Origin of the sequence: Hymenobacter crusticola, assembly GCF_002154225.1 — a bacterium.
Taxonomy (GTDB): domain Bacteria; phylum Bacteroidota; class Bacteroidia; order Cytophagales; family Hymenobacteraceae; genus Hymenobacter; species Hymenobacter crusticola.
This window is the reverse complement of the sequence record NZ_MTSE01000002.1, coordinates 634385-692055: the sequence shown is the minus strand read 5'-3', so window position 1 is coordinate 692055 and position 57671 is coordinate 634385. Positions and strand designations below refer to the sequence as shown.

46 protein-coding genes and 1 pseudogene (2 of these 47 running past the window's edge) are annotated in these 57671 nt (G+C 50.3%); 20 read left to right on the top strand and 27 right to left on the bottom strand.

What is annotated here, in order from left to right:
• Positions 1-351, top strand: partial view of a beta-N-acetylhexosaminidase gene (locus BXP70_RS06150; protein ID WP_086593136.1) — the final stretch only. The gene continues 1713 nt to the left of window position 1, outside the view; only the last 351 of its 2064 coding nucleotides appear in the window; its start codon lies beyond the left edge, outside the window; the stop codon is at positions 349-351.
• 90 nt (positions 352-441) lie between these two features.
• Here the strand turns inward: BXP70_RS06150 and gmd are convergent, their stop codons facing one another.
• The 19 genes from gmd to BXP70_RS06050 all read right to left on the bottom strand — a co-directional run bounded on the left by gmd (position 442) and on the right by BXP70_RS06050 (position 27619).
• Positions 442-1551 (bottom strand): GDP-mannose 4,6-dehydratase, encoded by a 1110-nt coding sequence (gene gmd / locus BXP70_RS06145; protein ID WP_086593135.1) that lies wholly within the window; start codon positions 1549-1551, stop codon positions 442-444.
• A gap of 128 nt (positions 1552-1679) precedes the next feature.
• Complete coding sequence (locus BXP70_RS06140) at positions 1680-2621, bottom strand: GDP-L-fucose synthase family protein (RefSeq protein ID WP_086593134.1); 942 nt, start codon at positions 2619-2621, stop codon at positions 1680-1682.
• 234 nt (positions 2622-2855) lie between these two features.
• Positions 2856-6338 (bottom strand): hypothetical protein, encoded by a 3483-nt coding sequence (locus tag BXP70_RS06135; protein ID WP_086593133.1) that lies wholly within the window; start codon positions 6336-6338, stop codon positions 2856-2858.
• Positions 6339-6599: 261 nt separating this feature from the next.
• Positions 6600-8861 (bottom strand): sensor histidine kinase, encoded by a 2262-nt coding sequence (locus tag BXP70_RS29840; protein WP_179197605.1) that lies wholly within the window; start codon positions 8859-8861, stop codon positions 6600-6602.
• A gap of 1904 nt (positions 8862-10765) precedes the next feature.
• Entirely contained in the window at positions 10766-11311 is a 546-nt protein-coding gene (locus BXP70_RS06120) for a DUF420 domain-containing protein (protein ID WP_245849531.1), read from the bottom strand.
• Positions 11295-11972: an SCO family protein gene (locus BXP70_RS06115; RefSeq protein WP_086593129.1), complete on the bottom strand. Its 678-nt coding sequence runs from the start codon at positions 11970-11972 to the stop codon at positions 11295-11297. The genes BXP70_RS06120 and BXP70_RS06115 overlap by 17 nt, the downstream gene beginning before the upstream one ends.
• A gap of 3 nt (positions 11973-11975) precedes the next feature.
• Positions 11976-12317: a cytochrome C oxidase subunit IV family protein gene (locus BXP70_RS06110; protein WP_086593128.1), complete on the bottom strand. Its 342-nt coding sequence runs from the start codon at positions 12315-12317 to the stop codon at positions 11976-11978.
• Positions 12318-12386: 69 nt separating this feature from the next.
• Positions 12387-13160 carry a cytochrome c oxidase subunit 3 gene (locus BXP70_RS06105; RefSeq protein ID WP_086593127.1) on the bottom strand — a complete coding sequence of 258 codons (774 nt, stop codon included), beginning with the start codon at positions 13158-13160 and terminating at the stop codon, positions 12387-12389.
• A 21-nt stretch (positions 13161-13181) separates the two neighbouring features.
• On the bottom strand, positions 13182-13673 hold the full coding sequence (locus BXP70_RS06100) for a cytochrome c oxidase subunit 3 (RefSeq protein WP_317044457.1): 492 nt from the start codon (positions 13671-13673) through the stop codon (positions 13182-13184).
• A 110-nt stretch (positions 13674-13783) separates the two neighbouring features.
• Positions 13784-14635, bottom strand: a complete 852-nt coding sequence (gene cyoE, locus BXP70_RS06095) for a heme o synthase (RefSeq protein ID WP_086593125.1) — start codon at positions 14633-14635, stop codon at positions 13784-13786.
• A 48-nt stretch (positions 14636-14683) separates the two neighbouring features.
• Entirely contained in the window at positions 14684-15769 is a 1086-nt protein-coding gene (locus tag BXP70_RS06090) for a COX15/CtaA family protein (RefSeq protein WP_086593124.1), read from the bottom strand.
• A gap of 141 nt (positions 15770-15910) precedes the next feature.
• A complete protein-coding gene (locus BXP70_RS06085) occupies positions 15911-17770 on the bottom strand; it encodes a cytochrome c oxidase subunit I (RefSeq protein WP_086593123.1) in 1860 nt (619 codons plus the stop codon).
• Between the two features lie 23 nt (positions 17771-17793).
• The gene (locus BXP70_RS06080; protein WP_086593122.1) at positions 17794-18852 is read right to left on the bottom strand and encodes a cytochrome c oxidase subunit II; all 1059 of its coding nucleotides are present in this window, start codon (positions 18850-18852) and stop codon (positions 17794-17796) included.
• Between the two features lie 96 nt (positions 18853-18948).
• The gene (locus BXP70_RS06075) at positions 18949-20256 is read right to left on the bottom strand and encodes a quinol:cytochrome C oxidoreductase (protein ID WP_245849524.1); all 1308 of its coding nucleotides are present in this window, start codon (positions 20254-20256) and stop codon (positions 18949-18951) included.
• Positions 20257-20262: 6 nt separating this feature from the next.
• Entirely contained in the window at positions 20263-21009 is a 747-nt protein-coding gene (locus BXP70_RS06070; RefSeq protein ID WP_086593121.1) for a c-type cytochrome, read from the bottom strand.
• Positions 21009-21536, bottom strand: coding sequence for a DUF3341 domain-containing protein (locus tag BXP70_RS06065; RefSeq protein ID WP_086593120.1), 528 nt, complete (start codon positions 21534-21536; stop codon positions 21009-21011). Before BXP70_RS06065 ends, BXP70_RS06070 begins: the two co-directional genes overlap by 1 nt.
• Positions 21529-22986 (bottom strand): NrfD/PsrC family molybdoenzyme membrane anchor subunit, encoded by a 1458-nt coding sequence (nrfD, locus tag BXP70_RS06060; protein ID WP_245849523.1) that lies wholly within the window; start codon positions 22984-22986, stop codon positions 21529-21531. The genes BXP70_RS06065 and nrfD overlap by 8 nt, the downstream gene beginning before the upstream one ends.
• 67 nt (positions 22987-23053) lie before the next feature.
• Positions 23054-26104 (bottom strand): TAT-variant-translocated molybdopterin oxidoreductase, encoded by a 3051-nt coding sequence (locus BXP70_RS06055; protein WP_086593119.1) that lies wholly within the window; start codon positions 26102-26104, stop codon positions 23054-23056.
• A gap of 162 nt (positions 26105-26266) precedes the next feature.
• Complete coding sequence (locus BXP70_RS06050) at positions 26267-27619, bottom strand: cytochrome c3 family protein (RefSeq protein WP_245849519.1); 1353 nt, start codon at positions 27617-27619, stop codon at positions 26267-26269.
• A 336-nt stretch (positions 27620-27955) separates the two neighbouring features.
• Here BXP70_RS06050 and BXP70_RS31010 point away from each other — a divergent pair.
• The 7 genes and pseudogenes from BXP70_RS31010 to priA all read left to right on the top strand — a co-directional run.
• A pseudogene (locus tag BXP70_RS31010) lies at positions 27956-28012 on the top strand (hypothetical protein); the annotation flags it as partial.
• 13 nt (positions 28013-28025) lie between these two features.
• Complete coding sequence (rpsF, locus tag BXP70_RS06045; protein ID WP_086593117.1) at positions 28026-28403, top strand: 30S ribosomal protein S6; 378 nt, start codon at positions 28026-28028, stop codon at positions 28401-28403.
• Between the two features lie 4 nt (positions 28404-28407).
• Positions 28408-28659 carry a 30S ribosomal protein S18 gene (gene rpsR, locus BXP70_RS06040; RefSeq protein WP_086593116.1) on the top strand — a complete coding sequence of 84 codons (252 nt, stop codon included), beginning with the start codon at positions 28408-28410 and terminating at the stop codon, positions 28657-28659.
• 104 nt (positions 28660-28763) lie between these two features.
• Entirely contained in the window at positions 28764-29207 is a 444-nt protein-coding gene (rplI, locus tag BXP70_RS06035) for a 50S ribosomal protein L9 (protein ID WP_086593115.1), read from the top strand.
• Positions 29208-29428: 221 nt separating this feature from the next.
• The gene (locus BXP70_RS06030) at positions 29429-31252 is read left to right on the top strand and encodes a GSCFA domain-containing protein (protein ID WP_086593114.1); all 1824 of its coding nucleotides are present in this window, start codon (positions 29429-29431) and stop codon (positions 31250-31252) included.
• A gap of 59 nt (positions 31253-31311) precedes the next feature.
• Positions 31312-33345: a thioredoxin domain-containing protein gene (locus BXP70_RS06025; protein WP_086593113.1), complete on the top strand. Its 2034-nt coding sequence runs from the start codon at positions 31312-31314 to the stop codon at positions 33343-33345.
• Between the two features lie 82 nt (positions 33346-33427).
• Positions 33428-35965 (top strand): replication restart helicase PriA, encoded by a 2538-nt coding sequence (gene priA / locus BXP70_RS06020; protein WP_086593112.1) that lies wholly within the window; start codon positions 33428-33430, stop codon positions 35963-35965.
• A 69-nt stretch (positions 35966-36034) separates the two neighbouring features.
• Here priA and BXP70_RS06015 read toward each other — a convergent pair whose 3' ends face one another.
• The gene (locus BXP70_RS06015; RefSeq protein ID WP_143436386.1) at positions 36035-36661 is read right to left on the bottom strand and encodes a hypothetical protein; all 627 of its coding nucleotides are present in this window, start codon (positions 36659-36661) and stop codon (positions 36035-36037) included.
• Positions 36662-36983: 322 nt separating this feature from the next.
• Between BXP70_RS06015 and BXP70_RS06010 the strand changes: the two genes are divergently transcribed.
• The 4 genes from BXP70_RS06010 (at position 36984) to BXP70_RS05995 (ending at position 39838) form a co-directional block, all read left to right on the top strand.
• A complete protein-coding gene (locus BXP70_RS06010; protein ID WP_086593110.1) occupies positions 36984-37778 on the top strand; it encodes a class I SAM-dependent methyltransferase in 795 nt (264 codons plus the stop codon).
• A gap of 74 nt (positions 37779-37852) precedes the next feature.
• Positions 37853-39085, top strand: a complete 1233-nt coding sequence (locus BXP70_RS06005) for an S-adenosylmethionine:tRNA ribosyltransferase-isomerase (protein ID WP_086593109.1) — start codon at positions 37853-37855, stop codon at positions 39083-39085.
• Between the two features lie 133 nt (positions 39086-39218).
• Entirely contained in the window at positions 39219-39434 is a 216-nt protein-coding gene (locus tag BXP70_RS06000; RefSeq protein WP_086593108.1) for a hypothetical protein, read from the top strand.
• A gap of 92 nt (positions 39435-39526) precedes the next feature.
• Positions 39527-39838, top strand: a complete 312-nt coding sequence (locus BXP70_RS05995) for a hypothetical protein (RefSeq protein ID WP_086593107.1) — start codon at positions 39527-39529, stop codon at positions 39836-39838.
• A gap of 73 nt (positions 39839-39911) precedes the next feature.
• On the opposite strand, the gene BXP70_RS05990 is transcribed toward BXP70_RS05995, so the two are convergent.
• The gene (locus tag BXP70_RS05990; protein WP_245849518.1) at positions 39912-42485 is read right to left on the bottom strand and encodes a M14 family metallopeptidase; all 2574 of its coding nucleotides are present in this window, start codon (positions 42483-42485) and stop codon (positions 39912-39914) included.
• 261 nt (positions 42486-42746) lie between these two features.
• Here BXP70_RS05990 and BXP70_RS05985 point away from each other — a divergent pair, with 261 nt between their 5' ends.
• Complete coding sequence (locus BXP70_RS05985) at positions 42747-43202, top strand: DUF2721 domain-containing protein (RefSeq protein ID WP_086593105.1); 456 nt, start codon at positions 42747-42749, stop codon at positions 43200-43202.
• A gap of 125 nt (positions 43203-43327) precedes the next feature.
• Here BXP70_RS05985 and BXP70_RS05980 read toward each other — a convergent pair whose 3' ends face one another.
• Positions 43328-43630 (bottom strand): hypothetical protein, encoded by a 303-nt coding sequence (locus BXP70_RS05980; RefSeq protein ID WP_086593104.1) that lies wholly within the window; start codon positions 43628-43630, stop codon positions 43328-43330.
• Positions 43631-43805: 175 nt separating this feature from the next.
• Between BXP70_RS05980 and BXP70_RS05975 the strand changes: the two genes are divergently transcribed.
• Positions 43806-44285: a hypothetical protein gene (locus tag BXP70_RS05975; RefSeq protein WP_086593103.1), complete on the top strand. Its 480-nt coding sequence runs from the start codon at positions 43806-43808 to the stop codon at positions 44283-44285.
• A gap of 67 nt (positions 44286-44352) precedes the next feature.
• Here BXP70_RS05975 and BXP70_RS05970 read toward each other — a convergent pair whose 3' ends face one another.
• Together BXP70_RS05970 and BXP70_RS05965 are read right to left on the bottom strand one after the other, a co-directional pair.
• The gene (locus tag BXP70_RS05970) at positions 44353-45681 is read right to left on the bottom strand and encodes a RagB/SusD family nutrient uptake outer membrane protein (RefSeq protein WP_086593102.1); all 1329 of its coding nucleotides are present in this window, start codon (positions 45679-45681) and stop codon (positions 44353-44355) included.
• Between the two features lie 52 nt (positions 45682-45733).
• Positions 45734-48859: a SusC/RagA family TonB-linked outer membrane protein gene (locus tag BXP70_RS05965; RefSeq protein WP_086593101.1), complete on the bottom strand. Its 3126-nt coding sequence runs from the start codon at positions 48857-48859 to the stop codon at positions 45734-45736.
• Between the two features lie 909 nt (positions 48860-49768).
• Here BXP70_RS05965 and BXP70_RS05960 point away from each other — a divergent pair.
• The 3 genes from BXP70_RS05960 to mltG all read left to right on the top strand — a co-directional run bounded on the left by BXP70_RS05960 (position 49769) and on the right by mltG (position 52892).
• Positions 49769-50944 (top strand): ribonuclease D, encoded by a 1176-nt coding sequence (locus BXP70_RS05960; protein ID WP_086593100.1) that lies wholly within the window; start codon positions 49769-49771, stop codon positions 50942-50944.
• Positions 50945-51023: 79 nt separating this feature from the next.
• A complete protein-coding gene (locus tag BXP70_RS05955; RefSeq protein ID WP_086593099.1) occupies positions 51024-51800 on the top strand; it encodes a class I SAM-dependent methyltransferase in 777 nt (258 codons plus the stop codon).
• Positions 51801-51854: 54 nt separating this feature from the next.
• Positions 51855-52892: an endolytic transglycosylase MltG gene (gene mltG, locus BXP70_RS05950; protein ID WP_179197604.1), complete on the top strand. Its 1038-nt coding sequence runs from the start codon at positions 51855-51857 to the stop codon at positions 52890-52892.
• 24 nt (positions 52893-52916) lie between these two features.
• Here the strand turns inward: mltG and BXP70_RS05945 are convergent, their stop codons facing one another.
• Positions 52917-54422 (bottom strand): hypothetical protein, encoded by a 1506-nt coding sequence (locus BXP70_RS05945; RefSeq protein WP_143436385.1) that lies wholly within the window; start codon positions 54420-54422, stop codon positions 52917-52919.
• Positions 54423-54560: 138 nt separating this feature from the next.
• Here BXP70_RS05945 and dtd point away from each other — a divergent pair, with 138 nt between their 5' ends.
• Positions 54561-55013, top strand: coding sequence for a D-aminoacyl-tRNA deacylase (dtd, locus tag BXP70_RS05940; protein WP_086593202.1), 453 nt, complete (start codon positions 54561-54563; stop codon positions 55011-55013).
• An 89-nt stretch (positions 55014-55102) separates the two neighbouring features.
• Complete coding sequence (locus BXP70_RS05935) at positions 55103-55435, top strand: nucleotide pyrophosphohydrolase (RefSeq protein ID WP_086593096.1); 333 nt, start codon at positions 55103-55105, stop codon at positions 55433-55435.
• Positions 55436-55438: 3 nt separating this feature from the next.
• On the opposite strand, the gene BXP70_RS05930 is transcribed toward BXP70_RS05935, so the two are convergent.
• Positions 55439-56161 (bottom strand): 2-phosphosulfolactate phosphatase, encoded by a 723-nt coding sequence (locus tag BXP70_RS05930; protein WP_086593095.1) that lies wholly within the window; start codon positions 56159-56161, stop codon positions 55439-55441.
• A gap of 77 nt (positions 56162-56238) precedes the next feature.
• On the bottom strand, positions 56239-57345 hold the full coding sequence (gene gcvT, locus BXP70_RS05925) for a glycine cleavage system aminomethyltransferase GcvT (RefSeq protein WP_086593094.1): 1107 nt from the start codon (positions 57343-57345) through the stop codon (positions 56239-56241).
• A gap of 199 nt (positions 57346-57544) precedes the next feature.
• Between gcvT and BXP70_RS05920 the strand changes: the two genes are divergently transcribed.
• On the top strand, positions 57545-57671 hold the 5' portion of the coding sequence (locus BXP70_RS05920) for a CZB domain-containing protein (protein ID WP_086593093.1). 239 nt of this gene lie beyond the right edge of the window; only the first 127 of its 366 coding nucleotides appear in the window; the start codon lies at positions 57545-57547; its stop codon lies off the right edge, out of view.

Sequence of the window (57671 nt, the reverse complement as noted above, 5' to 3'; positions counted from 1 at the left end):
TTGCTTCAATCATTCGCAAGCGCCTTGACCGGCAAGCTCCCGCAAGATGCCCAAACGCTTACCACATTCAACACGTTGCGCACTACGCTCTCAAAATGGCAGGCCAACGATGCATTGCTACAACCACTACTTACCAAAGAGCCATCCTTACAAGAATATGCTCCTTTATCGACCCAACTTGCTACACTAGCGACCCTGGGTCTGGAGCGGCTCCGCTTGCTGGAGAAGGGCGAGAAACCCACACCTGCCTGGCAGGCTGCTGCCGTACGTCAAGTCGAAGCTGCCAAAGCGCCCGCTGGGCAAGCGGAGCTAGCTATCGTGGAGAGTATGCGGAAGCTAGTCACGCTTTGAGCCAGCAGCAGTTTGCTCACGACACCAGTTAATATAAACAAAAAGGCCAGGCTTGATGAGCCTGGCCTTTTTGTTTGCCTGTAAGTTCAACTACTCTTTGTAGCTGTATACTTTGTGACCGCCTTTCAGCAAGTACTTGTCGCGCTTGAACAAGCTTACGTCTGCGCTTACCATTTCGCTTACCAGGGCAGCGAGGTCATACTTAGGCTCCCAGCCCAACTTCTCTTTGCACTTGGTAGGATCACCGATGAGCAGTTCTACTTCTGTCGGACGGAAATAAGCAGGGTTTACTTTTACAACTACTTGACCGATTGGCAACTGATACTCTGGATCGTTGCAAGCGGTAATAGTGCCGATTTCGTTTACACCTTCGCCGGTGAACGTTACTTCTACGCCTACTTCGGCAAATGCCAGGCGTACAAACTCACGTACCGTCGTCGTTACGCCAGTAGCAATAACGAAGTCCTCAGGCTCGTCTTGCTGCAGGATACGCCACATGGCTTCTACATAGTCTTTTGCGTGGCCCCAGTCGCGGCGAGCATCTAGGTTACCTAGCTCAATGCACTCTTCCAGTTCGGTTACGATCTGGGCTACACCACGGGTAATCTTACGCGTTACGAACGTTTCACCGCGCATCGGCGACTCGTGGTTGAAGAGGATACCGTTTACAGCGTACATGCCGTAAGCCTCACGGTAGTTCACCGTAATCCAGTAGCCATAGAGCTTCGCAACGGCATAGGGCGAACGAGGATAGAAAGGCGTTCTTTCCGACTGAGGCACTTCTTGTACCAAGCCGTAGAGCTCCGACGTAGAAGCTTGATATACACGCGTTTTCTTGGTCAGGTCAAGGATACGAATAGCTTCCAGGATGCGTAGCGTACCAATGCCGTCAACGTTAGCTACGTACTCAGGCTCGTCGAACGACACCTTCACGTGCGACATGGCACCTAGGTTGTAAATTTCGTCGGGCTGGATCTCCTGGATCAGGCGGATCATGTTAGTGGTATCCGACAAGTCACCGAAGTGCAGCTTGAACTTAGCGCCGGCTGAGTTGCCTTCGTAGAGGTGGTCAACGCGGTCGGTGTTGAATAGCGAGGTGCGACGTTTTACCCCGTGCACTTCATAGCCTTTGCTGAGCAGAAGCTCTGCTAGATAGGACCCATCTTGTCCTGTGATACCTGTGATTAGAGCGACCTTCATGAGGAAAGTTGTTTGACTTGGATGATTATACTGTAGCGTTAGTACTAAGCAAGCAATGCTTGCTTAGTAGGCGATTCGGCTGAATGTAGTGGTTAGTAACCACAAACAATGTAAGAAATAAATAGCTATTACTGAGCTACTTCAGGAGCTGTAGCCAGGAACTCGGCGTAGGCTTTACGCACGCCTTCTTCGAGCTTGGTTGTGTAAGACCAACCTAGGTCGGTTAGCTTGCTTACATCCATAAGCTTGCGTGGCGTACCGTCTGGGTAGTTGGAGTTGAAGCGTAACTCCCCTTCGTAGCCTACGATAGACTTGATGAGTTGCGCTAGCTCCGCGATGGTCACGTCTTCGCCCGTACCAACGTTGACGAAGCCAGAATCATCGAAGTTTTGCAGCAAGAAGTAGCAAGCGTCGGCTAGGTCATCGGCGTACAAGAACTCACGACGCGGTGTGCCCGTGCCCCAGATTTCAACGGCGGGTGTACCGTTGATCTTGGCTTCGTGAAACTTCCGGATCAATGCAGGCAGCACGTGCGAGCCTTTCAGATCGTAGTTGTCGTTGGGACCATACAAGTTGGTTGGCATAGCCGAGATGAAATTCGCCCCGTATTGGCTACGGTAAGCGTCGCACATCTTGATGCCGGCAATTTTAGCAACGGCATATGGCTCGTTGGTTTCTTCCAACAAGCCCGTCAGAAGCGAATCTTCTTTCAGCGGCTGAGGAGCTAACTTCGGGTAGATGCAGGAAGAACCTAGGAACAGTAACTTCTCCACGCCGTGCACAAAACTCTGATGAATCACGTTGCTTTCGATCATCAGATTATCGTAGATAAAATCCGCACGGTAGGTATTGTTCGCTAGAATACCACCCACTTTGGCAGCAGCGAGCACCACGTATGCAGGTTTCTCTTCCGCAAAAAAGGCAGCTACCGCAGCTTGGTTACGCAAGTCAAGCTCTGAGGAGCTACGCAGGATAAAATTCTTGTGACCAGCCTTTTGCATCCGCCGCAAGATGGCCGAGCCAACCATACCGCGATGGCCAGCGATGTATACCGGAGCTTCAAGATTCATAGTAGAAAGTATTTGGTAAGCAGGCTCTACAGACTATCTCCGAGCACACGCACATGAGCAAATGTAAATTGTTTGTTTGACATATACGCTTTAAACTTTACTCAGATCAAGTATTAAGATTACAAGTTTAAGGGATAATCCGGTTAAAAGCAAAAATATATATAATAATATACTATCAACAATTTAGGCCTGATACGAAAGTAGAGAGCTTAGGATACATCTTCGCCGTCTTTTTTAAAATAAAACTGAAACCTGCATCCGTCCGGTATGCACAATAGCTGCGCCGCTAGCTTTGCGGCCATCGTATGCGACGGACACGTTCAGCCCATTGCTGAGTCGCTGTTCCAGATTTAAGTTCCACGTCATATTGTTGCCGGGGCGTAATGCATTTAGGATTTCTAGTCCTACCAAGGAAGCTTGGTCGCCACGAAAACCTACGCGTACGTAGCGGGTGGTTGCCGAAAGAGTCCGCTTACTCACTTGGCTCACCCTCGTTTCAATACCTAGCTCATCAAAAGTACCGCGTGTGTCTTGTTCACTCTCGAACGTGTTCTGCTTGGAGGTATGCAAGTACGTTCCTGTGAAGCGCAAAGTAGGCGTAGGCTGATAGCTAATTTCAGGCTGCAGTTCGTAGATCAAGAGTCGAAAATTACGGGCTGATTGAAAACTGGTGGATGAGTAATCAGCTCTGTTACCACGCACACTGCGGGTAGTAACGATTCGCCCTGTAAAGGATTGCGCCAGGGTGCGCCGCACCAATAGACTTTGACTAGCTAAGTTGCGCACTTCATTGCCGTTCGTCAGCAGGGTCTTCTGCTGGTTTTGCTGTAGCGTGAACTCTGCTCCAAAAATCGGATTTGAACGATTGAAGTACAGGGTATTCCGAATCAGCTTGTTCAAGGAAAGCAATAATGAATCTTCCGTTTGCAGGGCAAAGGGGTTCAGACGCGAAGCTAGATCTTGATCAATGGTGCGCCGGTCGAGCGTCACGCTGGTAATCGTTGAGAAGCGTGCGGCGAAACCGCGCAAGCCCGGTTGGTCGCGCCACTTGCGAGGAGCACTGCTGGTCAACCGATAGCTGAAGCGGTTAGTAAAGGCCACGATGTAGTTATCAGTGGGCAAGTATACTTTGATATAGGTGCGGTACTGTGCATCTGTCGTTTGCGCTTCAAAGAACTCGTCTTTCTCTTGCAGCTTATTGCCATTCGTATCCTGCCAATAGTGCGTTCCTTGCCCAGCTGGCACAGGCAAAAAGGAATAGTCACGCTTCAGCTCGCGCCCGGTCGCTACGCTGTAGCTTAGCTCAGAGCGTAGCAGATTATTAAATAGGTTTGCGTTCCAGTCTAGCTTGCTGAGTACTGTTCGTTGGCGGGCGCTATCGCGGGCCGCTAGGTCGCGGTAAGTGAAGAGCAAGTTCACATCTTGGTTGCGGCCTAGCCGGCTCGCAAATGTTCCTTGCCAGGTTTGAGCACGCCCCCGCAGGTATAATGACGTTTGCTCCGTAGTGGGAGCTTGGTCGCGGCGGTAGGTATAGTCCAGCCGAAACCGCGTTTTGGCGCTGTCCCGGCTTTGAATGAATAAGGCGTGTTCATCAAAATAGTTGGCGGAGGTCAGTGAATCGCCACTTGGCAGTGCCACTCGGTTCTTGTCGAAGCGGTAGGCGTAACCAGGTACAATAGGCCCACCCACGTAGCGCCCAGACGCTTCTCCTCGCGCCCAAGTGGAACGCCGGTTTCCGGCCTGCGAATTGAGCACGAATAAGGTCCCACGAAACTGTGCATTACCTAGCTGATGGGCCGCATCGAGCCAGTGCTGGACACCGCTTACCTCTCCAGCCCGGTAACGCCGACTCAAACGATACGCAAACGTATTGGTAGGGTCTTTTACTAGGCCCGCTGAAAAGTTGAAAATATTGTCCTCGCGCGGCGATCGGTAAGAACCATTGCCTTGCACGGTACTAGTAGTACTCCAGTTACGGTCAAACTCAATATCGCGGTAGCGGTCGATGGGGGCAAATTGCTGACTGGTGTATTCGTAGTCGAGGGTACTGCGGAATTTATACTGCTTCAGAATAGGCAGATTTAGTGCCCGATCTTGCACGGCATACCCGACCCGGAAAGCGCGCCCAGGCGTTGAAGCCGCCGAAAACCGGTTCACGTCTATTTCCGAAGAAGCTAGGTCAACGAATACGCTGGCCGTTGAATCAAGCTGGTAGCTAGTTCCTACGCTTACCATTTGCTTCAGCAGCGGCGTGGGCAACAGTCGCACGGCTTGGTAATTACCTTGTGCTATACCACCCGCAGGCTCTACGTATTCAAACACCCGTCCATTAGCTCCTGCGTTTTGCGTGCTCAGCCGGTAGTTGCCCTGTCCTTGCGCTACTTCCGTGAAGCGGACATTGTACACCGTTCGCGAAGAATCTCTCGCGAAGATGTACACGGGCACACGCTGCCCGGCTACTAGGCGGAATTCACGATAGTACTGCACCTGTTGTCGATTGAAAGTTGCGGCTACCACGCTCGTATCAGCTGCTTGGCTAACCTGGTCACCCGCGTTGCGCAGCAACTGCTTCTCGTCAGGGGTCAGGGTGAGGTTAGGCGAATTGTCGGGATTATCAGCCTCGCGGTAATAGTTGGCATGCACGCTCAACCGACCTAGCTGTTGGTAATGATTTAGGTGAACAAGCGAGCGAGAATAATTGAAATCAGAATACTCGAAGTCAACCTTAAGGCGCGAGTTGCGCGTAATCAGATGCTTTGGCGTAAATGTTATTTCCGACTGGTTATAGTCGATTGTGTAATCAAAATCGAACCCTCGCGTCATTAACTGACCATCGAGGTACACGCGTTCTGAGTTAGCCAGTACCACAATAAATTGTTCACCATTGGGGCCCCGCAGGCGGTACGGGCCCTGCACGTTTTCGATAGGCGCTAAATCAATCGACGCAAACTTTCCTTTGGCTACTCCACCAGCTATCGTTGTGGTGCTGCGCCGACCTGGCCCTTGGGTGAAATTTGTCTCGACAGCTGCGCCCTGCACGTTCTTGTAGAAGCGCAGGAAATAGTCAGGCTTGTTGCGTAGCACGACATCGCCAGCTGTCAGGTTCCAGCGTGGATGCGTTAGGGTAACGTAGATACGATCAAACTCCTGGAGTTGCTGGGTGTTACCCTCGGGCTGAAAGGGCACATTTTGATCGGAAATAGCCGCCGTCAGATTGATCTGATCCGTGAGCTTCCCTTCGAGCTGTAGGTTCAGTGAAGAGTTAACAAATACATTTTGTGCGTTACCAAACGAAACACCCCGTGACAAATTACCAGTTTTGTTGATGCCCGGCGTACTCAGAATCTGTTCTTTCACCGCAAAATCCTCGTAGCTGACGAATCGCCTAGGAAAACCTAGGGTATCAATCAGGCTACGTGGCCGGCGATAGTGCGGCGCCGACAGACGCATAGGCAATACGCGGTAACTTACCAATACCGAATCTGCCCCCGACCTAGGGGCCAAACTGTCGGTAGGTGCTACCGTAGCACTAGGCTTGCGTCCAATGCGGTACGTTTCCGTTCGCGAATCGTAGCGCACAGCACGACCATTGATCGAAACAGATGACGGCACCACAGTCAGGGTATCCGTTAGTGAAAACGTTACGGTATCCTGCCCCGCCGGCAGCTGCACCCACCGACTTCGTCGCGACGACAGACCGGGCAGCTGCTGAGCCACAGCTCCGCTAGCTAGCAGTAATAGTAGCAGTAAACAACTCCCTATCGGAAAAATACGCCGCGTAGAAGCTGTCATCAAATGCTGCAGGGATAGATAATGAAAGGATGATTAGTAAACGCTGCTGGGCGCTGCTTATTTCTTGCACACAGTACGTTTCTGAGTGGTGCTCTATTGCAAAGCTAGGCTCAACAGCTTGTTCTCAGCACACAGCTTGTTTATTACTAACTTGCTATATATCACCAACTTCCTCTCTCGCAATTATTATTCCGGAGCTAATGGTAGCTCAATAAAGAACAGGGTACCGACTCCCTCCTGCGTCTCGAACCAGATGCTACCACCAGCACTCTCAATCCCACGCCGAGCAACGGCCAACCCAATGCCAGAACCCGAAACTTTGGTCGTAAAGTTGGGCACAAACACTTTATCCCGTACGGCTTCTGGGATACCCATACCGTTGTCTTTGATACAGATCTTTACGCGGCTCGCTTCTACTCGCTCCATGCTAGCCTCAATGATAGGCTTACGGCCCGCTGGTACTGCTTGTAGCGCATTAATAAGTAAATTGTTGAACGTGCGAACCAACAGATTTTCGTCAGCAAAAACGACGTAGCTACCTTCCGCTGCATCGGCTGGCAAGCGAAGTTGGATGCCGCCTGCACCTGCCCCCCCTTGGTGTAAGCTCACACAACGCCGCAGAATAGGTGCCACATCGAGCCGCTCAGGGCGCATGGCTGGCAGGTTGGTAAAGGTCGAAAACGAAGTAGCAATGTCGCTGAGCACATCCACTTGCGTAATCAGCGTCTGCGAAATCTTACTAATTAGTTCCTCCGTATTGGGCCGCCGCTCTGCTATGGCTTTCTGTAGAAATTGCAAAGAGAGCTTCATCGGCGTAAGCGGGTTCTTAATCTCATGCGCTACTTGGCGGGCCATTTCGCGCCAGGCAGCCTCCTTTTCTTGCGTTGCTAGCTCCTGCTTGCTGTCTTCTAGCTTCAGCAGCATCTCATTGTATTCACGCACCAGTAGCCCGATTTCGTCGGAGGCGTCGTAAGCTAGCATTTCGTTTTGTCCCGTCAAGGTTGTTTGCTTAAGCTTCTCGGTAAGTAGCTTAAGCGGTTCGGTGAGCAAGCGAGAAGCGAGGAATGTGAGCACCAAGAACAAGATAAACATCACAGTGAAGATGTTTAGAATGGTGCTAATCAGCTCAATAAGCTTGTTATCGAGGTCCTTCTCCGAATCGAAGAAAGGAATGCCGACGTATCCGATTACTGTGCCAGGATGTCCTGCTTGAGCAGTAGCTCGCAAGGGTAAATACAAGGCATTAAATGACAAAGAACCGGCGCGTTCTGTCAATAACACCCGCGGCTGACCTTGTTCTGCTAAAGCAGCCACAGCTTGCGGGTTCATCAATTGGCTTAATACGCCAGACTCAAAAATTAGCGGCTGGCTACTGACTTGCAGCTGTCCGTGGGCGTCGTAAAGATTAAGGTCGGTTTCCGTTAGGTTCGATACGTTGTCGGCTAGCTCAATCAGCGCCGTACGACTAGCTGAGTCGGCAAGTAAGGCCCGGTTCTTTAACAAATTCTCCTGTACCGTTCTACCCCGCCGTTCGTAGGTGCGCCGCAAATCTCGTTTATAGGAATTAGTGACTTGGCTAGCTGTCGCAATACTTACAATTAGTAGCGGTACTACTATGCCTAGGTTCAAAAACAGTTGAATTTTCGTGCTAAAGTTGGCCCGAAACACATCTATATAACGCCCTTCCACGACCATGTAAAAGGCAGTGCAGAGCAAAAAGAAGAAAGCATGTAGTAGAAACAGGAAGGAAAAGTTTGCTAGCCAATCGCCGAAGGAGTATGTCGCTGTCGTTACCACAACCGTCCGATCCTGCGGGCCGCCGATTGCTAAGTGATGAAAGCCCCGGATGGAAAGCCCCGGATCGTACAACCGAGGATTCCGTAGCTGTTGCAAGGAAAGCCGATTGGCGTAATCGAAATCCCCTTCACTATATACTAAATGACCGTTTTCGTAGCCAGCATAGCTTAAATCGGGACCTAGCCCCGGCTGGAAGAACTTTTGATCTACTAGCAATTCTGGAACTACGCTGTATGCCGTCAGCTTCTTCAAGGAAAGCTCTAGCAGGATTGTACCCGTCCCTCCTGCTGGTGTGGGAACTGGCACGAATGCCACATACCGCCTCGTACTAAACGAATTAGCCCCCCGAATCAAGTACAAATTTTCTTGATCAGTACTATCTGCGGCGCGTAGTAAGAGCTTCCGTAGTTGCGGTAGCGTAGTGGTGTTTGCCTCTCCTCGAATCGGCCGACCAGCTGCATCAAAAAGCGTTACTATAATTTCGTATTTGTCGAAATAGCCACGCAAGTAATACTTCACTATTCGCTGTCGTACTAGCTCTGGATTTGTGAAGATGCTAGCCATCATAGAACTGATTAGCGGGTCGGCGGCAATCTCACGTGTACGAACACCTAGCATGTATTCGCCTTGCAAGTCATTATCGACAAGCATATTACCCGCTATCTTCTTCTTACTTGATACCAATTGACGATCGAAACGCTCGTATAGGGCCAAAGCTCCTACAATAGAACTAACGCTGAGCATCAAGAAAGCAAAGAGGTAGATCTGATACGACACAATTGTCCCTACTCGCCTTAAGCCAGTAAAGCGCACTACCCAGAAGAAAATTAGTGTAAGTCCGAGCAGAATGAAATGGACTTTTGACAGCACTAAGCCAAGAGGCAAGAAGCACAATCCGCAAATTGCTAGCAGCATTAGACCTAGCACACGAGTGACTGGTCGGACTGCCGCTAAAAACACTTGCGACAACAAATAGAAGCCAATCAGATAGCCGGTGGTGTGTAATACGATAGCTAAACAGAGGAGCAACTTGAACCCAGATACTTGGATGTTCTGGGTAACATCTAATACTAATTGCGAATTATTGAAGCTGTTAGCGTAAAAATCAAATAACAACTCTAATAGGCCAAAAAATAGGACAACGGCACAAGAGGCGATAGTAAGACGGGATGCCGTTTTATGGATACGCTGTACCCGGTTTGCTAGGCCATAGTGGCGAAAAAGAAAGAACGTGTAATAAGCGACCAGTAAGAGTAGGAGCGCATTGATCAATAAATCTCCCAGAGAAGGAGATAACCAGGAAGCAGCGTATACCTTTGGGTCGAAGATGCGGACTTCTATGAAGGAGAATGGTAACCCAAAATAAAGTAAGGCTGCTCTAAAGGCAGCTAATGGAAACACCACTGTAACAGCACCGAGCAAAGTTTTCCCCTGCATAAACTGTTGTTGCGATAGCCGTACCCATCCGTTCAAGTACAAACCAAAGCCAAGTAAGAGCAGCGCTAAGGGTAAATACTTGCCTGTAACGGGATTAGGCTGCAAGCTTTCCAAGGAAAACAAGTACGCACCCGTAGAAGAGTACAAGCGCGGCAAATTCCTCTTGGCCGAATTAGCAACTAATTGAACATTGAGCCCTCGGAATAACGCGCGTTCGGCACCTTCACGTAAGTAGCGGTTGCTAATACCATAGTGCCGCTCCAAAGGCACATAGGTTAGAATGGTGTAGGCACCAGCCAGTCGACGCAACGCCAAAAAGTGACCAAACTTAGTGTCGATGAGTCTTTCCCGGAAGTTCTGAGTCGCAATCTCAGGCTCTGGCATGGTCGTATGGTCTGACCAATATAAGAGCCGCTCGCCCCGGAAAATGAAGCAGTGGTACGTTGTGCGCCCCACAAACCAGCTAAAATCTAACTGCCCTTTCTGCAACCGATCGGCTACTTCGCCGGCATCGCGATCTGCAGTAAGTTCGGCCTCCGTGACCAAGGTTTGAAGACGAGTGGCATCGGTGCGAAGCAGCACGCCACTTCCCTGTCCATAATGATTGCTTAGATACGCTCCCAAAAAACAAAGCGCCGCAGCCAACAACAACACCAAGGGAGAGGAGCGCGAGTATATCAAACGAGCTAAAATAAGTTGATGATAAAGGCCAAATGGCACGTTAACAAACGAGTAACAACAAAAATGCCGCCATTCGGCGGCATTTCCTAGCTCCATTTCGGAATCTGCTATCTATTAGGTAATCTAATAGAAGACTAACAACAACAGCTATTTACGCTGCTGCGAGTGCCTGTACCAAAAGAACCCAACAGCTCCAACCAACAAATAGGGAATGGTCATCAGGTATAAAATCCCAGTGTTAAGACCGGAAAAATCCTGGGCATCTTTTTCAGTGCGTGCTGATTCAACTTGGCTGCTACACAAGGAGCACTGCGCATGTGTTGTAAGTGGCATTAGGCTCAATAATGATCCTAATAGCATTACCAGTAACCCGGCAAAAAATGATCTTTTCATTTGAATTTACAATTTTGGCAGTGTCTTCCTAGAATGTGCTTCACCTAGGTGTAGTACGGAGAAATCATGAAGTAAACGATGACTCCTGTAACTGAAACGTACAGCCAGACCGGAAAGGTCCAGCGTGCAATCTTACGATGCTTAGTAAATTGTTGAGTAAGAGCAAAATAAAGCGTAAACAACACTAGGCCTACTGTGACGACCGCTAGTGAAATATGAGTAAGCAGTAACAGAAAATATATGTAGCGCACAGTTCCTTCCCCTCCGAAGTGCGTGGAAGCTACTTGCGAATGGTAAACAACATAGGAGACCAAGAACAATGACCCTAGCAAGAAGGCAATACTCATCATAAGGCGATGCTGCGTTATCTGCTTACGCCTTATAAAGTAGTAGCCAATCACAAGGCAAACTGCTGTTAGTGAATTAAGAATGGCATTTAATGCTGGTAGGAACTTCACCTGCGCACCTGGCACCCGAAAGGTCTCAGGAAAGTAGTAAAGCACAGCTACTAAGAGAGGAACAATAGCAGCTAGTGCTCCTAGAATGATTTTATACTTTGTGTAGCTGCCTGGCTCAATGGCGGGCTGCATTGTCGTGGTCATAGGTATACAATAAGACGCCTATTTCAGTGATAAGACGATCTACTTCCTTCTGTTTGGTACCGTCGTAAATACCACGTACTCGCTTATCACGGTCTACCAGAAACAACTGCTGGCTATGTTCTAAACCAGGCGAGACGCCGGTTGGTTCGGGCAAATGATAATCTTGAGTAATCAAGCGGTATACTTGTGGCTTGCTTCCCGTAAGGAAAAACCATTTTCCAGCAGTTGCTCCGTAACGCTCTGCGTAGCTAGCCAAAGCTGCTACCGAATCATGTTCAGCATCGACACTGTAAGAAACGAGCTTCACCCTCGGTTCATGTCGAAACTGCTCCTGTACTCTAGTTAGCTGACTGCTCACTTGGGGGCAAGCACCAACACATTTTGTGTAAAAGAAACTCGCTACATACACACCTCCAGCTAGGTCTTTTTGACTTATAACTCTACCCGATTGAGAATGTAGATTAAAATCGCCTAACTGGTGGTAAACAGTATCGCGCTGCCACTTCCCTCCTACCAACGTTGAATCAACATGGTCAGGAAGGTAAGTTGGCAGCGCGTAACGATTGGTACCAAACGTTGCTAGAAATAGAAAACCTAGCACTGGTACTAACAAGAGGAGGCCCAGTAACAGGGTTTGCTTGGGCCTCATTACTTATTTAAAAGCGTTGAAGACAGATTCTCCGATAGAAGATCCTTCAGACACGAGGGCAACAAGCAGCCATACTAGCAATGCCATTGGAACTAAAATAGTCCAGATCAGCGCCTTTGTCTCGTGCTTTAAGTGCATAAATTCAGCTACGATGAAGAAAGCCTTCAAAATAGTCATTACAATAAAGATACTATTGCGAAACGTTCCAGCTGGCATTGTGAAAGCTAGAAGAAACTCAACAGCTGTGATAGCGACTAGAATGAAAAAGGTTTTCCAGATCCAACCTGTGTTAGGCTTTGGAATTTCGCCAACTTGAACCGGACTATTTGCTGCGTGGTGAGCCATGAAATTCTAAATTTATAATGTTGAATCTTGAGTGATAGCTCACGAGAGCTACTCTGTCAGCAAAACTCCTTACACCAGGTAGAAAAAGGTAAATACGAACACCCACACGAGGTCTACAAAGTGCCAGTACAAGCCAATCTTCTCAACCATTTCATAGTGCCCACGTTTCTCAAAAGTACCATTGGTGGTAGCGATGAAAGACCACGTTAGCAAGCATAGCCCGCTAAACACGTGCGTACCATGGAAACCGGTAATAAAGAAAAACAGGTCGCCGAACAAAGGCGGGCCATATTGATTCATAGCTAGGTTAGCGCCATGAAAAATAGAGCCATCAGCCATTTTGGTCCCTGCTTCAGTACCCTCAATAAAGTGAGACCACTCTAATGCTTGGCAGCTTACGAAAGTAGCACCAAACAGAATAGTCCAAAGCAACCATTTCTGTACATCAGCTTTATCCATCCGCTGGCCCGCTTCAACTGCCAATACCATCGTGACGGAGCTGAAGATAAGAATCATCGTCATTAACGCCACGAAAGCTAGAGGCAAGTCTACGCCGTGAAAGCCTGGAAAAGCGTTAAATACTTTTTCTGGAATAGGCCAATATGCAGTGGAGAAAACAAACTCTTTTGCATTGCCGACATAGGCTAGATGCCGATGACGAATTAGGCCATAAGCCGTGAGAAAGGCTGCGAACGTGAAGGCATCCGACAGCAGAAAAAACCACATCATCAGCTTGCCATAGCTCGCTTTGAATGGTTCGTTGCCCCCATCCCAAGTACCGGTACGCGGCTTTTCAAGAGTGGCGGACGGAGATAGAGTCTGCGTCGAGGAAGTGGTAGACATAGCGTGCGGGTAAATACGAAATCAGTGGTTCAAAAGTAGGAACAAATACAAGTACAACCAAAGCCCACCTAAGAAGTGCCAATAGATTGTGCAATTAGATATCGTCAGCATCTGCCGCGAATGTACTTTGTACTGTAAGCTACGTCCAAGGGTTATCAAGAGAAACACAAGCCCTGTAACCAAGTGAAAAGCGTGAACTCCCATTAATACATACGTGAATGATCCTGACGGATTTGAATCAGTACCACCAAAGTAAACTTTGTGTGCCACCAAATCCCCCCATACGTTCCACTGTCCTAGAAGAAAATATATACCTAGAGCGAACGTACTCAACATGCCAATCTGTACTTGGCGTACATTGTCTTTGCGTGCCGCAAACCATGCCCATTGCATCGTAATGGAGCTTAACGCTATCACCAATGTGTTAATCAATAAGCCGCTAGGCAAATCGAACTCAAGCCAGTTGCCCTCCTCGCGACGTACAATATAGCCGCTAGTGAAAGCTGCAAACATCATAATGATGCTCACAATTATCAGGATTAGTAGCATACGCAATGGATGCACACCAGTACCCGGTTCCTTATCGATAAGCGTTTCAGAAGAATGCATAAAGCAACGTGTTATTACAATTTATCAAACACCAACGCAATTTGAACAATTGGCAGGTACAGGAATGAGCCAAACATGATGTTCATTGCTGCTTTCTTGGAGCAAGTTCTCATCAAGTAAAAGGTCTGTGTTAAAAACAATACGCCGCACACTACTGCAATAAGCGCCGAAGTTTTTCCAGTCATGCCTAGCTCCAATGGTAGAAGACTCAAAGGAATCAAAAGCAGCGTGTAAGTCATTATCTGGAAAGCTGTCCGCAAATCTTTGCCTCCAGGGGTTGGCAGCATCTTAAATCCAGCCTTCTTATAGTCTTCATCTAAAACCCAAGCAATAGCCCAAAAGTGCGGGAATTGCCACATAAATTGAATTCCAAACAGCACCCAAGCTTCCACTCCTAAAACGCCAGTAGCTGCTACCCAACCTAGCAGAGGAGGCATGCCACCTGGTATAGCTCCTACCGCTACGCACACTGGAGAAATTGTCTTAAGTGGCGTGTAAATGAAGCCATACAAAATCAAAGACAAGAGTGAGAGTGCAGCCGTGAGTGGGTTAAAGAAATGAGCTAGGATAAAAAGCCCTAAACATCCCACTAGTATAGCAAACACCCAGGCTTCCGTCACACTTAGTATGCCTTTTGGCAAAGGGCGCTTAGCCGTGCGCTTCATCAACTTGTCCAACTCTACTTCATGAATCTGGTTGATCGTATTGGCAGAACCTGTTACAGCTAACCCCCCGAGCAATACTAGCATAGCTAGTCCCCAGTTTAATTCCCTTGCTCCTAGTAGATAGCCAATAGCACTGGAAAAGGCTACCGTTAAAGCTAGTCGAAACTTTAGTAGCTGAAAATAAGCCTTGGCTTTTGTCATTAATCAAGTGGCAAAACTCTCAAGTAGAGAGTAAATAGGGGTGCAAATTTACGCAACAACCCTGGGATAAGTGGCTTGTGACGTCAATTTCGTAATCCGATGATGTAAAACAGCGGTCAGAAACTGAACGCCAAACAGTATCGTGGCAATGGTGAGGTGAACAGGTTGTACAGCTGCAGGCAAAGCAAATGAAGCTAAGGTCATACCAGCTACCATCTCTATTCCTACTAAAGCAATTATACTAACAGCCAATTGTTGTAGACGCTTCGAGTGCAACTGTAAGAGTCGGTACGCGACATACAGGTTTGCTATCAACAGAAAGATGGAAAAAGTGCGATGTAAATGAAATACTGAGCCTAGCTGATTGACCCATTCTGCTCGCCTACTATATGCTTCAGCAAATGCTACTACATCTACCTGCTCTCTCACTTGTGTACCGATTACTATTTGCACAAACGTAAGCAGAATAGTCAGCCACAGCCAAAAGGTTAGCTTTGATGACGTAACCACTTTGCTTACCTCTCTAAACTCCTTTTGAGAACGATCTACAGCGTAAATGAGCAACCCTACAATTACCAAAGCTAGGCCCATATGAATGGTTACCATGATGGGCAATAAATTGGTAGATACTACCAAAGACCCCAACCAACCTTGAACACCTGTAAGAATCCAAGACCAGAAAGCAAGCCAGAAAACAACACGATCTTTCTTCCAATAAGGTACAGCAAACAAGACAGTCAAAAAAATAAGAATGCCTATAACAGCTCCTAATAGTCGGTTTACATATTCAATCCACGTTTTGGTAGCATTAAAGTCTGTCTCTATATATTGGGTAGGATGAGCGAAAATACTCCCCGCCACTTGTTTAAATCCTAATCGTTCTAATGTGAGAGCGAGCTTCTTATTTTTCGCAACACGCTGAGCCGTGTAAACCTCTTTATAGTTACTTGGAAGCTGCTGAATATCAGTAGGGGGTATCCACATTCCAAAACATTTAGGCCAATCAGGGCATCCCATACCAGAGCCTGTACTGCGCACAATTCCACCCACTAAAATCAGTAAATAGACTGCGGCAACAGTAAGTAATCCCATTAACCGAAAACGTCGTGCAAAAGCAGGAACTGCGACATTCATATGGTAGACACGTATTTACTTGAAGAACATAAATGCAGAAGATTTTGCTCATTACTTGTGAGTAAAAAGCCATATTCTTTACAAACGAAACGGGCTCCTGTAATACAGGAGCCCGTTTCGTTTGTACTCTATAAAGCAATCCTAATCTTGCTCACGCTCATTAGGCATGTTAGAAGACTTTGTTTCCGAGAAAGGTACGTTCTGCGGAATGAAATCATCAGTTGCTCCTGGCTTACTGTAATCATATGGCCACCGATAAACTGCAGGAATAGCTCCAGGCCAGTTCCCGTGTCCAGGGATAACCGGGGTAGTCCATTCAAGCGTACTCGACCGCCAAGGATTCTCAGTAGCACGACGACCTCGGAAGATGCTATAGAAGAAGTTAAAGATGAACACAAACTGACCAACGAAAGCAAATATAGCTGCTGCTGATATGAACTTATTTAAGTCAGCGAATTGGCTGAATGAATCGAAACCAGTCCAAGCATAATACCGACGTGGAAAGCCAGCAATACCAACATAGTGCATCGGCATGAACACTAGATACACACCGATGAAGGTAAGCCAGAAGTGTATATAACCTAGCTTTTCATCCATCATGCGGCCGAACATCTTTGGGAACCAGTGATATACACCGGCAAACAAACCAAAGAAAGCCGAACTGCCCATCACTAAGTGGAAGTGTGCTACCACAAAGTAAGTGTTGTGCATTTGAATATCCAAAGCGGCGTTACCAAGTACGATACCTGTCAACCCCCCTGCAATGAACAACGACACAAAGCCAATAGAGAATAGCATGGCGGATGTGAAGCGAATATTACCACGCCACAAAGTAGCGAGCCAGTTGAACACTTTTACTCCAGAGGGAACCGCAATGATGAGTGTAAGGAACATGAAAACTGAACCTAAAAAGGGGTTCATGCCTGTCACAAACATATGGTGCGCCCACACAACAAACGCAAGAACTGATATACCTAATAGCGAGCCGATCATTGCACGGTAGCCAAAAATAGGCTTACGAGCGTTCGTTGCTAAGATCTCAGATACCATGCCCATAGCTGGCATGATTACGATGTATACTTCTGGGTGTCCTAGGAACCAGAACAAGTGTTGAAACAAGATAGGTGAACCACCTGTGTTGTTTAAAGCCTGACCTGCAATGTAAATATCTGACAAAAAGAAGCTAGTACCGAAGCTACGGTCAAAGATCAAAAGCAAAGCCGCTGAAAACAGAACTGGGAATGAAAGTAGACCAAGTACCGCGGTCAAGAAGAATGCCCAGATAGTTAGTGGCAGCTTGCTCATACTCATGCCACGGGTGCGTAAGTTGATAACTGTGGTAATGTAATTCACCCCTCCAAGTAGCTGGGAGATAATAAACAAAGCCATGCTCACCAACCACATCGTCATACCTGCGCCTGAACCAGGAATTGCCTGTGGCAATGCGCTGAGTGGAGGGTAGATTGTCCATCCAGCTGCAGCAGGTCCTGTTTCGAGGAACAAGGACGTAAACATGATCAAGCCTGATACAAAGAAGAACCAGTATGATAGCATGTTCATAAAGCCAGATGCCATATCACGGGCACCGACTTGTAATGGAATCAAAAAGTTAGAGAAAGTGCCACTCAAGCCAGCGGTTAGCACAAAGAACACCATAATGGTGCCGTGCATAGTTACTAAAGCCAAGTAAAACTCGGGATTAAGTTTGCCTCCCTCTACCCATTTGCCAAGGATTGGCTGCAACCAATCCATAGTTGCTTCTGGCCAACCAAGTTGGATACGAAACAAACTAGACAAAGCTCCACCAATTATCGCCCAAAATATTCCTGTAATTAGGAATTGCTTGGCAATAATCTTATGATCGGTGCTGAATACGTATTTGGTTAAAAAACTTTGCTCATGATGCTCATCATGGTGCAAATGCTCATCGTGCTCGATCCGGGGCTCAGTGGCACCGATATCACCTTGCACTTGTGAGTGAACAGGAAGATTAGCAGCCATAGCGTGCGATTAGTTAACTAAAATTAGAGAGAAGCTTTAGGAGCAGTCGTCAAAACGGCAGCCGCTTCTTTTGTTACTAGCTTGTCAGATTTCTCTTTGAAGCTAGCCAATATATCAGGGTTTTGCTCAGCAAAGGACTTCTGTTGCGCATACCATGCTACGTAATCATCTGGCTCATCAACAACAATATTTAACTTCATTGCGAAGTGACCACGACCACATATCTGATTGCAAGCTAGCTCATATTTAAAATCGGGGTTTCCGAGTTGAGCACGCATCTCATCAGTCGTTTTCGTAGGGGTAAACCAAAACTTTGTCGGCATACCAGGAACTGCATACATCTGCACTCTAAAATGAGGCATGTAAACAGCGTGCAAGACGTCTCTGGAACGAATACGTAATAACACTGGATGGCCCTTGGGAACGTGGATTTCACCAGCTGTGAAATCGTCTAAACCATTCTTGTCATTAAGATCAAACCCAAATTCATTTGTTGCATCTATCAAGCGATAGTTAACAACACCAAGCTTTTGGTCACGACCAGGATAACGAACAAGCCAGTTAAATTGCTTACCCATGACCTCTAGCACAACAGCATCTTTAGGCGCTGGACCAGTTATTTTAGTCCACTGTTTCCAACCAGCAAAGACTAGGCTTGCCATAACAATAGCAGGTATCAAAGTCCAAATTACCTCAATCTTATTGTTATGAGAAAAGAAGAAGGCACGTCGGTTATCCTTGTGCTGGTACTTGTAAGAAAAGACAAAGAGCATTACTTGGGTAATAGCAAATGCAATACCCAAAATGATCATTGTAGTCCAGAACATCCGCTCCAAAGCATGCCCATGAATGGAGGCAATTGGCGGGTTCATTTTGTCGTAGTTGTCTATGAAAGACCACGTAAAAGCTGCCCCGCCTACCACCATGAAAACAATCATGAGGATAGCATTGGCGCGGTTACTGAAGCCGATATCACGAGTAAAGCTACCCGAAAAGATGGATGTTAATATCTGGAGGCGGAACAGCAAGCCGAACACGACTAACAGCAACACCAAAACCAGAAAAATACTGAGAGCAGTCATGAGAATGTATTGAACTATAGAAGTGAGAAACTGGGACGCTTAGAGTGAGAAGGCATCACCGAATTGTCTTCTCACCCAGCGATACTCAAGTCTAGGTTATGTGGTATGATGTACACTCTCGTCTAAGAACGGGTGATGTACTGGCACTAGTGAAGCTTGAGAAAGCCGTTTAGTTACCAACAATAGAAAACTACCGAGGAACACCATAGCCACACCAATCTCAATTACAAACCCATTGTCGCCCTTTAAAGTTGCTGGCATGATCATCAAATAAAAATCAAACCAATGGCCAATAAGAATTGCAATGCTCACGATCTTCAACATGATCATCTGACGCTTGGCATCACGTGTCATCAGTACTAGGAAGGGGAACGCAAAGTTGATTATCAAGTTGAAGAAGAAGATCCACGTGTAACGGTCATTAAATCCCCCTAAACGTTGATTATAGTAAACAGCTTCTTCAGGCAAGTTAGCATACCAGATTAGCATGAATTGAGCAAACCATACGTAAGTCCAGAAAATGCTAAAGCCGAACATGAATTTTCCTAAGTCATGCAGATGGCTTGCGTTTACGAAACGCATGTAGCCAGCCTGCTTAAGGAATATTACGATAAGCGTGGTAGCTGCGATCCCAGAAACCCACCAACTAGCAAATACATACCAACCAAACATGGTACTAAACCAGTGTGTGTCAATTGACATCACCCAGTCCCAAGCTGACATTGACGATGAAACTGCAAATAGAACCAAGAACACAGCAGCAACATTAATGCTCTTGTGGAAATATGCAGTACCACCATTTAGATCTTCTTCCAAAGAGAGCTTACGTAACCTTTCTGAGAAAAACCACCAGATAGCAACGTATAGAACCATCCTAATCAAGTAAAAGGGCTGATTTAGGAAGCCACTCTTGCCAGCTATAATAGCGTCATAGTTTGGTGACTTGGGATCCATAAGCCCTTCATGAGTCCAATGGAAAATATCATGCTTGCCTACTAGAAAAACTAATAGCATTATGATTCCTCCAGGAAGTAGCCATGCACTTAAGGCCTCGTTTACCCTTTTGATTAGTACTGACCACCCTGCATATGCAACGTATTGCAAAGCCACGAAGAAGGTACCAATCACTGAGATACCTATGAAATAGACATTATTTAGCCAAAGGCTAGTGAAAACCCTCTTGAGCCATACAGGACTTCCTTCTTCGTGGTGAGCCGAAGCCCCCATACCAGTACCATGCTCAGCAGCGTGGTGTTCAGCCCCAAAACCTGTAGCAGCTAAAATTAACCCAATTACCAGCAGAATTACTCCAGCAACAATAATTGTGATAAACGTCCTGCGAGTTTTCGCGGAAAGCTCCAGGTGTTCAGCCGTGGCGCTTTCATGATGCGTCAGAGTTGCCATAGTTCCTTAGTTAGTCTTTCCGTTGCGTGCTTTTGTACCACCTTGCCCAGGTGTTGCTGAGCCAGAGCCAGCTTGTGCTTCTTCTACTGGACCTTGTTCAGCTCGATCAGTTGTTTGTGATTCGTCAACTATCTCAGGGGAATCATCTCCTTTAGCTTGAACTAGATCAGCTAACCCATCCGGACCTTTGCCTTGCTGTAGTACACGTACATACATAGCAATTTTCCAGCGTTCTTCTGGGTTCACAATAGAGCCGTGAGGCATCATACGATTACGGCCCCATTGAATCACATGATAAATGTGACCATCATTCATTGCCTTATAACTACCAGTAGAGTAATTAGGCACACCTTTGAACTTTTGCCCTACAGGCCCTTGCCCGTCACCCTGCTCGCCATGACAATGTGAGCAGATACGAGTGTAAAGAATTTTGCCCTCTTCTAAATTGTCCTTCGTGTAAGCGTAAGGATTACGAAGAACCCGTTCTGCAATACGAACACTGTCTTTTGGAATGTGATCGTAGTAATTCAATTTACCAGATGGAACCGTTCCTACTACAGGTGTGCGCATATTAATACCCATCGGATTGATGATATTAACATTTTCCTGTTTGAGAGGCTCGTAAGGAATGGATTCGTACATCTGCGGAGCATATTCCACACCGGGACTACCGGCTTCGTTGCAAGCAACAGTACAAACTGCTCCAAACAATATAACCGACGCTTGCAGACCTAATTTCAGCGTATGCTTCATTATTTCTGAGTCATTTCTTTTTCGTTCACCTCCGAAGCACCGTTGTCGCGCAACAACTGTCTTAGGTGGTTCATATCGACAGCTCCATTGTTCAAATCAATAGCCATCACAAACTTGTCATCTGTCGAGCGAACATCCAGCACTGGCACCTTCCATCGTGGGTACAGCCCACAAATGGTGAAGAAAGTGATCATCATGCCCCAGGCACAGAAGAGCACTGTTAACTCGAAAGTTACAGGGATAAATGCGGGTAAGGCAATGTGAGGTTTACCTCCAATGATCATTGGCCAATCAAAACCTAGCATATATATCTGCATCCATAATGCGAATGAAGTACCACACAATCCGAAGAAGAAGGCAGCAATCGGCAAACGAGAACGCTCAATTCCTAAAGCATCATCGATGCCATGGACTGGAAAGGGAGTGAATACGTCATGTATCTTAACACCAGCAGCGCGGATGTTATCGATTGCGTGCAGCAGCACGTCTTCGTCATCAAATATGCCGAGGGCGAAGCGCTTAGTCATGCTTATTATAGTTTACGGGAGCTGAAGCGGGAACACCAGGAGTAGCGGAATGCTGAACAGAAGCATGATGATCATGCCCTGCAACATAAGTTGGCCCATTATCTACTCCATACTTCAGTACAGATTTAACCTCTGCCATGTTGATCACAGGAAAGAACTTAGCGAAAAGTAAGAACAACGTGAAGAACAGACCAATGGTGCCTAAATAAATACCAACGTCGATGCGAGTAGGCGAGAACATAGCCCAGCTTGAAGGCAGGTAGTCGCGGTGCAGCGAAGTAACGATGATAACGAAGCGCTCGAACCACATACCAATGTTCACGATAATCGATAGCAAGAACGTAAGTGGAATGCTGTAACGAACTTTACGAATCCACACCAGCTGTGGGGTAATCACGTTACAAGTCATCATCGACCAATAAGCCCACCAATATGGACCTGTTGCACGGTTGATAAATGCATACTGCTCAAACTCTACCTGTGAATACCAAGCTATGAAGAACTCAGTGATGTAGGCTACACCTACAATCGACCCAGTAATCATCATGATCTTATTCATCAGAGCAATGTGCTCCAAGGTAATGTAGTCTTCTAATTTAAACACCACACGGGTGATGAGCATCAAAGTCAATACCATAGCGAAGCCAGAGAAGATGGCACCCGCTACAAAGTAAGGAGGAAAGATAGTTGTGTGCCAGCCTGGTACTACAGAGGTGGCAAAGTCCATAGATACAATGGTATGTACTGACAGTACTAGAGGAGTAGATACGCCTGCAAGAATCAACGATACTGTTTCGTAACGCGACCAGTGTTTAGCTGAGCCTGTCCAACCAAAGCTTAGTAAAGCGTAAGCACGGCGAGCGATAGGACCTTTGGCACGGTCACGAATAGTAGCAAAGTCAGGAATTAGGCCCGTGTACCAGAACACAAGCGATACTGAGAAGTAAGTAGAGATGGCAAACACGTCCCAAAGAAGCGGGGAGTTAAAGTTGACCCACAGAGAGCCAAACGTGTTTTGGAATGGTAATACCCAGAAAGCTAACCAAGGGCGCCCCATGTGTAGTACTGGAAACATAGCGGCACAAATTACCGCAAATATGGTCATAGCTTCTGCAGCACGGTTGATTGAAGTCCGCCATTTTTGACGGAATAGCAACAACACTGCAGAGATTAGTGTACCAGCGTGACCAATACCTACCCACCATACAAAGTTGGTGATGTCCCAGGCCCATCCTACTGTCTTATTTAGACCCCATTCTCCGATACCGTACCACAGAGTACGATATACAGAATAGAGAAAAACGCCGAACAGAAATAATGCTACGCTCAAAGCAGCCATCCACCGGACGTTCGGTTTGGCTTCTACTTGGCGGCACACGTCCTGCGTAACGTCGTGATAGGTTTTTCCTCCTGTTACGAGAGGCTCCCTTACGGCTGATACGTGTTGCATAATCTTAAACTTAAAGGAGTGGAAGGAAGAACAGCTTTTTAGGTGACACTTCTATAGCACACAAAAGTTAAGCGTTCCGACTCTCTTCCGTGTTACGGATTTTCGTGAGATACGTAATGTTTGACTGCGTATTAATTGCGTCAAGCACATAGAATCCACGCTCTCCATGTTCACGGCGTGTAATCTTGTGAACTTGTGATTCTGGATCGAGTAAGTCACCGAAGACAATTGCCTGCGTTGGGCACGATTGAGCACAAGCAGTTACTACTTCTCCATCTTTTGGACGACGCTTTTGCTTTTTGGCCTCCAACTTAGCAAGCTGAATGCGTTGTACGCAGAAGCTGCATTTCTCCATTACGCCACGAGCTCGAACAGTAACATCAGGATTGAGTACCATACGACCTAGGTCGGTGAACATATGGCCATTGACTGTTTCGAATTTCTCGTTAGAGTAATACGAGAACCAGTTGAAACGACGCACTTTGTAGGGGCAGTTATTCGCGCAATAACGTGTACCTACGCAGCGGTTATAGGTCATTTGATTCAAGCCTTCCGAGCTATGAGTAGTCGCTAATACCGGACATACTGTCTCGCAAGGCGCATGGTTACAATGCTGACACAGCATAGGTTGGAAGATAACAGATGGATTATCTGATGGGTCTTCCATGGCGCGGTAAGTAGCTAGCTTACCTTTCGATTCAAATTCGTCTTTGTGGTGATCAGAGCTATAATAGCGGTCAATACGCAACCAATGCATTTCGCGCCGGTTAATTACTTCTTGCTTACCAACTACAGCTACGTTGTTCTCAATTTGACAGCCTAGTACACAAGAACCACAACCAATACAGGAGTTTAAGTCGATGACCATTCCCCAGTGGTGGTTCTTGTATTCATAATCCTGCCACAAGGAAACCTTCCTAGGTTCCTCTAACCCTTCGGGAGTAGCAATCTTGTCGTACTCGGTTACTTCTTTAGGATTCTTAATGTACTCAGCAAGCGTAGCTTCTTGCACTACAGGCTTGCGATCCATAATAGTATGGTGCGTCTGTGTCTGTGCGATCTGCGACTTAGCGCCTGTCTTCTCAATCTTAGTAATCGCAGTAGTATAAGCTAGTGCATTATTTACTACTGCAACCAATGGGTAAACGTTAGTACCCAGCTTATCTCCTACTCGGCCAGCTTTCTCGCGACCGTAGCCAAGAGCAACACTTACGGTACCTTGTGCCTGGCCTGGTTGAATTAGAATTGGTAACTCGATAGACTGTCCATTAGCAGCTGTGATGCGGACTATATCACCTTGCTCCCATTTGTTTTCGTCAGCAACTGCCATAGAACGTGGCACTGCCAAGTAGTTACCCCAAGTAGCTTTTGAAACTGGATCAGGTAGCTCTTGCAACCAAGGGTTGTTAGCATCCGCTCCGTAACCAGGACCTACGCCTACTTTCTCGTAAATCGCTAACTCAATACCAGCGGTTTTTTGAGCTCCAGATATAGTGCTGAGTGCTTGTTCGACGGTTACAGAACCACCAAGTTGAGGCTGGATAGTCGGTGATAAGGAACCAACTGCGACACCGTCATGAACCGCTTTATCCCAGTTGCTCTGGAAATTAGTACCTAATACTCCACGCCAGTTAGTGCGCAGATAATTGTAATAGCTCTGCCGGTTGCCAGCCCAAGTCAGTAGACTATCTTGGGCCTGACGTGTCGCGAACAAAGGAGAAATAGCAGGTTGTGCTAAGCTTAAAAAGCCACGTTTAGGCTCGTAGTCATTCCACGACTCTAGAAAGTTATGGTCTGGGCAAGCATAATAACAGAGTGAACCTGTTTCGTCTAGACGATCATTTAACGAAATGGTTACAGGTACCTTTGCGATGCCTGACCGTACTTTATCTGCTAAAGGATGGTTATAAGCAGGGTTAGCATGATAAAAAATGACAGCACCAACCGTTCCCGCATTCATGTCGTTCACTAGGCGAAGAAGACGAGCGTCATCACCTTGGCGAACGTAAGAAGGATTAGCAGTGTCAACCGTCGTACCAACGTTGCCGAGCGCTTGGTTGATAGCAGCAACTAGAGTCTGAACAGCTACATCATTTGAGCCCGATACTACTAGGCTACGACCACGGTGCGCATTAAGCTCTGCTACTGCTTTATTTAACTGTTCATTTTTGAAAGACGAGCTAGCTCCTCCTACAATACCATTATACAATGCTACTGCTACGGCACCAATTTCCGAAGGCTTTACTGCAACGCGCACGTCAGCATTCGCCCCCGTGAGTGACATAGAGGATTCAAACTGGAAATGCCGTGACATTGTGCGCTTGTCACTCGATACCTTACGGTTAGTGATATATTGGCGCGCATACTCTACAGGGGACAACCAAGTGCCTAAGAAATCAGCACCTAGGCTAACGATTACGTTCGCTTTGCTGAAGTCATAGGCTGGTAAAATGCCACCATTAGCTCGTAATAAAGCAGAGCTAGAGTTGGCATCGTACATCACATGCTCCGTATTTGGATACCGGGCAGCGAATTCTGAGATAACTTTCTTTGTAGTGGGGCTAATAATAGTGGGAGACACAATGGCAATGCGCCCAGTAGCCCTAGCTAGCTTAGCACGGATTTCCTGATCTACACGAGCTGTTTCAGCCTTCTGCCCTTTGATCGTAAAATGTTGCAGTCTGCCACCATCATATAGGCTTAGTACTGAAGCTTGCGCTCGGGCTGATAGCCCCCCTCTAGTAACGGGAGAACCAGGATTACCCTCTAACTTAATTGGACGGCCTTCGCGCGTTTTTACGAGAATGCTATTGTAATCTGCACCGTTGAAGTAAGACGAGGCATAGAAATTAGCTATGCCTGGATCAACCTCCTCTGGTTTGTTCAGATAAGGTATGGCTTTCTTAACTGGCGTTTGGCAACTAGCTAATGTGGCAGCGGCAATGCCGAAGCCCATGAGTTTGAGGAAGTCGCGACGTGGTGCTACCGATGCGTCGGAAGAGCCATAGGTCTCCTTCACCGGCAGAAAATCCGCAAACTCAGTGAGTGCGTTTTTCACAAACTCCGGCGAGTTTTCCAGTTCCTCAATTCCCTTCCAGTACTTAGGCGACTCTTGCATTTGTTTTTGGACTTAGGAGCTTGGCACCTATGTTCTGACTTTGAACTAGGATTATCACCAAGTTAAGGCTTATTGTAGGATCTAAAACTGTATTAAGAAGCTAGGATGACAAAGTGAAGGAGCTAAATCTTAGTTCTTAGCTCCTTCATCATTCCTATTAACCTAGTAGTGGCATTTTGAACACTCAGTACCACCGTTAGAAGACACAGTGAAAGGTGCAGCGCTGTTGGCTTTGTCATGCAGCTTTACAAGGTTGTTGTAATAGCCGTTACCTTTCGTGTTAAGTGGGGTTTCACGGTGACAGTTGATGCACCAGCCCATCGTTAGCGCTGAGTACTGATATACCACTTCCATGTTTTGAATAGGACCGTGGCAAGTCTGGCACTCGATGCCGCCAACCTGAGTATGTTGTGAGTGATTGAAGTAAGCTAGGTCAGGCAAGTTGTGAATACGAACCCATTGGATAGGTTGCTTCTTCTCAATAGCGCGATATATTTTCCGAATCTCAGGCGACTCCGTTTTAATCTGCGAGTGGCAGTTCATACAGATGTTTGCCGAAGGAATGTTTGCGCTTTTGCTCTTATACACACTAGTATGGCAATACGCGCAGTTGATCTGATTTGTACCGGCATGCAGCTTGTGTGAGAAGGCAATTGGCTGTGTTGGCTGATATCCCTGTGTTAGACCTACTCCCATCGCTGCTTGCACAGATTCGTAAAGAATAGCTAGCACGAATACTGTCAATGCTACACCACGTACAGCGTTAGACTTATAAATTTTCGAGTAGTCGAAACGGCTTTCGAGTAATTCAACGTCACGACCATCCAAATCTTTACGACCACGCAATACATCTTTCATGATGTTAGCGATAATGACAAGCGTCACTACCAGCACTATCAGCACAACTACTAAAACGATCAAAAGAACGTTGACGTACTGTCCAGCACCAGAACCGTCACTGGCAGCAGCACCATCTTTACCGTCAGCTTGAGCGGCATTACCAGCACTTACTCCCCCGGCGGTTTGTTGGCTGCTTTTGCCACCTTCAGCATCGATATACGCAACAATGGAGGTGATTTCAGCATCCGAGAGTTGGAAGCTCGGCATTTGCTGTTTCTGATATTGATTGAACAGCTTAACAGCATATTCATCGCCACTCGCTACGACTTTGCTCGAGTTCTTTACCCATGGAATGATCCATGAGATAGGACGGCGCTTCGAGATGTCTTTCAGCGCGGGGCCAACAACCACATCATTGACAGCATGGCATTGAGCACAATTGCCTTTGAACAAGGCGTCGCCAGCAGCAACAGCGGCTGCATCACCACCACCGGTGGCTGGCGAGGCTCCGGCAGTAGCGCCAGGAGCAACTCCTTCTTTGCTAACACCCGGAGCAGAACCCACGGCTGTTGTACCTGAAGCTTGCTCTTGGGCCATAGCATTACCTAGGCCAGCAAACGTTAGAAACAACGCAAGAAAGAGATGAGAAAGAGAACGTAGTCGGATGCTATCCATAGCACAAAAAGACTGAAGAAAAGAAACGCACAGGTGCTCCAAGGCCACAAATGTAGGTCGTGAATCGCAGACCACAAACCTAGTTCAGGTAATTTTCACGTATTGGATCTTGCTTAGAAACATTCTAAAATGCATAGTAAATACCTGTTTATTCAGGTACCTGCATAGATGAAGCAATGCTTATTATATTAGTATTTAACAAAATGCATTGATTTATCCAAACTCATTATCTGCGAATTACCAAGATAATTGCACTAAGTATGTACTAGCATGGCATAGCTGTATGATAAACCTTATCCTAATTGATTGTGAACTATTTAAGCTTCGGTGCTTGTCATGAGAAATGAAAATGGTATCTTTGCCGCCTCATTTAGTTTTTCACTCTTAACATATTTCATCCCGTCTAATGGAAGTAAGAAATTACGAGACGGTCTTCATTTTGACCCCCGTGCTGAACGAGGCTCAGGTGCAAGAGACGATCGAGAAGTTCTCGCAGGTGCTTAAGGAAAATGGCGCCGAAATTATCAACACTGAAAACTGGGGCCTCAAGAAACTGGCCTATCCGATTCAGAAAAAATCAACTGGATACTATCACCTAGTTGAGTTTACTGGCTCAGGCAACATTGTCGACCAGCTTGAGGTGGCATTCCGCCGCGATGAGCGTATCATTCGGTTCTTGACTACGGTGCTTGATAAGCATGCAGTAGCTTATAACCAGCGCCGTCGCAATGGGGAAATGAACCAGCAGAAAGCCCAGAAATCATCTGAAGCCGTAGCCCAGTAAAGAGATGAGCCTAGCCAACGAAAAAATCCACAAGCAGGATACCCGCAAGAAATATTGCCGTTTCAAAAAGAACGGTATTAAGTACGTTGATTACAAGGACCCAAACTTCTTGTTGAAGTTTGTGAACGAGCAAGGCCGCGTATTACCACGTCGTATCACTGGTACTAGCTTGAAGTTTCAGCGCAAAGTAGCTCAAGCAGTAGCAAAAGCTCGTCACTTAGCTTTGATGCCTTACGTAACTGATTCGCTGAAATAGAAAGATTAGTATTGAGCAGTTGGTATTGTGCAGTGAGGCAGCCGGGGTAGCCCTACTGTTTTTACTCAATACTTACTACTCACTACTCAATACTATAGAAAGACATGGAAGTAATTCTGAAAGACGACGTAAAGAACCTAGGCTACAAGAACGATATCGTGACGGTAAAACCTGGGTATGGCCGTAACTACTTACTGCCACAAGGCCTGGCTGTTCTGGCTGATAAGGCCAACAAGAAGATCGTAGCCGAAAACGTACGCCAAGCTGCTCACAAAGCAGAGAAAGTGAAAAACGACGCACAGTCAATTGCCAATCAGATTGGTGATACAGTGCTGGAAATTCCTGCTAAAGTAGGTGAGACGGGCAAGATCTTCGGTCGCGTAACCACGCTGCAAATTGCTGATACTCTCAAAGCAAAAGGAATAGAAGTTGATCGTAAGCGTATTTCTTTTGATCAAGATCCTACTACTGCTGGTGAATACACTGCAACTATCAACCTACACAAAGAAGTTAAGCACCAAATTCGCTTTAACGTCGTAGCAGAGTAAGTTGCTATATTTGCATGAAAAGCCCGACCACGCTTGTGGTTGGGCTTTTTTGTTGAAATTGTAGACTCTTATTTTTCTACGAAGATTACTGATAATACAATATCTCACGTAATCAGTAGATTAGTTGACTAAGAGAATAGCTTGGCCCAATTTCTTGGTCGTACGCACGGAGTTCAGTAGGTTGCTTGTTCCTTGTCTAGTCGCGGCCATATTTAGTTAGAATGTTTCGCACCGAGATTCCTTTTATTGCACACCCGCAATTGCTGCCTGCATCAGCACGCGTCCTTACTGTGGGCTCTTGCTTCTCCGACACAATCGGTAAGCGCCTTCTTGATGCGAAAGTGCAGGCCTTGGTTAACCCCTTTGGTACCTTATTTAATCCTTTATCAGCGTGTAAGCTACTTCGGGCCGCTGCTGGTGAAGAGTTAGATTGGCAACAACATCTGGTAGAAGCAAGAGGCCGGTGGCAAAGCTTCGATTTGCACGCTTCTATCGGTGCTGACTCCCCAGTAGATTTGTTGCAGCACATTCAGAGGCTAGTGCAGCAAACTGGCGACTTTTTGCGCACTGCCGATGTAGTTATTCTTACCCTAGGCTCTGCTTTTGTTTATCGTCTTTTGGAAACACAAGAGTTGGTGAGCAATTGTCACAAGGTTCCTGCTGACCGCTTCGACCAAGAACTCTTGACGCCGGATGAGATCATCAATGCTGTAGCGGAAACACACGCATTTTTACGGTTGCAGAATCCCAAGCTACGCTTCATTCTGACAGTGAGCCCCGTTCGTCATCTGAAAGACACACTGCCGCTTAACGCAGTGAGCAAGTCCGTGTTGCGCGTAGCTTGTCACTACTTAAGTGAATTGTTGACGGATGTAGCCTATTTCCCGGCTTATGAACTATTACTCGACGACTTACGCGATTATCGTTTTTATGCGGCTGATATGCTGCACCCATCGGAGGTAGCAGAGAATTATATCTGGGAGCGATTTACCCGCACTTATTTCGATAGCGACTTTGGTCGTTTTCAGAAAGAATGGATGTCGGTCCAACAGGCGCTTGCTCATCGTCCTCTGTACCCAGGAGCACCAGAGCATCGGCAGTTTCTAGAAAGTACACTTGCCCGCTTGCAACGACTAGCAACCCAGGCTGATCTGCGTGCTGAGATTCGCGACGTGGAACAGCGTTTACGGTCTTTGCCAGTTCCGAAACCTGTAGCAGCACCTGAGCTAGAAGAGGACGGTGAGGAACGTATTGACATTGGCCAGGTGCCATCAGAAGTAATCGTTCCTTTGATCACAACCGACGAAGCTGACGAAAATACTGAAGATGACGAGGCAGAAGCGACAGAAGAAACAGCAACTATAGTAGAGGATGTGCAGGCGGAAGAAGCTGCACCATTGCCTGCGAAAAAGAAACGTCGCTCGCGGGGTGGAGCTAAGCGTACTGCTCGCAAAAAGGCAGCACAGTTGGCAGCATTAGCCGCGACAGAGCTACCATTGTCTGTAGATTCTATAGAGGAAGCAAGCTCGACAGAACCGACGCCTAACGCTGAGGAGGTCCACAACTCCTCAGACCAACAGCCGGAAGAAATTAACATCCTAGCTCTAGTTCCTGAGGTAGATCCTGCTCCTGCTGAATTGTTGGAGGAAAGTACATTACAGCCCGCATCAGAACCGGAGGCTGTTGGAATGCCTGCATTAGCAGAACCTACTACCCCTATGACAGCAACGCCGAAAGTGCGAAAAGGGCGCACCGCAGGTCAAATATTAAAAGCAAAAAGTGGCCGTAAGTCAGCAAAGGCTACGGTTAGTACAGTGCCGAAAGCACCAAGGGCCAACTCTGCACCACGTCCATCTCGTCGTAAGGCGCCGACTGAGGAGCCAACAGCGCCAATTGTTGAAACCCCTCTTGTTACCCTACCGGAGCCAGTTCCCGAACCGAAGCCAGTAGAAGTGCCCGAAGCTCCAACAACGGCTAATAAGCGCCGTGGTCGTCCGCCTCGCAAGTCAGCCGCTAAAACTGACGAACCAACTCCTACTATATAAATCGAAACCCGGCAGCCTTTGCCGGGTTTTGTTTTTACCAGCTAACCTCTTTTTTCCCGATGTCTGACTCTGTGCCTGCTTTCACGAACCATTTGGTGGACCAAACCAGCCCTTATCTACTACAACACGCTCACAACCCTGTGATGTGGTACCCGTGGGGGAAAGAAGCCCTAGGCCGTGCAAAAGCAGAGCAGAAGCCTATCTTGGTAAGCATCGGCTATGCTGCTTGTCACTGGTGCCATGTGATGGAGCGCGAATCTTTCGAAAACACGCGAATTGCGGACGTGATGAATCAGCATTTCATCTGCATCAAAGTAGATCGGGAGGAAAGACCAGACGTTGATCAGATATATATGGATGCAGTGCAAGCTATGGGCGTTCAAGGAGGTTGGCCTTTGAACGTATTTTTAACGCCTGAAGCGAAGCCCTTTTACGGAGGCACCTACTTTCCGCCTCGCAACTGGGTACAGCTACTGACAAGCATTGGGGAAGCTTACCAAGGTGAGCACCGCGCTGAGCTAGATGAATCAGCAGAGCAATTCACGCACGTTTTACGCGCCAGCGACTTAGAAAAGTATCGTACCACTGGTACTGCCCCTAGCTTATCCGAAGACGAGTTTCGGCTTTTGCTCAGCAACCTAGAGGTGCGCTTTGATCGAGACCTAGGTGGGATGAACCGGGCGCCAAAATTTCCTATGCCAAGCATCTGGCGCTTTCTGCTGCGCTGCCATGCACTGACGGGCCAACCATCGGCACTTGATCAAGTAGTACTCACCCTTCAGGAAATGGCGTGGGGCGGTTTGTACGACCAAGCAGGCGGGGGCTTCGCACGTTATTCCGTTGATGCCGAGTGGCTAGTACCCCACTTCGAAAAGATGTTGTATGACAATGGACAGCTCATAAGCCTCTACGCCGAAGCATACCAAGTAACGAAGAAGGAGCTATTTAAGGAAGTTGTATACGACACAATACGCTTTGTAGAGCGCGAGCTGACTAGTCAAGAGGGCGGATTTTATTCGTCGCTAGACGCAGATAGTGAAGGCGAGGAAGGTAAGTTCTACGTGTTTACCAAAGAAGAGCTAGGTGCGTTACTTGGCGACGAAGAGGCGCTTTTCTCTGCTTATTATAATTGTACGAGCCTAGGTAACTGGGAGCATGGACGCAATATTCTGCATCGGCGGCAGACGGATGCGGAATTTGCTGAAGAGCACGAGCTAACTTCGGCAGTAGTCACCCAACTAGTGCGTGAATGGAAGCAAAAGCTGATGGCTGCCCGGGCTGAACGCACTCGTCCGGGGCTCGATGATAAGATTCTGACTGGTTGGAATGCGTTGATGCTGTCAGGGCTAATTGATGCTTATCGCGCTTTCGAAGACGCTGCTTTTCTGGAGCTAGCGCTACGTAATGCAACATTTGTTCAGCAAAACCTTCGCAATGGCGCTGGCCTATGGCGTAACTATAAAAATGGCCGGGCTACTATCGCAGGCTTCTTAGAAGATTATGCCTTGGTCATTCAAGCCTTTTCGCAACTCTACGAAGTTACTTTCGATGAGACATGGCTGCGGGAAGCAACGACTTTGACGGAATATGTACTAACAAATTTCTTTGACCCGCAAGAAAATCAGTTTTTCTATACCGATGCGACCGGTGAGGTACTCATTGCGCGCAAGAAAGAACTCTTCGACAACGTGATACCTAGCTCCAATTCGGTGATGGCGCACAATCTGCACCGGCTAGGTCTGCACCTAGAAAACACCCAGTACAGCGACCTAGCCACCATAATGCTTCAGCAGGTGCAAGGATTAGTGGTGAAGGAGCCACAACATCTGACAAATTGGGCTTCGCTGTACGCAACTCTACTGAAGCCAACGGCTGAAATTGCTATTGTAGGGCCCGAGGCGGAAAATATGCGCCGGGAGCTACAGCAATATTTTCTGCCGAATGCTGTAGTAGCTGGAACAACTTCTGGCAGTGACTTGCCCCTGTTGCACCAACGGACGGCTTTAAACGCTCAGACTACCCTTTATGTGTGCTTTGATCGTGCCTGTCAGCAGCCGGTGCACACCGTTGCCGAGGCCCTAGCACAGCTGTAAGCACACCCTAGCTGAAGCACGCCATTCCAGTTACCGGGTCCTTCGTGTTATCTTTACGGTTCGCCCGACAGTATTTCCTCCCTTGAGCCTCTCTTTTGACTTTGCTTTGCCGGAAACGACGGCGACAGACCGCATCACGCTTTTCGTGGATGTGATTCTGCCGTTGCCGTTGCCGAAGCTCTACACTTACCGCGTGCCCTACGAGATGAACGACGAAGTCGTGATTGGCGGACGGGTAATCGTGCAGTTTGGGGCAAAAAGAACGCTTAGCTGTATTGTGGCGGCAGTCCATGAGACGCCCCCAGCGCAATACCAAGCCAAGTACATTCTGGAGTTTATTGACGACGCGCCAGTAGTCACACAGCCACAGCTGAAACTATTTCGCTGGATGGCCGACTATTATATGTGTACCCTAGGTGAAGTAATTAATGCGGCATTGCCCTCAGCGCTGAAGCTTAGTTCCGAGTCGCGTATTCAGCTGCATCCCGCGTTTGTGCCAGAGGAAAACCCCTATCCACTGTCGGAGCAAGAGGAGCGCATTATTAGCATCTTATCGTCGGAAGAAGGAAAGTCGTTGACTTTCACAGAAGTAGGCGAGTTACTCGGCATCAGCAGCTTTCACAAGGTGATCAAGAGCTTGATGCAGAAAGATGCCATCTTCTTGTTTGAGCACCTAGCCGATAAGTACACCCCGAAAGTAGTGAAGAAGGTGCGGCTGGCTCATCACTTCATAGAAGAAGACGCGTTGGAAGAGCTTTTCCAAAAGCTAGCTCCCAAGCCGAAACAACTGGATGTGCTCATGCGCTATTTGCAGCGCGTGCCTGTTTATCAGAACATTCACGCCAACCAGCGCGGTCTGGAAAAAGCGTATCTCACCAGCAGCCCACACCTCTCCCCTTCTGCCGTCAATACGCTTATTAAGAACGGCGTGCTGGAACAGTTCGACGTGATTGTGTCGCGTTTTCCGTTGGATGACGAGCCTGAAGCGAAGCTGCACTTCACATTGAGCGAAGCCCAAACGGCCGCCCGGGATGAAGTGCTCAACCACTTTGGGCAGCGAGACATTGTGCTGCTGCACGGAGTAACGGGTGCTGGCAAAACCGAGATTTATATCGACCTCATCCGCAAAGCGCTGGACGGAGGCGGGCAGGTGCTGTACTTACTGCCCGAAATTGCGCTTACTGCGCAGATCGTAACGCGTTTGATGCGGGTGTTTGGCTCCCGCCTAGGTGTTTACCACTCCAAGTTCTCCGACAACGAACGGGTTGAAGTGTGGAACGGTGTGCTCTCGGGCCGCTTCCAGGTAGTAGTGGGTGTGCGTTCGGCCGTTTTTCTGCCCTTCGACAACCTAGCGCTGATCATCGTCGACGAGGAGCATGAGTCGAGCTATAAGCAGTATGATCCGGCTCCGCGCTACAATGCCCGTGAGGTAGCGCTGATGATGGCCAACTACCAAGGCGCTAAAACGTTGCTCGGCTCGGCGACACCTTCTGTGGAAACGTACTATCAAACGCGCGCCGGGCGCTACGGCCTAGTCTCGCTTACCAAGCGGTTTGGGGAAGCAGGCCTACCCGAGATTGAGCTAGTGGATACGCGCAAAACTCGGGAAGCGAAGAAGATGCATAATCACTTCACGCCCGAGTTGCTGACGGAAATTGAAACTAAGCTTAGCTTGAAGGAGCAAGTTATCTTATTCCAGAACCGGCGAGGCTACTCCCCTTTCATCAACTGCTTGGATTGTGGGTGGATTCCGAAGTGTAAGAACTGCGCTGTTAGCCTCAGCTATCATAAGCACAGCCACGAATTACGCTGCCACTACTGTGGCTACGCGGATCGGATGCCGGTAGAATGCCCAGCGTGCGGCTCGCGCAACTTGAAAACAGTGGGCTTTGGTACGGAGAAAATAGAGGATGACCTCAAAATCATGTTGCCCGCTGCCAATGTGCAGCGCATGGACCTCGATACTACCCGCGCCAAAAATTCCTATCAACAGATCATTAGCGACTTCGAGAACCAAACAACGAACGTGTTGGTAGGCACGCAGATGGTAACGAAAGGATTAGACTTCGCCAACGTGAGTTTAGTAGGCATCATCAACGCCGACAGTATTATTCACTATCCCGACTTCCGAGCCCACGAGCGCGCTTTCCAGATGTTTGTGCAGGTAAGTGGTCGCGCCGGGCGCAAAGGCAAGAAGGGAAAGGTAATTATCCAGACCGGCGACCCACAGCAGGTGATCTTTGACAAGGTGATTCGTAATGATTATCTGGAGTTCTACGAATACGAAATCACTCAGCGTCGCGAATACGGATTCCCGCCGTTTATGCGGGTGATCCGACTCACTGTGAAGCATATGGACCAGGGAGTCGGTGAGCAAGCGGCCATTCTGCTTACGCAGGAGCTAGTCGAAAGGCTAGGCCGGGAGGCAGTGCTAGGTCCGGAGGCGCCTTATATTTTCCGCATTCGCAATTTCTATTTGCAGGAAATCACCATCAAGCTCGATCGAGAGCACACCGTACTTAAGCAGGCCAAGATTCAGATCTGCGAAGCGATGAACGTGGTCAAAGATCAGAAGGAATTCAAGCAGGCTCGCTTGGTGGCCGATGTTGACCCAATGTAACTAGCTGGCTAATAACAAAACGCCCCACCATCTCAGTGATGGTGGGGCGTTTTGTTATGTTATAAGCGCCTATATCTCATCCAAGAGACCAAGGATGATGAGTACAACACCAATAATGGCGATTATACCACCTAATAGGCCAAATATCCAGCTGATACCGCCTAGAATTGACACTAGCAAACCTATTAGCAACAAGATAATGCCCGTACGAAGGTTACCGCTTAGACGCTTAGCATCAGCCGTTTCGCTCTTCTGCTTGATTTGCATCTTGCTAGCTAGCTTATCGGCCTTTTTCATCACCTTCTGTACCATCGCTTTCTGCACTAGATTCAGCTTTGCAGTTTTGGTAGGCTTCGCAACTTCGGCTTTGGCAACAGCAACAGCAGGTGTGCTGGGCGCTACAACTTGGGCAGAAGCAGTAGTTGAAGCTGGTTGAGCAGCTACTACTGGTGCAACTTGAGCCGAGCTAGCTTCTGTAACCGGGGCTGCAACTGGAGCAGCTTCTATAATAGCCGGAGCCACTGCCTCGGGGGCAACGGGTGCTACTGCTACTGCCCGCGTTGTAGCGGTGCCGTGGTACGACGACGTCTTGGGCAGCATCGCGTACTCCGCGCGATTACAGCTCGTGAGTGATGCGGCAAATAGAACTGCCGACGTCATGTAGCCAAGCCATTTAGTGTGGATTTTTGGCATCATAAGGAAGAGTTTGAAGGTGGAAAAAGAAAATGAACAGTGGCCTATACGCGTAAAAGTACAGGTTGGCCGGAGTTCATGGTATTAAAAATGCAGGAATTTAGATTATCTCGCTCTTGTTCAGAAGGCTGACTGTTAGACAAACCTATGGGTGCCTTCAAGGGCAGCTCTTCCGTAGAAAGCTTGCGCTATCGCTTTGCTTTTTTAGCTTGCGAATACAAGTAAAGCTAGCTCCGGTGCGTTGTAGCCGTGAAGGTGAGGCCATTGCCGAACCCTTCTCCAACAAGTGATGTTTGGTTTGGAGGCTTGTAGTGAATACTTACCTATGCATTGCTCTTCCCCTTTTTCAAAGCTTTTATTGGTTCCCGGCATCTTGCTGCTGCAGGTAGCCTGCACACCGCCGCCCACTGAAAGTAGTGCCGCTTTTGCCAATGATCAGCCCCGTATCGAAACGGTCAGCGACTCTACTGGCTACGAGTTGCGCCCCGCTACTGATCCAAATGGCATCAGCAAGTATTATCATGGTCGGCAGATTGCGCACGTGATGGGCCACGAAGGAGCTGGCTGGCTGGAACGCGCCGACCGGGGCGAGGAAGAGGGCACTGCTGTTCTACTGCGGGAGCTTCAACTTAAGCAAACCGACGTCGTTGCTGATATCGGCGCGGGCACGGGCTACTTTTCTTTCCGCATTAGTCCACTCGTGCCGAAAGGCAAAGTACTAGCCGTGGATATTCAGCCCGAGATGATTGCTGCTTTGCAGCAGAACAAAGTGCGGAAAAAGGCCAGCAACGTGGAGCCAGTGCTAGGTACCACGCAAGACCCCAACCTACCCGCCGGGGCCGTCGATGTAGTACTCATTGTGGACGCGTACCATGAGTTTGATCATCCGCGTGAGATGATGCGCGCCATCAGGAATTCGCTTACCCCAACCGGCCGGGTAGTACTAGCGGAATATCGGGCCGAAGATCCGGAAGTTCCGATTAAGCGCATTCACAAGATGAGCATCGAGCAGGCCCGGCAGGAAATGGCTTCGATCGGACTGGAGTTCGATAAGAACGTGGAAGTGCTTCCGCAGCAACACTTGCTGTTTTTCCGGAAAGCCGGTCAGAACAAGCTGTAGGCGTACCTAGGTTGCCCGCTTAGGAAGTAACCTAGCCTTGTGCCGGGGTGCAGCCTAGCTCGTACCTTTGCATCATGTCTGCTGCTATCGACCCGCGTCACCTTTCTATCCACGATTTCACTTACCAACTGCCGCCCGCGCGCATTGCCGCCGAGCCACTCCCCAACCGCGACCATTCACGCCTACTGGTGTGGCGTAGCGGGCAAATTATCGACCGACATTTCTACGACTTACCTGCCGAGTTGCCAGCCGGTTCGCTGCTCATCTTCAACGATACGAAGGTGGTACGAGCCCGGCTATTTTGCCAAAGGCCGACGGGTGGTATAGTCGAGCTCTTCTGCTTGGAGCCCGTGGCGCCTCATCGCGCTATCGAGCCTGCCATGCAGCAAACAGGTAGTTGCGTTTGGAAATGCTTGGTTGGCAACGGCAAGCGTTGGAAAACTGGCCCGGTGACCCTAGCTTTCAACGCCGACGGGCAGCCCGCGGTGCTTACCGCTGAGCGCCTAGAAACCGGCGAAGGCTATGCCTTGATTCAGTTCTCGTGGACGCCAGATGCCCTACCCTTTGCGGAGGTGTTGCGAGCAGCAGGGCATCTGCCGCTTCCTCCCTACCTAAACCGCGCGGATACCGACGTGGATGCCATTCGGTATCAAACGGTATACGCGGCGCACGAAGGGGCCGTGGCGGCTCCTACAGCTGGTTTACATTTTTCTGAAGCAGTCTTCACCGACCTAGCTTCTCGTGGCATTTCCACCGCCCAAGTGACCCTGCACGTAGGAGCTGGCACTTTCCAACCGGTAAAAGCCGACCAGATGGCAGGCCATGCCATGCACGGCGAGCCCATTAGTGTAGAAGCTAGCTTGTTACGCCAGCTAATGACGCACACTGCGGGGCCCGTTATTGCAGTAGGCACAACTAGCCTTCGAACCTTGGAGAGCCTGTACTGGCTGGGCGCGCTGTTGGTACAGAACCCAGCCGCCGACTCGATGGATCTACACGTAAGCCAGTGGCAACCCTACGAGGACCGGCCGCAGCCTTCTACTGCCGAAGCGTTGCAGGCACTTCTTGCTTATTTGGAGCACAAAGAGGCTGATGGCCTACAAGCTACCACCCAGCTACTGATTGCGCCGGGTTACCGATTTCGGGTGGTGCAAGGCCTTATCACCAATTTTCATCAGCCAGAAAGCACCTTGCTGCTACTAGTTGCTGCGCTGCTTGGCCCTGAGTGGCAGCGCGTATACGACCACGCGCTTCAGCACGACTACCGATTTCTGAGCTACGGCGACAGTTCTTTGTTATTACCCTAGGTTGAGCTGGTTGCCGTAGACGAAAAGCTAGCTATATCCTTAGCTAAGACGCCGTTACTCATAGCTTCTTCATGAGGAGTGGGAAATATTCGATCCAGTAAGTTGAATCATCCACCAAAACCTCATTTCACTCATGAAAAAAGCAAGCTTGTTCCTCGCCATGGTAATTTGCTCGGTTGGCGCCTTTGCCCAGAGCGAAACTAAAGTAGAAGCAAAAGGAGCGCACGGCGCCAAAATGGAAAAGAAGACGGAAGTGAAGGCGGATGGCACTACCAAAATGAAGGCAGAGCACAAAGGCGGTAAAAACCACGAGGGCAAGATGAAAAAAGAAGTGAAATCGTCGATGTAACGGGGCGCCCTTCTATGGCCGCGGCAAACACAACCATTTCTGTGGGGTGCGTATAAGGCCCTAAAGGTTCTCTCCCTTAGTCTAAAACTTCTATGAAAAAGTCACTCTTGCTACTCGCTGCAGTAGCCTTTTCGACCGCTGCGTTTGCGCAGACGACGACCACTCAAAACGAAGCTACTGGTGCCAAAACCACGACGACCGTACGTGACAATGGTACTGTGAAAGTAGAAAGCCGCACGGGCCGCACCAAGGCCGGTGAGAAAATTCACAACACGAAAGAAGAAGCCGAAGTAACAGGCAAAAAAGCTGGTCACGCTGTAAAAAGAGGTGCTCAGAAAACTGGCCACGCTGTGAAAAAAGGCGCGAAAGCCGTGAAGAACAAAGCTGAAGACGTAGTAGATTAATCTATTTCGCCGCTTATCGAAAAGCCCCGCCAATACCTTGGCGGGGCTTTTTGTTTGCAGTAAGTAGCGTCGATCATTGCCCGACGAAGAAGAGCGCATTGCCAAAGAGCAACTTGCCACTTTGCCAAAACGCCCGAAATAAGGGGTTATCACCCATATACACGATTTGACCGCGACCTAGCTCTTGGGCTCCCAGCACAAAGGTATCGGTGAGTTGCTGCCGGGCCCGCGACCCAGTAAAGCCCGCGGCGTAGCTCCCTTTCTTGATTACGCCGACGTTCCAGCCCCCATCGCCGAGGAAACGGTAGCCCAGTGGCTCGCGAATGAGCGCGAAGTACGTGTCGCCGTAGCCGAACGCTAAGGGGTGCGTGTTATCGAGCTGCACGCGGTAGATGCTGCCCTGTACCCGATCTTCAATGTCTTCCCGCCGGGCATTGCCGTAGGGTTTCAGCAACCGGTACGGGCTAGCCTTTTTCTGCGCCGTTGAGTCGGTAGTAGGCTTGGTTTTCAAGAGGAAGTCTCGCTTGTTGGCCAAAAAGCGGGAAGCACCTTCCAAAGCAATTAGCTTACCCCCGCTACGCACCCACTGCTTCAGGCTTTCCAGGTTGCGCTCCGGGTAGATGTCCGTGTAGTTGCCGTCGGGCAGAATCAATACGTCGAATTTAGCGAGCGGCACAGTGCTCAAGTAATCTGTGCCAAGCACTGTGATGGGGTAGCCGATCTGCTGCTCAAAGAAGTGCCAAACCTCCCCGAAGGCCGTTGCATCGACGCCCGGTCCGGCAACCAAGGCAATGGAAGGCTTCTTCACGAAGTGTACTGAGCCCGACCCTAGGTCGCCACCCGTCGTAGAAAAGCCCGACTTCACAGCCTGCACCGTTACCCCGGCCGAGTCGGCTTGGGCGCGCACGAGCTGGTCGAACTTCGGGCCTAGGTACTCGTTGCCGGTACGCGTAATTACGAGCGTGCCTTGCTGGTACTTCTGGCCTTCTGCCTCGAAGGGCTCTTCGGCCACGCGCACCTTCACGCTCTGCTGCAGCAACCGGCTTAGAAACCGAATATCCTGGAGGCTGTTCCAACGCGCTAGGTACGCGTAAGGCCGTTCAGTAGTCGCACCGCTGCCTTTTACCGTAGTCTGAGCAGGAGCCGCGCCTGTGGCATCTAGCTTGTCGCGCAACGCATATGCTTTCAGCCCGAAAGAGTATGGCAAGGCCCACGCCGTAATATCATAGGTGAGCGAGTCTTCGAGTTGGGGTTGCGGCTCAAATAGCACCTTGATCAGCGTAGACTTAGGTTGGTACATGCTCACTACCACATCGCGCGGCTCAATTGCCACGCTTTCCACTTTGCCAGACGTGTAGTTGAAACCGCGGGTCTTCATCTTCTTGGGCGCGTACCCATACTTGATCTGCTGGCGGTCGAGGTACTGCGTGAAAGCGCGGAGCTGGCCAGGGTCGCTGGTACCCGCTAGCACGTAAGACTTGTAGTCACCTTTCGGCTTCGTACGGGCGTCGTCGTAGTACTTCTGAAACTCGCGGAGTAGATCATCGTGGCGCTCGGCCGTGGCCTGAATGGTGGCGCGGCTTGCGGCTACGTGGTGGGCAATCCGTTGTGCTAGCGTCAGCGTGTCGCCGTCGTTGCGGGCAAAAGCCACGCCCGCGGGTCCGCCACCGCCCTGCTCATAGGTCATGCCGATGGCGCCGTTGAAGGTCGGCCACGTGTCGCCGTAGGTCGGGGCAAACAGGTCGTAGGTTTCGCGGGTGAAGTACAGCCAACCATTTTTATCAAATACCTTCTCATTGTACTCGCCAATGATGTTCTGAAACTGCCGCTGAAAAGGCGTGATATCGGCGTGAAAGGGCTTGGCGGCCGGCGAGAAGTAATAGGAATTGTTGGGTCCCATTTCGTGGAAGTCGGCGTGTACTTCGGGCAGCCACTGGTTGTACAATACAATGCGCTGACGGCTTTCCTGCTGCGTTTGCCAGGCCCAGTCGCGATTTAGATCGAAGTAGTAGTGATTGTAGCGGCCGCCGGGCCAGGGCTCGTGGTGTTCCCAGGAATAGGGTGAAGCATTCGGCGACTGGTTCCGGACCCGGTTGTACCAGGAAGAGTACCGGTCGCGGCCGTCTGGGTTCACGCAAGGGTCCACTAGCACTACCGTGTTTTGGAGCCACTGCTGCACTTCCTGGTCCTGCGGGTTAGCTAGGTCGTAGAGTACCTGCATCACCGCTTCCGATGATACCGACTCGTTGCCGTGCACGTTGTAGCTGAGCCACACTACGCCGGGCATCTGACGGCTTGCCTGACCACTTTCTACACCGGCTAGGCGCAGGTTGTTGTGTCGAATGTCTTCCAGCCGTGAGAAGTTGTTGGCGGCCGCAATCTGCACGACTTCCAGGGGGCGATGCTCGTACGTTTCGCCGTAGTGCACCAGTTTCATGGTGGTAGGCGAGTGCTGCACAATATGATCAACGTAGCGCAGCAGCTGCGCATGGGGAGTAAACTGACTACCTAGTTGATAGCCAAGAAACTGCGCGGGAGTCAGCAAGGGGCCAGCATTGGCCGCGGGTGTGTTCTGAGCGAAGCCATAACGGGCCTGCCACGACAGCAAAAGCAAGAATAAGGTCGCGAGGGTACGAGTTTTAACCACCAAAAACCGAGAAAAAGAAGTGAGAAATAGAGGAAGACCGAGTAAAGGACTGCAATCAGGCGCTGGCGCTGCATTGATACAGCTAGGTACTTACCTAGGTACATGCGTCCACCAAAGCGAATCTCTATTACTTTGGTGATATTCTTTTGCCTTTAACGGCTTTTTATTTCGTTTTCTGTTGGCTAAGCCGCAAGCAGCGCTAGCTAAACGACAGACCGGATCCTAGCAGGCTCGCCCATAACGCTCTTGAAACTCAGGCTTATGACCATCACGCTTACGACACCAGCGCTGCTCTTTCCGGCCTTGTCGCTGCTTTTGCTAGCTCATACCAACCGTTTCCTCGCGCTGGCCAACCGGGTGCGGGCACTCAATACCCAATACGTTACCACGCATAGCACGCATCTGCTCGGGCAAATCCGAAGCTTACGGCAGCGGCTCGTCCTGATTCGCAACATGCAGGCAGTGGGCACGGCGAGTATGTTTGGCTGCGTGCTGTGTATGTTTTTGCTTTTTGCAGGCTACACCTTGGCCGGGGAAATCGTGTTTGGAGCTAGCTTAATTGCCCTGCTAGTGTCATTGGCGCTAGCCCTGTGGGAAATTCAGATTTCGGTGGATGCGTTGAATATAGAGCTCAACGTTCTGGAAGACGACCAAGAGCGTCGCCGCCGTGCCGCGGGGCTGCCTGCCGTGCCAACAGCCGCCGAGCTGGAGGAGTAGCACCTAGCTTGCCACGCGCAAAAAAGCCCGCTCGGTAGAACCAAGCGGGCCCTCATTTTTGCTAAACGGCCCATGCTGCGCTGGCCGAAGCATGAGCGGGGCTCAAAAGTCGACTATGCTTCTACTTAATCGAGCGCCGATGCTTCTTCTGTATCGATGGCAGCACTTTCAGTGGGAATGCTATCGACCAACACTGCGGACGGGCCTTGCTCCCGAATTTGGTACAGCACGCTTTCTGCCACGCCACGGCCAAACAGACTAACTCCCGCATTAAGCACTACCAGCGCGCCAGTGCCCGCCAGTACCCAGTCGCGGGTAGGTGCTTTCTTTTGCATCAGGGAAGTAGCCCATTGCACCAAGCAAGTACCAAACCCTATAACTACTAGCCCGGAAGGGGCAAAAATCAGCCATTTCTCTTTGTGTGTCATCCGTCAGAAGTTTTGATGAGTAATAAGCAGGCATACGTAGTTCTTCGCGGTAAGCACCTGCGGCCTGCTAATCAATCGTACCTTTGCCTCCTTGGGTTACACCCCTAGGGTATGTAATTGTGTGCTTTTGGGCACTACTGCTATCAGCTCCCTTTTTCTGCTTTCCTCTTTTCCCATGCAAACCTATCCTTACGAACAGCTCCTACGCATTGCCTTCCGGGCCGAAGCTGACGTGACTACCTATATCACCGAACCAACGCGCACGGCGTATGCCGCTTTCGAACAGGCCTCTAAAACGGACTTAGCTTTCCGCTTCGAGCGGGTGCGCTTGGGCGTAGCCATGTCGCTGCTGAAGCTGCTAGCCGACCTAGGTGACCACGAAGAGAGCCGCCGCGTGATGGAAGTGCTACACAAAGCCTTGCGTGCCCGCTCTGTGGCCGATATCGACGCCACCATTACCCGCGACGCCAAGCTGTTTGAGCGCCTCTACACCAACCTTTATGTAAACGAGGAAGGCGAACAGCTGCTCAACCTCTTCGAGCGCACCTTGGACGCAGACAGCCAGGCACTCATGGATGAGGTCATTGCGGAAGCCTTAGACCTAGCCTCCGAGCTCGACTTTGATGCGGCCGACGAGGAGGACGATGAAGAATAAGCTACACTAAAGCAAAAAAGGCCGCTACAGCATTGTAGCGGCCTTTTTTGCTTTAGTGTAGCTAGTACTAGTTGTAGCCCTCGTTTTGCTTTAGGCTCCGGTTGGTATCCAGTTCGCGCTGCGGGATAGGATAGACAAGCCTCGTTGAGTTGTAGGAAATAGTACCTACGTTCTCCTTGTTGCGCTTGATATCGCCCAGGCGGAACCCTTCGAAAGCCAATTCCAGATGACGCTCCTTAAGGATATTAGCTAGCGTCAGAGTAGTTAGTGGGGCTAAGCCAGCACGGGACCTTATCTGGTTGATGTCGGCTAGCGGTGTGGCGCCCGTAGTAGTGCCGCTACGGAAGTTTGCTTCGGCACGCGTCAGGTACATTTCCGCCAAGCGCATCACCTTCACGTTGCCGTAAGGCTGATCGAATTTACGGGTGTACACGACACCCCCCGACGTCTTGAAGAAAGCTCTGCGAGCATCGCCAGCTTCGTAAAGAGCTAGGTGCTGGGGCTGAATTTCTACGTCGCTCCGACCGAGGGTCGAGAAGTAAGTGGTTAGCTCGTTGAGTGCATCCTGTGCTGTTATTTGCACGGCAAAGATGTCTTCTGTTGTGTTCGTTGTGGTCGTAAACTCATCGGCGTAAGCAACCAATACTTTTCCAGAAGCAATAGTGCGACTAGCAGCGGCAGCGGCATCGGCGTAGCGCGACTGCTGCAAGTATATCCGCGCCAGGAAACCCGATGCCGAATATTTGGTTGCGAATACCCCGTTGGAGGTTGGGATTTTTGCCTCCGCATCTGTTAGATCCTGAATTACTTGGGTGTATACTTCCGCTACCGTGTTGCGGGATACTTGGGCAGAGGCATCAATTGTCTCCGTAGGCGTGAGCACCAACGGCACGCCTAGGTTGGCTTGCGGGTTTCCATCGTTCCAGTCACGGGCATACAACCGTACCAGTTCGAAGTACGTGATGGCTCGCAGAAACTTGGCCTCCCCTTCTACCCGGTCGCGCTTGGCAGTTTCTACTTTGCTGATGTTCGCCAATACGCTATTGGCCGTGTTGATCAAACGATATGATTCTGTCCACGTGTTTGCCACGAAGGCGTTGTTCACCAGCAAGCTCTTGCGAAATGCCTCACCGGGCTGCGCGTAGGTACCCACAAAGGATAGTTCGCCAGCATCGGCTAACAGCTCTGACATAAACTGAATCTGACCAGCGTATAACCGGCGGCTTTGCAGTGCGTCATAGGTACCAATCAAGGCAGCCTCAACGTCGGCGGAAGTGAGTAAGGCCTTTTCCGTTGGTGCATTGTTCAACGGCTCAACATCAAGCTTTTTGTCGCAGCCAGTCAGCGTACTCGTCAGGAGCGCTGCGGCGGCTATAAAGTGCGTTATCTTTTTCATCAAGTGAGAAGTCGGAAGTAAGTCAGGGACCTGTCGTTGACCTAGGTTAGGTTTAGAAGCCTACGTTGATGCCGAAGGTCATCGTACGTGCCTGCGGGGCCGTGTAGAAGGAGTTGCCTTGCGAGATATTGGCCGAGGAAGTGGTGGTACCGTTGTTGGTGCTCGACAGATAATCGGCATTTACTTCGGGGTCCCATCCTTTGTATTTGGTGAAGGTCAGGAGATTCACGGCGTTGAAGAACACGCGTACCGACTGCATGCGGGCGTACTTCATCAGCGAGCTAGGTAGAGTGTAGCCGAAGGTCAAGGTCTTGAGGCGAACATACGCACCATCGTAGAGGTAGCGCGACGACTCGCCAGTGCCGTTCGCGCGGTTCAAGCGAGCCTCGGGCACATTCGTGATGTCGCCGGGCTTGCGCCAACGGTTCAGCTGGTCGATGGTTTGGTTATCGTAACCATTGCTAGCACTGCCAGAGAAAAACTTGCCGCCACCGTCGTAGATCTTATTTCCAAATACGCCTTGGAACGTGAAACCTAGGTCTAGCCCTTTGAAGGTGAACGTGTTGGTGATACCACCCGTCCACTTCGGGTTGGGATTGCCCAGCACCACGCGGTTGGCAGCATCGTAGTTGTTGGTGGTGCCAGCGCTGTGGTCGATGTAGGTGTTGCCATTCTCATCCACGCGGTTGAGGTAATACAGCGCGTCGCCGTTGTCGGGGTTCACCCCCGCATACTCGCGGCCGTAGAATACGCCGATGGGTTGGCCTTCCACGGCCCGGTTCAAGAACCCGCCTTCAATGACTTGGCCTTGCAGGTTGGTGATCTTGTTGCGGTTGGCGGATAGGTTGAAGTTGGTACTCCAAGTAAAATCTCCCACCAAGTTGCGGGTGTTCAAGCCGAACTCGACGCCTTCATTCTCCAGATTACCGACGTTGCGAAACTGCGTTGTGAAGCCTGATGTGCCGGGCACGTTCACATTCAACGCCAAGTCCTTAGTCAACTTCCGGTACAGGTCTACCTCGATGCTGATGCGGCCATCAAGGAATCCTGCTTCCAGGCCCACATCGGTCTGCGTGGTGGTTTCCCACTTCAGGTTGGGGTTGGCCAACTGGAAAGGCCGCTGGCCGGGTGTGCCAACGTAGCCAGCATCGCCAGCATACAGGCCTAGCGAGGCAAAGTCGCTGAAGTCTTGGTTACCCGTGCTGCCGATACTGATGCGTGGCTTCAGGAAGCTCAACACCGTCTGATTCTTCAAGAACTCTTCCTCGGTTACTACCCAACCCACTGAAACCGCGGGGAAGAAGCCATAACGCTCATTGATTCCAAAACGCGATGAGCCATCCACGCGGGCACTCAGGCTAAGCAGGTAGCGGCTCGCATAGGCGTAGTTTACACGGCCAAAGTACGAGAGCAAAGAGCTTCCCGTCGACGTAGAAGAGCCCGCTGTAATGGCCGCCGCACTAACGATCTGCTTATACGCATCACTGGCAAACTGCTGCGCCGACAGGCTATTCGCATTTATTCGGCGCTCTTCGTACGACATACCTAGCACTGCTTCCACGGTATGATCGGAGGCAAAAGTAGAGCGGTAGGTGAAGAAGTTATTGGTCGTGTAGCGTCCGTTGGTCACGTGCCGATTGAAGGCGGTGCCGTTGTTGGCAAAGCCGCTGTTACGTGCCGTCACACGCCCTTGGTATTGGTACTCATCTTGGTTGAGCAAGTCCATACCTAGTTCGCTCCGGAAGCTCAGGCCTTTGAAGAGGTCATACTGGGCGTACACGTTGCCCAGCACTCGGTAGCTCGTGGTCGTGTAAGTAGACCCGATGTAGTTCAGGTAGGGGTTATAATACGTCGGGTAGTTTGTGTTCGGCAAGCCGGTGAGCGTATCCAGGGCGCCACTCGGGCGATTTGTCCGTGGGTCAATGATGGGTGTGATGGGAGCCAGCGACACGATCTGCATGGGCGTGCTGAAGGCATTATCATTGGAAATGCGGTTGTTCACGGTACGCGTCAACCCTAGGTTTACACCTAGCGTGAGCTTATCAGTGGCCTTGTGGTCGAGGTTTAAGCGTGCCGCTATCTTCTCGAATTTGTTACCAATCAGGATGCCGTTTTGCTTGCTGTACAGCCCCGAAATGTAAAACTTGGTCTTGTCGTTGCCGCCGCTGGCATTCAGGTCATACTGGCTGAACGGAGCTCGTTGGAAAGCTTCGTCCTGCCAATCGGCATTTATTGCTCCCGTTTGGTAAGCGGTGTTGCCGGCAGAGTAGCGCTGCAAGCGTGCTTCCGTTGTGGCTATCTGGCTTTGCTCCGCCGTCGTTTGGGCGTGTGCTTGCGTGTAAGCCGCCGCTTCCCGGAATAGCTCGACGTATTGCTGCGCGTTCAAAAAGTCACGCTTGTTGGTTGGTTTGCTGGTGCCCGTTTGAAACCCTAGCGAAAAGCGAGTGGCTCCTGCTTTGCCCCGACGGGTTGTGATCAACACAACGCCATTGGAAGCGCGTGAGCCGTAAATAGCCGATGCGGAGGCATCCTTCAGCACGCTGATCGACTCAATGTCGTTGGGGTTCAAATCTGCAATGGGATTTGTAGGCGCCGAAGTCCCCGACTGGTCATCCGAAATAATGGGAATGCCATCTACAACGTACAGCGGCTGAGTACCACCGCTCACGGAGCTAGTGCCACGCACGCGCACCTTTATTCCTTGCCCAACTTTGCCGCTGCTGGTTTCGATGAATACTCCCGCGGCCTTTCCTTGGATAGCTTGTTCGAAGCTAGGTACGGGGGCGTTTTGCACCTCGCGCCCACTCAGCTGCGTAACCGAGCCCGTTAGGTCAGCCTTGGATTGTGTTCCGTAGCCAACGACCACCGCTTCGTTCAATTCCGTGGCGTTGCTCTTCAACGTGACATTCAGCGTCGATGATGAGCCGATTGCCACGGTTTGGCTTTCAAAGCCGATGGAGCTGATTACTAGCGTGGCCCCTGGCTTTACCGCTAACGAGTAGTCCCCGTCGGCGTTAGAGCTTGTGCCATTGGTAGTTCCACGCTCCAGAATGGTTACGCCCGGCAGACCAGTGCCTTCTGGGCCGGAAACCTTACCGGTTATTGTACGATTCTGCGCCCAGGCCACTGTGGCCAGCAACAGACACCATATCAAGATGAGTAGAGGTTTTTGTTTCATTAAATGTGCCCACTGGGCCGGTTAAGTGAAAAAACCATCAGCCTACTATACTGATGGAAGCCTAAAAAGTCATCGAAAAATCCTACTGCAAGTGCATGCAAGCACAACCCGCTCAGGACAGTGGAAAATCAATCAACCGCAGTAATTAGGCTTTACTAGGCAAGCACAACGGCTTACGCGCAAGGCATCAGGGAGGCAGTTGGCAGCGCAGAGGAAAGATGAGCCAACAAACCGATGTTGCTATAGTAAAAGGGCAGGCAGGAATACAAACTTATCACGAAAAGATGATTTGCGCTACCATCTTTTTACTTTACATCATAAATTTTTAATCAATTCTTAATACCCACTTCATTCTATTTGCCATAACTACTTTGGCTTACGCCTGAGCGCTGGAAAAACAAAAAGCCAGCAACGACCTAGCTTTTCTTGTCTCTTGCAACGCGCTAGCTGCTCCCGACCCAACGCTAGCTGAATCTAGAGAGGAAACTATGCCGGGTGTAGCAATACAAACCGAGGGGTACCCTATTCTCTACTGAGTACATCGTAATTTATGTTTAACGATGAGCCTCTTGGCGAAAACTGGTCTTATCTCTTTTACACTGTAAAGTGTGTTTGTCAGAGCAAACGACTTCAACGACCTAGCTTTTCCGCTGCCTTTCCATTCAGAGTCCAGTTAGCAACCTGCTTCGCTTGCTCCTTTTCTTCGTAGCTTTCTTGCCAAAATCCTTGTTTTGGCTGGGCCTTCGTTGTTCTTTCCTATCTAAGTCCTCTGTGGCTGGGGTAGCTCCTGCTGCAGGCACGCGCGGAGCATTGGCTTTCCCCGCCGCCGATTCATACCTTTACTCCGCCTAGAACCAGTTTCTTGCGTCGCTGTTTCTCTGGTTTCTGCCTTGTACTATCTCATTCTTAATGACGGACATTCAGTATATAACCTCTTCGACCGACGTTCAGCAAGCGGCCGAGATTTTACAATTTAAGGCACGCTTAGCGGTTGACCTGGAGTTCGACGACATGCGCCACCGTTACGGGCGCAACCTCGCTCTTATCCAAATTTACGACGGTCAGCAGGTCTATCTTATTGATCCTATTCCACTGACGAACCCCGCGCACGAGCTAGAGCCTCTTTGGGTTCTATTGCGCAACCCAGCGATTGAGAAGGTATTTCATAGCTGTAAATCTGATATTCTTCTGTTAGATGAGCTGTACGGCGTGCACGTGCGCCACATCACAGATACCAGTGTGCAGTACACCCTGCTCGGCGAGTCGGATAATAATATTTCCCTCGGTCGCCTGATTCAGGCGGAGCTAGGGCTGGAAGTAGACAAGGGCGAGCAGAAGTCGAACTGGCTGAAGCGGCCCCTCACAGAAGCCCAAAAGCTGTACGCGGCCAATGATGTGCTGTACCTGTTCGAGCTAAGCGACCGGCTCACGGCCAAACTAGCCGAGCTAGGCCGCTTGCACTGGGCCGAAGAAGAGAACAAGGCATTGGAGGAAGTACGCTATAGCCGCGACGAGCGCCCATACCTGCGTATTGCCGGTAAATACCGCATTCAGCCGAACGAGCTGCCACTGTTTCGCGACCTGTACATGCTCCGCGACCGGATAGCGAAGGAGCTGGACCGGCCGCCCTACATGGTGTTTGCCAACGACCGTCTCTCGGAGCTGGTGCGCGCCATGCCCCTCGATGCAACGGACTGGAAAGCTACGCGCGGCTTGCACCCCGAGCTGAAACGCTCACCGTACCTAGATCAGCTTGCGGCCCTCTCGCCCGATAACTTCGTGTCGGTGCCGGAGCCACCTTTGCCGGCCGAGCAGCGGCGTTTTCCCTTTCGGCGGCGGCTGAGCGGCGAAAAAGCATCTCGCGCTGATGCCCGCGAGCAGCTCCTAACTACACTAAAAAACCATATCACCAACGATATCAACGGATACGTAGCCAACCTGGTGTTGTCGAATCGCCTGATTGCGGACATCATTGAGCTAGGTGCTGAGCAAGTGCTTCGCCCTTGGCAACAAACTATTCTTCGTGAAACGGCTGAGCGGCACGGCTTAGCATATAGCTTAGTGGCCGAGCCTTTTGCCTTGTAAAACCTAGCTTCTTGCGTTGGCTCCTGAGCCACACGCTACCTTGTCAACCCTTTATTTCGCCGCTTCAATTCTTGCTGCCATGTCTACTCGTTCCGCCAAAGAACAATTTGATCGTCAAGCCAGCCATTATAACGCGCAGTGGAATTCCTGGACGGGCACGGCCCTCAACTGGCTACTGGAACAAGCCGAGTGTCAGCCCGATGATACGGTGCTGGATGTCGCCACTGGCACTGGGTTTACGGCCCTAGCTTTCGCTCCTTTTGTGCAAGCAGTGGTAGGTGTAGATGTATCGACGGGGATGCTGGAGCAAGCACGGCAGCAACAAGCGGCGCAGAACATCGACAATGTGACGTGGCAGGAAGGCGCCGCAGAATCGTTGCCTTTTGCCGACGAAACCTTTTCCATCGTAACGTGCCGCATTGCGCCGCATCACTTTCACTCTATTCCCCAATTTCTGAGCGAAGTAAAGCGTGTTTTGCGTCCGCATGGGCGCTTCCTGCTAGCTGACACCTGCGTGCCCGACGATGAGCCGGAAGTAAATGAATGGCAAAACCGGGTAGAAGCCATGCGCGACCCCTCGCACATGCGCAACCTAGCACCCCAGGAATGGCACCAAGCGTTGGAAGCCGCTGGCTTGCACGTGGCAGCCCTTTGCGAGCCTACCGCCGATATTGCCATGCACCTCAACGATTGGATGGCCAAGTCAGGGTGCACGGGTCAGCAAGCCGAAGCTGTGCGCGCAGCTTTTGCCACTGCTCCTTCCGCGGCAGCTCGTATCTTTCATATCCGCGAACTGCCTCAGGGCGATTATGCGTTTGCGTGGCAGCGCGTAGCCGCTAAGGCTATCAAGCCCTGATTTGTTGTCTAATTCCTTGCTTTGCCTTCATCCGATTCTTCTGCTTCCCTCCTCTTGCGCCGTCGCATCGCGGCGATTTTAGTACTGCTATTTTTGCTGCTGGGCGGCCTAGGTCTCTACGTAGCGTGGCGCGTGCAATGGAAGCCTAACGTAGTTGCGTCGCCTTTTGGCCCGGCGTATTTGTACATCCGTACGGGCGCTTCTTTCCAAGAGGTGCTAGCCTCGCTCGAAAACCAAGATCTGCTGGAGGAGCCCGCTACGTTTGCGTGGTTAGCCGAGCGGCGGCAATACCCCGAACACGTGCGGCCAGGCCGCTACTTGCTAAACTTCGGAGCCAGCAATGCAGTACTGCTTGATAAGCTTATGCAAGGGCAGCAGGATACAGTTGCTTTTCAGTTAGATGCCTTCAAATACAAGCCCCAGCTCACCCGCCAGGTTGCGCGCCAGCTTGAAGCCGATTCAAGTAAACTGCGCCAATTATTGCACAACAACACCTTCCTGCAACGTCGTTACCACCTCGACACGACGACCATCCTGACGTTGTTTTTGCCGGGGCCGTACCGGTTTTTGTGGAACACATCGGCCGAACAGTTCCTGGATTCGGCGGCGGCCATGCACGGCCGTTTTTGGACTACGAAGCGCCAGCGCCGGGCCGATTCCCTAGGCTTGTCGCCGACGGAGGTGCACGTGCTAGCGAGCATTGTACAGCGCGAAACGGCTAAGCCCGAAGACAAACCCATTATCGCGGGCGTTTATCTTAATCGGTTGCGCCGGGGCATGCGCTTGCAGGCCGACCCTACCTTGCTCTGGGCCATTGGCAATTTTGGCGTGAAGCGGGTGCTCAACAAAGACAAACTCGTTGACTCGCCCTATAATACCTACAAACATAAAGGCCTACCACCGGGCCCTATCACGTCGGCCAACCGCCAGAGTTTGGATGCCGTTCTCAAACCCACGGCGCACGACTACTACTTCTTCTGCGCCCGCCCCGACCGCAGCGGTTACTCCGATTTCGCCGAGACATACGCCCAGCACAAGCAAAACGCCCGCCGCTACCAACACGCCCTAGATAGTTTACAAATCATGCGGTGATTGGCACCTAGGTGCAGCGACCAGCTACTTACTGCCAATTGAAAGCAGGCGCAGCTGTAGAGAGTCGCGGCTAGCTGCGCGCTGCAAGGCGAGGGTTTCTTCGTAGCCTAGGCTGGTATACTCGGAGTGCTCCAGGAAAAGCAACGGCGCAGTGAGCATAGGCTCGGACCAACTAGCTACAGCCGGCAACTGGCGCAGCGTCTCGAAGTTGCGTACGTTGGTTACGCGCCAATACCCATCGAGCAGCACATATTTATCCCCTTGTTGGCGCAACGTAGCTAGCTGCTGCTCATCGGTGATAACTGTGACGAGGCTGGGTGCCACATAAGGCGCCACACCTAATCCTACGGTGCTCGCCACCACTGGCTGCTTATGGTTTTGCAGCCACGCCGCTACTTTGGCATAATTGCTCGGGGTATAAGCGTAAACTTCCTGCTGAATGCGCCGCAGGTTGAAAGCAACAGCAACCCCTACCACCACTGCTAGCGCCCACCAACGGCGGTCGAGCACCCGGCGCAAACTGAGAAAGGCCAGCACGTACAGCAACCCATAAACCAACAGCAAGCCGCGCGGAGCCTTTAGCAGCAACGACATGCCCGCCAGGAAGCAGTAGCTCCAAATAGCTAGGTATCGAATTATGTTAGGCCGCTTCAGTTGGCGAAACAAGGTTTGCCACCACAAAATAGGCACGGCAAATACTGCTAGTAGCATCAATGGCGACTCGAAGTCGCGGATGTACTTAAGGTAATAAAATGCGTCTGGGTGCGTCTGGGTGATACCTAAGCGCCCAGCAGCATTCGGTGCACCTGGCCGCATGATGTTGTAATATACGCCTAGCCAGCGGTACCACTGAAGCCCAGCGAGCCAGCCGACGACTGCCAGCACCACATAGGGAACAGCCATGATGCCCACTACGCGCAGCAAATTGCGCGGCTGAAACAGCAGTCCATCTTGTTGCAGCAACTCGAAAACCACAAGAATGGGCAACGTGAGCAGAAACTTGTAGTTGATACATAAACCAAGAGTGACCCAAACAGCGGCCCGCAGCAGCGACCTAGGTGTTGCCTGGTGCAAACGTTGGTAATACGCTTGTAACAAGCCCGTAAAAGCCACCAGGCTCCACGAACCCATCGTGAAATCGCGCCCAGAGAACGTGAGAAAAACGGAAGTGCCCACGAAAAGCGTCAGCAGCGCACTCTCATAAGGAGCTAGCTTGGCAGCTTTACTAACAAAGTGCGTCAGCCAGCCAACCGCCGCTACGGCAACCAACGCGTTTAGGTGCTGGAACACGTGAAAATCCGTGGTGAGCCACGCCACAGGAGCGTAGAGCAGCGAAAAGCCGGGGCTCCCGTGGTGGAAAAGGTTGCGCAAGTTGCCATGCGCTACTTCTTGCACAATCTGCCAGTTACGTACCGAGTCGTAGTCGGGCAGCGACGCGGCGGCTAGCCCGTGCAGCCGCACTGCCGCGACGAGCAATAATGCCCCCAAGAGCCACAGTGCTCTACTTATTCCACGGTTGCTATCTATCATGTCTCAGTACGCAAGTACGGACTTGCCCGCAATACTTTGTTGCCTACAGTGCTTACCGCCTTCTTGCCCCGCGACAATAACATGGCGGACAAAGTGAAAGCTTCGCGCTACATTTCGCCTTCAACCTCCACTTACTATATGAGAGTAGTCATTCAACGCGTTAGCAGGGCGAGTGTCACCGTTGAAGGTCGCGTTACGGGTGCTATTGGTCCTGGCTTGTTGGTCTTGGCGGGTTTTGCTCCTACCGATGATATGCCCGCGCTGGATTGGATAGCGCGTAAGCTGGTGCAGATGCGCATCTTCGGCGATGAAGAAGGCAAGATGAACCGCAGCGTGCAAGACATAGAAGGACAAATACTGGTCGTAAGCCAGTTTACGCTGCTGGCCGACGCCCGCAAAGGCAACCGACCTAGCTACCTTGGTGCGGCTTCGCCTCCAATTGCCATTCCCCTCTACGAGCAATTTGTGCAAATGCTAGAACAGCTCCTCGGCCGAACCGTTGCCACCGGCGAGTTTGGCGCCGATATGCAAGTACGCCTGCTCAACGACGGTCCCGTTACCATCGTCCTCGATTCACCCGCGAGTAACTGAGTAGCTAAACAACTGAACAAGGCCGTTCAGCTACTTACCCGGGCACCTAGCATACTAACTATCCCTTTACCATTCACGCAGTTACTTCTATGACCATCGAAGAGGCTCAGCAAACCGTTGACCAGTGGATACAAACTACCGGCATTCGGTATTTCAACGAATTAACGAATATGGCAATCCTCACCGAAGAGGTGGGCGAAGTAGCGCGTATCATCTCCCGCCAGTATGGTGAACAGTCCTTCAAAGCCTCCGACCGCGACAAGAACTTGGCCGACGAGCTAGCTGATGTGCTGTTCGTCGTGATTTGTCTGGCCAATCAAACGGGCATCAATCTCACTGAGGCCCTTGTCAAGAACCTGGAGAAAAAGACGCTGCGCGACACTGACCGCCACCGCCAAAACGAAAAGCTAACGGGCGGCTAACTATTAATTGACCACAATGCGGCCGTCTCGCCAGATAGGTACCAGATCGTACTCATTCAGGCGCACACAGAAATCCATGTCCTTGTTGGCTTCTAGGCTATTCAGCCTCCGGACGTGCGCCGATTGCAGCAGGTAGGTAGCTAAGTCGGGTTTGGCTTGCAGCCAGAGCTGGTACGCAGCCAGCGTAGCATCACTGCTAGTGATGTCGAAGTCGGGAGCCAGCAGCTCGGCCAATGCGCCGGCAAAAAGAGTGTCTTCTAGGTTGAAGTTGCCTTTCCACCCGGCACAGACAACGACGACGTCTTTTTGCTGCTGACGCGCAAACGCAGCGACGGCTTGCAAGTTAAGGAAAGCACCTACCACAACAGCGTCGGCGGAAAGAGAAAGCTGGAGCGCCCGCGTGCCGTTGGTGGTGGTGATGGCCACCGCCCGGCCGCGCACTGGTGCCGCCTCATCGAGGTAGCCGAAGGGCGAGTTGCCTAGGTCGAACCCGGCCGCCTGCCGGCCATCTCGCTCCGCCGCAGTCAGGTAGCCTTGCGCGGCATAAGTACGGCATTCTTCTAGCTCACTTAGCGGTACAATGTGCGTTACGCCGGCGGCCAACGCTGTTACCATAGAGGAAGTGGCGCGCAAAATATCAACGACTACCGCCACACGGCCGCGCAAATCGAAAAGGGAGAGCAGCTCGGGCGTCAAGCAAACGTCGAGGCTAGGTTGTGTTGTCAAAACTGATGGTATTAACGTCAAACGGCCATGCCAGATAGCGAGGCATGGCCGTTTGAGCTTCTATGAGTTGTTTTTACTTATGCTTCTTCCGTACCAGGCACGAAGGGAAGCTTCACGATGGTAGCCGGCAAGTTCTTTCCGCGTACCTGCACAAACACTTTGCTTCCCGGCGTGCTTAGTGCCGTCTTCACGTAGCCTAGGCCAATGCCTTTGCTCAAGGAAGGCGACTGGGTGCCCGACGTTACTTCCCCAACCGGCTCGCCCGCTTCATCGACCAAGGGATAATGGCTGCGTGGAATGCCAGGACCGTCCATTTGGAAGCCCACGAGCTTGCGGTCTACGCCCTGTTCTTTTTGCTGCTTCAGCGTAGCCGAGTTCGTAAACTCTTTGGTAAACTTGGTAATCCAACCTAGGCCTGCCTCCAACGGCGACGTTTTATCGTCGATGTCGTTGCCGTACAGGCAGTAGCCCATTTCGAGGCGGAGCGTATCGCGGGCCCCTAGACCGATGGGCTTAAGGCCATAGGGCTGCCCCGCTTCCATAATTTTATCCCATACTGCTTTGGCGTGTTCGTTCGGCACGTACAGCTCGAAGCCGCCCGCGCCAGTGTAGCCCGTGGCGGAGATAATAACGTTGGGCGCGCCGGCGAAAGTGCCCTGCACAAACGAGTAGTACGGAATGCTACCTAGGTCGGCGTCAGTGAGCGGCTGCAAGGCGGCGGCGGCTTTTGGGCCTTGCACCGCAAACAAGCTAATCTCGTCCGAGACATTCTCCAGCTCCGCACCTTCAGTATTGTACTGGTTGATCCAGTTCCAATCTTTCTCGATGTTAGAAGCATTCACGACCAGCATGTAATCCTCATCGGCCAAGCGGTAGACCAGCAGGTCATCGACGATACCGCCTTCCTTGTTGGGCAGGCACGCGTACTGCGCTTTGCCATCGGTGAGCTTACTTGCGTCGTTGCTGGTCACACGCTGAATCAGGTCGAGGGCATGCGGACCACGCACCCGAAACTCGCCCATGTGCGACACGTCGAAGATGCCCACGGCCCGCCGTACAGTGTGGTGTTCATCGAGGTCGGAAGAGTAGCGCACGGGCATGTTGTACCCGGCGAAAGGCACCATCTTGGCACCTAGCTGCTGATGCACCTCGTTCAACGTGACGGTTTTAAGGTCTTCGGCCATAGTGTATTGCTTAGTGAGTAGAGTTAAGCGCTCAATAGACAGGAGCAGCAAATTGCGAAAGCGACAGGGCGAAATTAACTATTTGCCCGGCCCCTGCGCCCTCAAACTGATGAGTTATCTTTGATAACTTACGTATGTCCCTTTTTCAACAGTTGTGCTTTAGGCGCTGTCTCTTGCTGCAACTTGCTTTCCGGCCATCATGCACGATGATATAAAACAGGATTTTGAAACTGCTTCGGTGAAGCATTTTCTTTTCAAATCTAAGCTTCGCTCTTTCCTCTACGGCAGCGGTACCGCGGAAGGCCCCATTCGCGACCCGAATCTCT

Coding starts and splice junctions, on each gene's coding strand:
- gmd (WP_086593135.1), bottom strand. CDS start 1,551: ATGAAGGTCGCTCTAATCACAGGTATCACAGGACAAGATGGGTCCTAT.
- BXP70_RS06140 (WP_086593134.1), bottom strand. CDS start 2,621: ATGAATCTTGAAGCTCCGGTATACATCGCTGGCCATCGCGGTATGGTT.
- BXP70_RS29840 (WP_179197605.1), bottom strand. CDS start 8,861: ATGCTTGTCGATAATGACTTGCAAGGCGAATACATGCTAGGTGTTCGT.
- BXP70_RS06120 (WP_245849531.1), bottom strand. CDS start 11,311: ATGCAGCCCGCCATTGAGCCAGGCAGCTACACAAAGTATAAAATCATT.
- BXP70_RS06115 (WP_086593129.1), bottom strand. CDS start 11,972: ATGAGGCCCAAGCAAACCCTGTTACTGGGCCTCCTCTTGTTAGTACCA.
- BXP70_RS06110 (WP_086593128.1), bottom strand. CDS start 12,317: ATGGCTCACCACGCAGCAAATAGTCCGGTTCAAGTTGGCGAAATTCCA.
- BXP70_RS06105 (WP_086593127.1), bottom strand. CDS start 13,160: ATGTCTACCACTTCCTCGACGCAGACTCTATCTCCGTCCGCCACTCTT.
- BXP70_RS06100 (WP_317044457.1), bottom strand. CDS start 13,673: ATGTTTGCAGCTTTCACTAGCGGCTATATTGTACGTCGCGAGGAGGGC.
- cyoE (WP_086593125.1), bottom strand. CDS start 14,635: ATGACAAAAGCCAAGGCTTATTTTCAGCTACTAAAGTTTCGACTAGCT.
- BXP70_RS06090 (WP_086593124.1), bottom strand. CDS start 15,769: ATGAATGTCGCAGTTCCTGCTTTTGCACGACGTTTTCGGTTAATGGGA.
- BXP70_RS06085 (WP_086593123.1), bottom strand. CDS start 17,770: ATGGCTGCTAATCTTCCTGTTCACTCACAAGTGCAAGGTGATATCGGT.
- BXP70_RS06080 (WP_086593122.1), bottom strand. CDS start 18,852: ATGACTGCTCTCAGTATTTTTCTGGTTTTGGTGTTGCTGTTAGTCGTG.
- BXP70_RS06075 (WP_245849524.1), bottom strand. CDS start 20,256: ATGGCAACTCTGACGCATCATGAAAGCGCCACGGCTGAACACCTGGAG.
- BXP70_RS06070 (WP_086593121.1), bottom strand. CDS start 21,009: ATGAAGCATACGCTGAAATTAGGTCTGCAAGCGTCGGTTATATTGTTT.
- BXP70_RS06065 (WP_086593120.1), bottom strand. CDS start 21,536: ATGACTAAGCGCTTCGCCCTCGGCATATTTGATGACGAAGACGTGCTG.
- nrfD (WP_245849523.1), bottom strand. CDS start 22,986: ATGCAACACGTATCAGCCGTAAGGGAGCCTCTCGTAACAGGAGGAAAA.
- BXP70_RS06055 (WP_086593119.1), bottom strand. CDS start 26,104: ATGCAAGAGTCGCCTAAGTACTGGAAGGGAATTGAGGAACTGGAAAAC.
- BXP70_RS06050 (WP_245849519.1), bottom strand. CDS start 27,619: ATGGATAGCATCCGACTACGTTCTCTTTCTCATCTCTTTCTTGCGTTG.
- rpsF (WP_086593117.1), top strand. CDS start 28,026: ATGGAAGTAAGAAATTACGAGACGGTCTTCATTTTGACCCCCGTGCTG.
- rpsR (WP_086593116.1), top strand. CDS start 28,408: ATGAGCCTAGCCAACGAAAAAATCCACAAGCAGGATACCCGCAAGAAA.
- rplI (WP_086593115.1), top strand. CDS start 28,764: ATGGAAGTAATTCTGAAAGACGACGTAAAGAACCTAGGCTACAAGAAC.
- BXP70_RS06030 (WP_086593114.1), top strand. CDS start 29,429: ATGTTTCGCACCGAGATTCCTTTTATTGCACACCCGCAATTGCTGCCT.
- BXP70_RS06025 (WP_086593113.1), top strand. CDS start 31,312: ATGTCTGACTCTGTGCCTGCTTTCACGAACCATTTGGTGGACCAAACC.
- BXP70_RS06015 (WP_143436386.1), bottom strand. CDS start 36,661: ATGATGCCAAAAATCCACACTAAATGGCTTGGCTACATGACGTCGGCA.
- BXP70_RS06010 (WP_086593110.1), top strand. CDS start 36,984: ATGCATTGCTCTTCCCCTTTTTCAAAGCTTTTATTGGTTCCCGGCATC.
- BXP70_RS06005 (WP_086593109.1), top strand. CDS start 37,853: ATGTCTGCTGCTATCGACCCGCGTCACCTTTCTATCCACGATTTCACT.
- BXP70_RS06000 (WP_086593108.1), top strand. CDS start 39,219: ATGAAAAAAGCAAGCTTGTTCCTCGCCATGGTAATTTGCTCGGTTGGC.
- BXP70_RS05995 (WP_086593107.1), top strand. CDS start 39,527: ATGAAAAAGTCACTCTTGCTACTCGCTGCAGTAGCCTTTTCGACCGCT.
- BXP70_RS05985 (WP_086593105.1), top strand. CDS start 42,747: ATGACCATCACGCTTACGACACCAGCGCTGCTCTTTCCGGCCTTGTCG.
- BXP70_RS05980 (WP_086593104.1), bottom strand. CDS start 43,630: ATGACACACAAAGAGAAATGGCTGATTTTTGCCCCTTCCGGGCTAGTA.
- BXP70_RS05975 (WP_086593103.1), top strand. CDS start 43,806: ATGCAAACCTATCCTTACGAACAGCTCCTACGCATTGCCTTCCGGGCC.
- BXP70_RS05970 (WP_086593102.1), bottom strand. CDS start 45,681: ATGAAAAAGATAACGCACTTTATAGCCGCCGCAGCGCTCCTGACGAGT.
- BXP70_RS05965 (WP_086593101.1), bottom strand. CDS start 48,859: ATGAAACAAAAACCTCTACTCATCTTGATATGGTGTCTGTTGCTGGCC.
- BXP70_RS05960 (WP_086593100.1), top strand. CDS start 49,769: ATGACGGACATTCAGTATATAACCTCTTCGACCGACGTTCAGCAAGCG.
- BXP70_RS05955 (WP_086593099.1), top strand. CDS start 51,024: ATGTCTACTCGTTCCGCCAAAGAACAATTTGATCGTCAAGCCAGCCAT.
- BXP70_RS05945 (WP_143436385.1), bottom strand. CDS start 54,422: ATGATAGATAGCAACCGTGGAATAAGTAGAGCACTGTGGCTCTTGGGG.
- dtd (WP_086593202.1), top strand. CDS start 54,561: ATGAGAGTAGTCATTCAACGCGTTAGCAGGGCGAGTGTCACCGTTGAA.
- BXP70_RS05935 (WP_086593096.1), top strand. CDS start 55,103: ATGACCATCGAAGAGGCTCAGCAAACCGTTGACCAGTGGATACAAACT.
- gcvT (WP_086593094.1), bottom strand. CDS start 57,345: ATGGCCGAAGACCTTAAAACCGTCACGTTGAACGAGGTGCATCAGCAG.